Annotated in this window: 42 protein-coding genes (1 of these 42 running past the window's edge); 7 read left to right on the top strand and 35 right to left on the bottom strand. The window is 50.7% G+C overall.

The genetic code is table 11. The features are described 5' to 3' along the window. From BM030_RS16645 to BM030_RS16575, 15 genes are all read right to left on the bottom strand, one after another. On the bottom strand, positions 1-987 hold the 5' portion of the coding sequence (locus tag BM030_RS16645; protein ID WP_170845793.1) for a DUF4302 domain-containing protein. The gene continues 336 nt to the left of window position 1, outside the view; the window shows 987 of its 1,323 coding nt (coding positions 1-987); the start codon lies at positions 985-987; the stop codon falls past the left edge of the window. Positions 988-1,000: 13 nt separating this feature from the next. Further along, entirely contained in the window at positions 1,001-1,864 is an 864-nt protein-coding gene (locus tag BM030_RS16640) for a zinc-binding metallopeptidase (RefSeq protein WP_090974737.1), read from the bottom strand. Between the two features lie 17 nt (positions 1,865-1,881). Further along, positions 1,882-3,354 (bottom strand): RagB/SusD family nutrient uptake outer membrane protein, encoded by a 1,473-nt coding sequence (locus BM030_RS16635; protein WP_244519026.1) that lies wholly within the window; start codon positions 3,352-3,354, stop codon positions 1,882-1,884. A 13-nt stretch (positions 3,355-3,367) separates the two neighbouring features. Then, positions 3,368-6,724 carry a SusC/RagA family TonB-linked outer membrane protein gene (locus tag BM030_RS16630; RefSeq protein ID WP_090974736.1) on the bottom strand — a complete coding sequence of 1,119 codons (3,357 nt, stop codon included), beginning with the start codon at positions 6,722-6,724 and terminating at the stop codon, positions 3,368-3,370. Between the two features lie 65 nt (positions 6,725-6,789). Further along, positions 6,790-8,994: an IPT/TIG domain-containing protein gene (locus BM030_RS16625; protein WP_170845792.1), complete on the bottom strand. Its 2,205-nt coding sequence runs from the start codon at positions 8,992-8,994 to the stop codon at positions 6,790-6,792. 50 nt (positions 8,995-9,044) lie between these two features. Continuing rightward, positions 9,045-10,052 (bottom strand): fasciclin domain-containing protein, encoded by a 1,008-nt coding sequence (locus BM030_RS16620; protein ID WP_090974734.1) that lies wholly within the window; start codon positions 10,050-10,052, stop codon positions 9,045-9,047. Position 10,053: 1 nt separating this feature from the next. Continuing rightward, positions 10,054-11,403 (bottom strand): fasciclin domain-containing protein, encoded by a 1,350-nt coding sequence (locus BM030_RS16615; RefSeq protein ID WP_170845791.1) that lies wholly within the window; start codon positions 11,401-11,403, stop codon positions 10,054-10,056. 102 nt (positions 11,404-11,505) lie between these two features. Continuing rightward, positions 11,506-12,609 (bottom strand): fasciclin domain-containing protein, encoded by a 1,104-nt coding sequence (locus BM030_RS16610; RefSeq protein WP_090974732.1) that lies wholly within the window; start codon positions 12,607-12,609, stop codon positions 11,506-11,508. 22 nt (positions 12,610-12,631) lie between these two features. Further along, a complete protein-coding gene (locus tag BM030_RS16605; RefSeq protein WP_244519024.1) occupies positions 12,632-13,909 on the bottom strand; it encodes a hypothetical protein in 1,278 nt (425 codons plus the stop codon). A 1-nt stretch (position 13,910) separates the two neighbouring features. After that, positions 13,911-15,629, bottom strand: coding sequence for a DUF4397 domain-containing protein (locus tag BM030_RS16600; protein ID WP_090974731.1), 1,719 nt, complete (start codon positions 15,627-15,629; stop codon positions 13,911-13,913). A gap of 2 nt (positions 15,630-15,631) precedes the next feature. After that, positions 15,632-19,081 (bottom strand): TonB-dependent receptor, encoded by a 3,450-nt coding sequence (locus tag BM030_RS16595; RefSeq protein ID WP_090974758.1) that lies wholly within the window; start codon positions 19,079-19,081, stop codon positions 15,632-15,634. Positions 19,082-19,349: 268 nt separating this feature from the next. Next, positions 19,350-20,372: a FecR family protein gene (locus BM030_RS16590; protein ID WP_090974730.1), complete on the bottom strand. Its 1,023-nt coding sequence runs from the start codon at positions 20,370-20,372 to the stop codon at positions 19,350-19,352. A gap of 273 nt (positions 20,373-20,645) precedes the next feature. Beyond that, positions 20,646-21,185: a hypothetical protein gene (locus BM030_RS16585; RefSeq protein WP_090974729.1), complete on the bottom strand. Its 540-nt coding sequence runs from the start codon at positions 21,183-21,185 to the stop codon at positions 20,646-20,648. Positions 21,186-21,315: 130 nt separating this feature from the next. Beyond that, positions 21,316-21,849, bottom strand: a complete 534-nt coding sequence (locus tag BM030_RS16580; RefSeq protein WP_139215930.1) for a hypothetical protein — start codon at positions 21,847-21,849, stop codon at positions 21,316-21,318. Between the two features lie 21 nt (positions 21,850-21,870). After that, complete coding sequence (locus BM030_RS16575; RefSeq protein ID WP_090974727.1) at positions 21,871-23,025, bottom strand: hypothetical protein; 1,155 nt, start codon at positions 23,023-23,025, stop codon at positions 21,871-21,873. Between the two features lie 161 nt (positions 23,026-23,186). Between BM030_RS16575 and BM030_RS16570 the strand changes: the two genes are divergently transcribed. From BM030_RS16570 to BM030_RS16540, 7 genes are all read left to right on the top strand, one after another. Then, complete coding sequence (locus BM030_RS16570) at positions 23,187-25,154, top strand: tetratricopeptide repeat-containing sensor histidine kinase (protein ID WP_170845790.1); 1,968 nt, start codon at positions 23,187-23,189, stop codon at positions 25,152-25,154. Further along, positions 25,132-25,743: a response regulator gene (locus BM030_RS16565; RefSeq protein ID WP_090974725.1), complete on the top strand. Its 612-nt coding sequence runs from the start codon at positions 25,132-25,134 to the stop codon at positions 25,741-25,743. The genes BM030_RS16570 and BM030_RS16565 overlap by 23 nt, the downstream gene beginning before the upstream one ends. Before the next feature lie 73 nt (positions 25,744-25,816). Beyond that, entirely contained in the window at positions 25,817-26,131 is a 315-nt protein-coding gene (locus BM030_RS16560; RefSeq protein WP_090974724.1) for an ArsR/SmtB family transcription factor, read from the top strand. Between the two features lie 8 nt (positions 26,132-26,139). Next, entirely contained in the window at positions 26,140-26,607 is a 468-nt protein-coding gene (locus tag BM030_RS16555) for an SRPBCC domain-containing protein (protein WP_090974757.1), read from the top strand. Positions 26,608-26,611: 4 nt separating this feature from the next. Continuing rightward, on the top strand, positions 26,612-27,016 hold the full coding sequence (locus BM030_RS16550) for a DoxX family protein (protein WP_090974723.1): 405 nt from the start codon (positions 26,612-26,614) through the stop codon (positions 27,014-27,016). Positions 27,017-27,050: 34 nt separating this feature from the next. After that, positions 27,051-27,617, top strand: a complete 567-nt coding sequence (locus BM030_RS16545) for a DUF4256 domain-containing protein (RefSeq protein ID WP_211657644.1) — start codon at positions 27,051-27,053, stop codon at positions 27,615-27,617. 75 nt (positions 27,618-27,692) lie between these two features. Beyond that, complete coding sequence (locus BM030_RS16540; protein WP_170845789.1) at positions 27,693-28,088, top strand: group III truncated hemoglobin; 396 nt, start codon at positions 27,693-27,695, stop codon at positions 28,086-28,088. A 153-nt stretch (positions 28,089-28,241) separates the two neighbouring features. Here the strand turns inward: BM030_RS16540 and BM030_RS16535 are convergent, their stop codons facing one another. The 20 genes from BM030_RS16535 to BM030_RS16440 all read right to left on the bottom strand — a co-directional run bounded on the left by BM030_RS16535 (position 28,242) and on the right by BM030_RS16440 (position 57,513). Next, the gene (locus BM030_RS16535) at positions 28,242-29,822 is read right to left on the bottom strand and encodes a calcineurin-like phosphoesterase C-terminal domain-containing protein (RefSeq protein ID WP_244519021.1); all 1,581 of its coding nucleotides are present in this window, start codon (positions 29,820-29,822) and stop codon (positions 28,242-28,244) included. Positions 29,823-29,934: 112 nt separating this feature from the next. Further along, a complete protein-coding gene (locus tag BM030_RS16530) occupies positions 29,935-31,104 on the bottom strand; it encodes a metallophosphoesterase family protein (RefSeq protein WP_244519019.1) in 1,170 nt (389 codons plus the stop codon). A gap of 203 nt (positions 31,105-31,307) precedes the next feature. Continuing rightward, a complete protein-coding gene (locus tag BM030_RS16525) occupies positions 31,308-32,864 on the bottom strand; it encodes a SusD/RagB family nutrient-binding outer membrane lipoprotein (RefSeq protein ID WP_090974719.1) in 1,557 nt (518 codons plus the stop codon). A gap of 10 nt (positions 32,865-32,874) precedes the next feature. Next, on the bottom strand, positions 32,875-36,492 hold the full coding sequence (locus BM030_RS16520; protein WP_211657643.1) for a SusC/RagA family TonB-linked outer membrane protein: 3,618 nt from the start codon (positions 36,490-36,492) through the stop codon (positions 32,875-32,877). Between the two features lie 171 nt (positions 36,493-36,663). Further along, on the bottom strand, positions 36,664-37,647 hold the full coding sequence (locus tag BM030_RS16515; RefSeq protein ID WP_139215929.1) for a FecR family protein: 984 nt from the start codon (positions 37,645-37,647) through the stop codon (positions 36,664-36,666). A gap of 91 nt (positions 37,648-37,738) precedes the next feature. Beyond that, a complete protein-coding gene (locus tag BM030_RS16510) occupies positions 37,739-38,314 on the bottom strand; it encodes an RNA polymerase sigma factor (RefSeq protein ID WP_090974717.1) in 576 nt (191 codons plus the stop codon). A gap of 71 nt (positions 38,315-38,385) precedes the next feature. Beyond that, positions 38,386-38,604 carry a hypothetical protein gene (locus tag BM030_RS16505; protein ID WP_090974716.1) on the bottom strand — a complete coding sequence of 73 codons (219 nt, stop codon included), beginning with the start codon at positions 38,602-38,604 and terminating at the stop codon, positions 38,386-38,388. Next, entirely contained in the window at positions 38,601-38,969 is a 369-nt protein-coding gene (locus tag BM030_RS16500) for a hypothetical protein (protein WP_090974715.1), read from the bottom strand. Before BM030_RS16500 ends, BM030_RS16505 begins: the two co-directional genes overlap by 4 nt. A 130-nt stretch (positions 38,970-39,099) precedes the next feature. Then, complete coding sequence (locus BM030_RS16495) at positions 39,100-40,320, bottom strand: purple acid phosphatase family protein (protein ID WP_090974714.1); 1,221 nt, start codon at positions 40,318-40,320, stop codon at positions 39,100-39,102. Positions 40,321-40,395: 75 nt separating this feature from the next. Further along, on the bottom strand, positions 40,396-43,407 hold the full coding sequence (locus tag BM030_RS16490; RefSeq protein ID WP_170845788.1) for a TonB-dependent receptor: 3,012 nt from the start codon (positions 43,405-43,407) through the stop codon (positions 40,396-40,398). Positions 43,408-43,601: 194 nt separating this feature from the next. Continuing rightward, positions 43,602-44,570: a FecR family protein gene (locus tag BM030_RS16485; RefSeq protein ID WP_090974712.1), complete on the bottom strand. Its 969-nt coding sequence runs from the start codon at positions 44,568-44,570 to the stop codon at positions 43,602-43,604. Positions 44,571-44,687: 117 nt separating this feature from the next. Further along, positions 44,688-45,302, bottom strand: coding sequence for an RNA polymerase sigma factor (locus BM030_RS16480; RefSeq protein WP_170845787.1), 615 nt, complete (start codon positions 45,300-45,302; stop codon positions 44,688-44,690). Positions 45,303-45,401: 99 nt separating this feature from the next. Beyond that, entirely contained in the window at positions 45,402-46,190 is a 789-nt protein-coding gene (locus tag BM030_RS16475) for an endonuclease/exonuclease/phosphatase family protein (RefSeq protein ID WP_090974710.1), read from the bottom strand. Between the two features lie 69 nt (positions 46,191-46,259). Continuing rightward, a complete protein-coding gene (locus BM030_RS16470; RefSeq protein ID WP_170845786.1) occupies positions 46,260-47,597 on the bottom strand; it encodes an IPT/TIG domain-containing protein in 1,338 nt (445 codons plus the stop codon). Between the two features lie 45 nt (positions 47,598-47,642). Then, positions 47,643-48,506 (bottom strand): endonuclease/exonuclease/phosphatase family protein, encoded by an 864-nt coding sequence (locus BM030_RS16465; RefSeq protein ID WP_090974708.1) that lies wholly within the window; start codon positions 48,504-48,506, stop codon positions 47,643-47,645. A gap of 22 nt (positions 48,507-48,528) precedes the next feature. Next, complete coding sequence (locus BM030_RS16460; RefSeq protein ID WP_211657642.1) at positions 48,529-50,187, bottom strand: RagB/SusD family nutrient uptake outer membrane protein; 1,659 nt, start codon at positions 50,185-50,187, stop codon at positions 48,529-48,531. A 32-nt stretch (positions 50,188-50,219) separates the two neighbouring features. Next, on the bottom strand, positions 50,220-53,609 hold the full coding sequence (locus tag BM030_RS16455; RefSeq protein WP_244519017.1) for a TonB-dependent receptor: 3,390 nt from the start codon (positions 53,607-53,609) through the stop codon (positions 50,220-50,222). 169 nt (positions 53,610-53,778) lie between these two features. Further along, on the bottom strand, positions 53,779-54,942 hold the full coding sequence (locus BM030_RS16450) for a FecR family protein (RefSeq protein WP_090974705.1): 1,164 nt from the start codon (positions 54,940-54,942) through the stop codon (positions 53,779-53,781). 131 nt (positions 54,943-55,073) lie between these two features. Continuing rightward, on the bottom strand, positions 55,074-55,679 hold the full coding sequence (locus tag BM030_RS16445; RefSeq protein WP_139215928.1) for an RNA polymerase sigma factor: 606 nt from the start codon (positions 55,677-55,679) through the stop codon (positions 55,074-55,076). A gap of 79 nt (positions 55,680-55,758) precedes the next feature. After that, the gene (locus tag BM030_RS16440) at positions 55,759-57,513 is read right to left on the bottom strand and encodes a lysophospholipid acyltransferase family protein (RefSeq protein WP_090974703.1); all 1,755 of its coding nucleotides are present in this window, start codon (positions 57,511-57,513) and stop codon (positions 55,759-55,761) included. Positions 57,514-57,671 lie beyond the last annotated feature (158 nt).

Below are 57,671 nucleotides of genomic sequence, written 5' to 3'. Positions count from 1 at the left end.
AGCCCTTGCCTGCTGCAGGAAAGCCGCCCGACGTGTGTCAAATTCGGTTCCGTTGCCCTGCTCGGCAACCTCCATAGGCACCCGTATGCTTTCATACTGGATACCCCACAGTTGGATAAGGGGGAACAATGGCCGGTCCGACTGCCAAAACGGATAGCTCTGTTGCCCCCAAACCGCTTCCAGCTCTTCGCTTTGGGAATTAATGCGTAAGCGATCTACCAGCAATCTGCCCAACCGCAGCGTATCGGAAAGCACCAGCTCATTGTGGCCAGAAAAAGCTAAACCAACGGTCTTAGTGGTGATTGATCCGGCACTATCGTAGACCAACGACAAGGTTTTCGTATCAAGGTTCAGTGCCGTCGAAAAAACTGTTCCCGCTGCATCTTCCAGATAACTGAAGCGACTGCCCTGCAAGAAATCAGCCACCTGCTGCCGGATGGTATTCAGGTTCCCGCCGGCATAAGCCGCCGCTTCCCCCGCATCGGCCCTGATGAGCTCCAGCCGGCTTCCGGAAAGATTTCCTTTCAACCTTATCGTATCCGGCGATACAGAAACAAATGCAAACTCAAAATCGGAGTAGCGCCCCCAACCCGGTTCACCGCCATTGACGGACGGGTCTGGATCGGCCAGCAAATGAATATAGGAATAGGTATCGAAATACAGCGAAGGCAGAAGGGCCGCCTTCAGGCGGTAAGAACTTTCTTTCGCGCTGCTTCCCGTTTCCGTGGAGATGTCGGCGAGCATGGTTACCCGGTTTTGATCGTTGAAGCGGAATAAAAAACCATAGCCCCCGCCGCCCGCCGGATACAGGTGAGCCTTCCAGCCATGCTGCGCGCCTGAGAGCAACTGCTCATAGCTTTCCAATGTGGCGCCCAAGCGTTCATCGGGCCGTACGCCTTCAAATTCGTCGGTTGAACAGGCCAACACCAACGGCAACAGTACCGCACACGCGGTTTTCTTTATAAATCGTTTTCCTGTGAATGACATAGTTCGCTTTATTTTACGGTTGCACATATTCCGCGATGGCCGCCTGGGTTTCCCGTTGCAGCGCCGAAAAGTCGATGCCGAAATTCCTGCTGAAGTACTCAACTACCATCACCTGTTTCCTGCGCAAAATTGCTTTTGCCGTTTCCGGCACGTCGTCTTTGGCAATGACAGCATCATAGTATGCCTGTCCGTAGACCAACAGAAACGAGATCGTTTCCACGAAATCCTCATCCGGGCTGGACTTAGCGTATGCCGAAATCAAGCCCTGGCGATGCGCATCGGCGTCCGTATTATTATACCATGTTGCGGTATACCACTCCGGGTTCAGCGCTTTCCAGTCCACCGGATACATTTTCGTCTGATGCAAAATATGGGCAAACTCGTGGTGGATGGTATGAAGCAACTGCCGCACTTCCGCCAAGTCCGATTGCTCAAAGCGATTGAGCCGCAGCAGCAACACTTTCCTTCCGCCCTCAGCCTGTCCCAACACAACGGTGCCATCGCTGTTGTACTCCGCACTGCCAGCCAGCACAAACTGCTTAGGTACATACGTCTTAATAAAAGTTTCTCCCGCCACCACTTCATACGGTGTTATCCAAATCTGCTTTACCGCAGCCATTACCGGCTCCACCTTATCTTCCCGGATAGGAACCAGATTACGCACGTAATTCAATTCATACGGATCCCATTTGTATTTCACCTCGATGTTGTAAGGCGTAAGGAATTCTGCCTCCAGCCAGTTATCAATGGGGCCCTTCGCCCATGTTTCTCCCCCAAGTCCAAGGATGGGATCGTCTGGCAAGGTTTCTGTTTTGTTACAGGCCCCGCCAAGCCCAACAAGCATGGAAAAAAATAGATATATAGTTAACTTTCTCATAGCTAATGTTTGAAGTTTCACCTCGGGTTCAACTCAATTCCCGAACGCTGCGCCTCCTGCGGAATCTGTAGGATCCGCATCGGGTCGTTCGGGCCTAAGGTGAGCGTCCGGTTGTCCGCCGTCCGGTGAATCACGCCCAGGTTATGGCGGATAATGTCAAACCAGCGCAGCCCCTCATGCAGAAAATTGGCCCGTTTGAAATCCAGCACACATTTCACCAGTGCCTCCTCCATGCTAAACGTCCCGTAAAACCCGAGCAGCTTATCGCGGTCGATGCTGTGGAGCTCCGGCACATATACCGGATCCTGGTAGCTGTAACCCATCCGGGTGGATGCATAGTCGTTCAAGTCGGCCAGCGCATCGGTAAAATTTCCAAGCATGGCGTTGGCCTCCGCACGGTTAAAGAGCACTTCCTCAGCGGTAAACAACGGCACCATGTTGTAAGCTATCCCGGTTTCGGCATGGAGGCTCTGTTTTACGAAGTGTTCCCTGAATTTTGGGATATTCAATACGGTTTCCGATCCGTAAATACCGTAGGTCCAAATCCCGCCTGTTGGATTCTCGCCAAAAATTTCATTTAACTCGGAGACTGTAAAACCATACCGATACGCGGGATAGCTGCGCCCCCATGACGTGGGGACTTCCGCTAGCAGCAGGTTGGACGGATTGTCAGCGCGGGTGTACTCGGCCTCCAGTTCAAGGTACTGCAAACTGCGATACGCCATGCTGTTCACCGGCCGCAGGTAAGGTTGCAGACTTCCGCCGCCGAATACCGCATTACTGTGTTCAACGACTTTGGCATAGTCCTTTTTAAAAAGATAGAACCTCGAGGCAAATGCATGTGCTGCAGCGGAAGTGAAATGGTATTTGGGTGACACATAGACTGCATCATCCAGCAAAGGCAGCCCTTCCATCAGGTCGTTCTCGATCTGCTCATATACGTAGGCAACGGTATGGCGTTCATAACGTTTAATGACCACATCTTCTACCTCGGTGACATACGGGATTCCGGGCAACGAGGCCGCAGCGTATTCCTCGTAAGCCTGGGCAAATAACGTAACGAGCATGAAGTGCGCATATGCCCGTGCCACCAGCGCTTCGCCTTTATAGGGCTGGTAGGCTTCGGTATCGCCATGGCGGGCAATTGCCTGCAACGCATGGTTAGCCGCGGCAATGGCCGTATAGCACGCATTCCAATAGTACGTGGGCGAATCCTGGTAGATATCAGCCACGTCTTCAAAATGGTAGGGGGCACTATTGACCACCGGGGCATTGCCCGTACCTTTATCCCCCACATTGTCCGATAACGTTTCGGTAAAGGGAATGTAATTAGCCTGTGGGTAAGCCGTAGCCAGCAGTTCGCCCACTTTTTCGGGCGAATCCAGTTCTGCCCGCAGATCCGGGCTCACGTCTAAATAATTACCACAGGCGCCGAACAACAGCATGGCGAAGGCACCGATCCCCTTGATTTTTCGTTGTAATCTCTTCATGTTATCACCTTGTTTAAATCCCTACCTTCAATGACAGCGTGAATTGCCGGGGCAGCGGCATGGCTACACCTCCCGACCCGAAAAATTCCGGATCCTGCCCGTTCAGTGCACGATCGGCATATATCAACCACAGGTTGTTCGCTACCAAACTGACGGACAAATTATTAACCCCTAACTGGCCCAGGTACTTCGTTGGCAGATTATAGGAAAACATCACCTGCTTCAGGCGCACAAAATCGCCTTTCGCTACCCGGGCTGTTGAATAGTTGTAGTTATTGTACGGATACGAGCCCACCAGATCAACAACTTCACGCCTGTCCAGTATCGAAGGCTCCGCCTGCTCACCATAAAGCAGCCAGCGGTTGAGGAACTCCTCCGGCGTGGCATCCAGTTCGGAATAAGAACTGGAAAAGGCGGGGCGCAGCCTTACCACGTTACCCGTGCTAAAAGTAACCAGCGCCGTTAACCTGAAGTTTCCGTAACTGATACCGTTGAAGAACCCACCGGTCAGCAACGGATCAATGGAACCTTCATATATCAGGTAATTGGTATTCCGGTCTTGCAGGAAAACGGCTCCGGATATTTCTCCTTTCTCATTGATAAAACGAGGTATGCCCCTTTCACTGTCGAGCCCATGATAGTCTAGCGAGAATAGCCCCCGCTGTGCATACCCTTCCTTGGCGCCCCCATCAGGATTCACCAATGACCAGATATTTGGCTCGTTCTTGAGATTGGTGATTTCAGACCTATTATAACCGAAATTGAGCTGCGACGTCCATTTCCAGTTGCTCCGTTCCAGCACGGTACCGTTCAACGTAGCCTCCACCCCGTTTGCCCGCATGTCGGCATAATTGGCTACTTTAACGGCTTCACCTCCGATGCCTCCGGTACGCACCAGACCGATCAGATCATAGCTCTGGTGGTTGTAATAGTCCACCGTCAACGATAAGCGGTTGTTCAGAAACCCTACGTCGGCCCCGATGTTCAGCTTATACATCTTTTCCCAGGTTAGCTCGGAATTCTCCAGGTTGGCCAGGTAGATCACCGACTCCCGTTCCGTCAGGTATGGCCGGTTCGCTGATGCGTTACGCAGTACCACGCTGGAGTTTGTGGCCGGACCGCTGCTGGCCGTAAGACCATAGCTGGCGCGCACGGTTGCACGGCTGAGCACCCGCTGCCGAGCAAAGAAATCTTCGCCGTCCACATTCCATGAACCGCTCAGGTTCCACGTAGGCAACCAACGTGCCGTGCGTGTACGGCCCATCAGATTGGAACCATCATAGCGCACAGTACCCGCCATATTATACTTATCACGATAAGAATATCCAGCGTTCAAGCCATACGCCAGAAAGCGATCGAACCGACGTGTCATCGAATAATAGTCTTGATTCGCCTCGATGACCATTTTCAGGAAATTAGGATCGACGTAGGGCGTTCCTCCTTTATCAAACTGATAACCATAGCCATTGAATTCCTTGAATTGCCTGTCGGCATAACGCAGCTCCATAAAACCATAGCCCCGTATGTGGTGATTAGCACCGAACTGCCTACTGTAATCCAGCGAGTTACGTAGATTATAACTGATCAGGTACGTGTCATTTATCAGGTAAAATCCACCGTAAGGCAGCACGGAGAAAGGCTCAGCTTCGGGATTATCCGGATCGCGGTACAAAAATTTATTGGCAGCGCGTATGGTAGCATCGCCATCTGCGCGGTAAGCTTCAGGCATATTGGAATTTTCGTGTACGCTATGCTCCTGATTGGTCTTTGCGTAGCGGTAAGCTCCTTCAAAGGCAAATTTCAGGTTATTCATAATACTATACCGCAGTTCGCCCTGTACCTTAAGATCCATAAAGCTCAAATCAATGGTATTATTCTCCAATTCATGGAGAATATTGAACGGCGCAAAATTCCGGCGAAAGTATTCCCGTTCACCGGTCTCATCGAACGCCGTCAGCGCGCGGCTGGTATTTAATGCATAACTATACGGATTGATGTCGAAATCCCGGCTCAATTCTCCGCTCACCGCGTTGCTCACGCGCCCCAACGTTCCGGGCGCCCGTTGATTGCGGATAGACCCCTGGGTGATGATACCGTAACTCAGCCGGCTATTGGGCGTGAAAGTCGCCCGCATGTTTCCCGTAAACCGTTCCACGGCATCACCTTTGCTCCAGCCGTTGTCATTCAGGTAACTGGTAGAAACGTAGAGCTGCGATTTTTCTGTGCCGCTGGACACACTTAGCGCATGTTCCTGCATAAACGAATTGTTGAACAGGATGTCAAACCAATCGGTGTTGGCATAAGCATACCGTTCGAGGAACGCCCTGCGGCTTTCCGCATCGTTACGCAGGCCGAACTGCCCGTTCGTCGCGTCATATTGGTTGATGAGTTCAGCCATTTTGGTATAGATGCCGCCATTGGCTGCCCGAGCCGTTTCGCCGTAGTTAAGCCAACCCTTGCGCTCCATTTCGGCATATAGCGATACCTGGTCATAAGAGTTCATGATGTTGAACTGGCTGTACGATGGTTTCAGATAGGTAGAGAAGTTGCCCATATAAGACACTACAGGAGCTCCCACACGTCCCTTTTTAGTGGTAATCACGATAACACCGTTCATGGCCCTCGCCCCATACAGCGAAGTGGCCGCCGCGTCCTTGAGTATCTCGAAACTTTCAATGTCGTCCGGGTTCAAGCCCGCTACCGAGGAACCGATCAGCGTGGAGGGGTCACCAGTGGAGAGCTGTTCATTTGATACATTGACAACATCTTCCAGGATGATGCCGTCTACCACCCACAGTGGCTTATTGTCGCCATTGATGGAAGAAGCTCCGCGGATGCGTATCTTAGGTGCCGCGCCGAAGGTGCCCGATACATTTTGCACCGATACGCCTGCGACCTGTCCTTCCAGCATCCGGCTCACATCTGTCACCCCATCGCGTTTCACGTCCTCCGCTTTCAGCGTGGCCGAGGCCCCTGTGAAGCGCCGTTTACTTACCGTTTGGTAACCCGTAACCACCACGTCTTCGAGCATCTGAACATCGTCCTCGAGGGTTATAGAAAGCATGGCTTGACCGGCTACCGGCACCTCACGGCTGATATATCCCATCAATCGCACTTCAAGCACCGCGTCTGTTGAAGCAGCGATCGAAAAGCTGCCGTCAGCACCCGTGGGTACGCTCACACCCGTACCTTTGACGGTAATGCTTACCCCCTGTAAGGGCTGTCCCTGGCTGTTGGTCACCTTGCCGGTGATGCGTTGCTGTTGTATTTCGCTCGTCATCGGATTGACGGATGCAGTCGCAAACATTGGCTCAACAGTCGCCAACAATACATATATCAGACAACTATCAATGATTATTCTCAACTTCATAAATTGTTTGTCACTTAGCTATTATGGTTATTCCGCTTTCAGTCAGTGTTACTATTTCCTATCCGCTATCGGAGGAATATCTTCCGGATCGCTTGGTCCGCAGATTGATAAAAATATATATCTCCATTGGGAGCCAATGCCATTGTGCCCGGATAGAAATGCCTTACAGCCGCCTGATAGAGTGGTCCATCCTGGAATCCCAAAGGAAAATCCAGCCACGCGGTTACTTCCCTTGTTGAAATATCGACGCGCCGGATCATGATTCGTTGATTAAATGCATCATTGATCAGCAAATGCCCGTTTCCGTCCGCTACAAAGGTAGGTTGGCTGCTCAGATAGACCTGATCGCCAACACCTACCAATACCCCGTAGGGGCCACCTCCAATCCAGAAGAACCGCATCGTTTCGCCGGTAGCAAAATTGATGAAACCTAAATTGGGACGGTCATATTGGTAACTGGCATCGAAGAAATAGATACGACTGTTTTCATCCACAGCAATACCAATGTTCGTTACGCTTAAATAGTTACTGTTGTGGAGTTGCGTTGTCTGTCCCTGCCTAGTTATCCGCCAAGGATTGCGGTTAGCCGACACAATGATGTCGCCGCCGGAAGTCATCACCATCTTATTTGGGCTGGTGATCTGGGCAAAGGTACTGACTACGCCCTGCGGTGTGATTTTACGTATTTGGTGCCCAGTGGGTTCAGATACATACAGATTCCCTTGACTATCCATTACGATGGACGAGATATAGGTAAAATTGAAACGAGCCTCCGTACCCGTGCCATTGACATTTCCTGAGGCAGTGACATCACCTGCCAAGGTACTCACCTGGCCGTCCGGTGTAATCTTCACAACCCGTTGCCCACTGATGGCGTAGACAACACCCGACTCATCCACCACCATACTGTAAACGCTGGTTAATCCGGTGGCGATGGTCTGTACACCCGTGCGGCGGAATTCCCTGGGCGCAAGGGCGACTTGCCCGTCTACAATTACCTGCAAGGTGCCTGTACTGACATTGGCAGGGGTAAGCACTGTCAACCGATTCTCCGTGGCAGCGGTTACCTGTGCGGGCATACCATTAAAGGTCACTTGGTTAGCCCCGGGATCAGGGTCAAAGCCGGTACCGGTAATGGTAACCTCCAGGTTATCCTGTCCGTTATCCGGCGAAAATCCGACGATACCTAAGTTTTGGTCCCTGAACTGCGGCCCTTCTGTGCGCTGGTCGTTCACGACTACGGCCACCGGACCACTGCCTGTACCGCCGGGTAGAGTGAGCGTGATCTTTTGCCCCGTCGCAGCGGTAACCGGTACGGCTACACCGTTAACCAAGACTATATTCTCTTCCAATTCCGGACTGAAATACTTGCCAGTGATGGTCATTTCCACGCCAGCCGGGCCACTTAACGGGGTTACTTCCGTAATTTCAGGACGCGGCACGAGGGTGAAGACCGGCCCGGTAGCACGTTGTCCGTTTACGGTGACCGCCAAAGGTCCGGTTTCCACTCCTTCAGGGGCTTCCACCAATAGGCCCGTACTGCTGACTTCCAGCACCACGGCGCGCTTGCCGTTAAAATCCACGATATTTCCGTCGGCCGCCGACTCAAACCCTTCTCCGTTAATACGAACCTTCGTACCTGCGCCTCCGGTGAGCGGCTTAATGCTCCGGATAGCCTGAAAAGCGAAATCCTGACCACGCACGTGCATCCCGTCTACGAAAACCTCCACCGGTCCGCTGCCCGCTTCCGTTGGCACTTCGGCTACCAACAGGGTATCGCTGGCGCCCGAAACTGCAGCATCCTTACCGTTAATTCTCACTTTTACCGGCTCGGTCAGGCTACTAAACCCTTCGCCGTAAATGCGTATATGGGAACCGGCCGGACCGTTGGCTGGATGTATTCGCGTAATGGTCAGACTTTGGTAGGTGAACAAACCAACTTCTTGAGTTTGCGAGCCATTGCCAACAATAAGTGGCCCGCTTTGCGCGCCCTCCGGCGCTCTCACCACCATGCGGCCCTCTTCCACCGCCACCACCTCACCTTGTACGCCGCTAAAGTGAGCCGTGTTTTCGTCCAATTTCCGGGCAAATCCCTCGCCCTCAATAGTTACCAGCGAACCAGCCTTACCACTGTTGGGATAATATGTCCCAACGGAAAGCGGCACACGCTCTGCTTCATGCACTTCGTTTTTTTTACAGGTCTGAAAGATTACGAGTGCTCCAACCCATAACCATATCCAGCCAAGCTTTTGGTAATTCAATGCTTTCATATCCCTTTTTTTCAAAAAATCCGAGCCGTCCATAACTGCGTTTCTGATCCTCATCGGGTCAATCGCAGCACATCATCCACAATATGCAATACGCCGTTACCAGCCAAAATATCTTGCCGCGTTACGTGGACATCCGTCACATTTCCGGGTGCAGCCAATCGGATACCGCTGAACCCGCCGGGCTCATTAGCGTTGGCAATCAGTTTTACCGTTGCCGTGAATGTGTTGATCATCCGTTGGCTGCCGGTATGCGTATCGCCGATGAATAAGATGTAGTCGTTTATAAAACGGCGGTCAACGGCTATATGGAATTCGCACAATTCCCTTAACGTGCCCTGATTTGCTTCTTTTACCTGCTGGATAGAAGTATAGCCATAACGCCGCATGGCATGATTTGACGGCGCAAACAGGGTATAAGGCCCTTCACCACGCAAAGTTTCCATCAGACCGCTGCGGCGTAGCGCTTCGGCAAAAAGCGTGGTGGTATCGGCCGTAACGGCATCAGCCAATGTTTCATGAAAATAAGGCTCCAGTACCCGGTTGATGATTTGTATCCGTCCGTTTGAAGCCGGGATGTCCTCCAATAGCACCCGTGCCCCATTGATAGCCAATACGGTATCCTGACCTTTAATCCAACGGCTCACAAAGACCTTACCGCCTCGCGAATTAACTTCCTGGTTGATGAGGTACGGAAACTTACTCAATTCATAGTTACCGTTAAGCACATGATAGTTTACGGTGCTTCCAATCCAGGCAGAAGAGCGGGCCTTAAGCGCAGTAGTACCATTTATACCTGCACGGGCAAATGCGTCATCTGAAGGGACCAATACCGTAAATGGACCTTCTTGCTCCTGCAGGTATTCGTCCATGCCTGTGCGATCCAGCGCCGCCCTGAAGATCGATAAATTGTAGTTGTCGTTCACAATAGCGCTGATGCGATTGTAATCGATATCACGGTAGACATCCTGCTTATCGCACGATTGCAGTCCGAAAAGTCCAGAAGACAAGAGTCCGAAGACCAAAGTCCGAAATCGTAAATTTAAAATCCGTTGTCTCATTTTAATGAAGTTTCATTCCCGGCGGTATCAACAGACGGTCCAACACGTGGAGGACCCCCGTATAGGTTTCAATATCCTTTTCAATCAGTGTGGCCGGTTCATATTCAGAACCGCGTACCCGTACCCGTACCGCTTCATTCCCATCGCGGATAAAATCCAGCGGCGGCACACTGTAACGCAATTCATATCTGGAGTCGATACTACGCATATGCAAATCTATCAGGTTATCCACCCATTCATTCCGCAGTTCGTTGGAGTAATAAAGCATCGGCGCACGCGGCGCGAGCGCCGCATTATGATACGCGTTCCTATTGTTATCGAAAATCCGGTTCGGCGTTGCACGGCTGTTAGCCCCCATGAAGTGGTAGTTCAGGATACTGTCTGTGGGCAGGCAACGGTCGATTCCATTATAGGACTCCGAAAGGGGGACCCGGTGATTGAAGGCAATAAGATCGTCCAGCGAGTGAAATCCCGCCCGCTGGAAAGCTTCGTCCGTAGGAATCAGTACGGTCAGCAGAAAGATCTGCTTCACGGATAAAAAGTTCTGTCTGGAAGCGTGATTATTATATTGATAATGCACATCCGCCAGATAATTAAGCATAGCCGGAACGTATGCCGTGGTCGTGAGCCAGCGCACTGAAGCTGAGGAGGAACTGATCCCGACTACATACTGATTATTTTCGTAAGGGGTATTGATTACATTGGAAAGCGGACCATTGGCCAACCGATTATAGAGGCTATCATTATACCGTCGGATACCCAGGAACAGCTTAAACCGCCCGTCCTCCACCAGTATCTGCCGGGTGCTCTTCCGGGGTTTTTGCAGCACGCGGTTGATGGGAAACACGGTTCCTCCCCTCAATACAGCGCCCGCTGCTGCATCCCCAACAGGTTTATTATTGATATGCACTTTCCCGTCTATTATGCTCATTTTGTAGCGGAATTTCATTGGCCAATCATTGTTGGCGTTTGTTTGATTGACCAATCTGATATAATCGGATTCCAGACGCATGGTTTCCAGCTCGACACTGCCGGTATAAGTGGATTGTGCGTTGAAAGACTCCGGCATCACTTGTACAGGCGTGATGTGATATTGTACAATACTGTCCAATTGCTGCTGGCTGGCCCTGCTAATCCAAGCGGCATCCAAGCCGGCAGCCACCATAGCGTTATTACTGGGAAGGAATAGCGTAAAACGATAATCTTCCGCAAAGGATTTCAATTGCGCTATGATGTTGCTGCGACGCCATGCCCGCCAGAAAAGCGCATGTTCCGTGTCATCAGCCATGTATTCCTCCACCGTAAGCGTGCTGTCCTCAAAAGGTACAACTTCCCCGACCGGAGGTGGCATAAACTCGGTTCTGTTGCAGGCGGAATTACACAGAATCAAAATATTCAAAAAGCTAAAAATCAGTATTTTATAATTCAATTTCCTTTCCATAGCTGTATCTGATTAGTCGTTGAATACCTGCCCCGGAAGCAAAGCCACCCCGTCAAGACGATGGATAATACCATTGCGCACCAGGTGAGATTGATCGCGGTCAAACGCGTTATTCGGCGTGCTATAGGTGTCATCGTCCCAGCCATATCCGGATGACGGGAACGTCCTGTTGACAAAAAAAGTCGAGTAGTTATTCAAGATTCCATTTGAAAAATTTTCATCACCGATAATGGGGGTATAAATGCGTAGATCAACCGTTCTGGTGCTTGTAACCCGCATGGCAAACAGATACAGTCGCAAGTCGGACATAAAGAAACGCACGGGGAAAATATATGCCCCGAACAGCCGCTTACCGTATACCGAGGTATCCAGTGCGGACACTGTTTCAACCGTCATTCCCTCTTGTTCAAACAGACTATCCACCGGAGCCACGATGGTCCACTGCTTATCATCTGCCAACAATTCCCAATAGCCGAAGTGTTTCAGTCCGGCCACCAATACCTGATAATCCTCATGGTTTTCCAGCCAATCCCTCACCGGGACATTATCATACCGCAGCACGTTGCCGATCTCATGCAATATACCGTTGGCCACGTGAATATTATGACGGCCATAATGTTCGTTGGAGTTCACCCGATTACTCCATTGCCCGATCATTATCCCATTGATGTAGGGCCTAAACATACGGGTAAGGCGGTTGCCGGTATCGAACCGTGCCAGCCAGACATCTGCACCGGATTCAGTGGTATACCGGTTATTCGCACTGTTTTCCGGGATATCTTCTATCTCAAGGGCGCGTCCGCGGAGCACATGGTACAGCACCAACTGTCGAAGACTGTCCACACCGAACGCCTCGAAATCCTCAGGTCTGTTTATACCCAGGCGATTAAACGCCTCGTTGGTGGGTGCCCATACCGTGAACGGGCCGGGGCCATTGAGTTCCTCCGTTAATCCAGCTTTTTCAATGGCCGCATGAAACAGGCTATAGGCATAGTTGTTTTGCATAAATTCAGCAAAAGGCCGCAACTTGTCGTTTGGATTATCCAGCCGGATATCGCGCTTATCACATGATGCTGCGCTCAATATCACACATATACTTAAAATATATCTTGTCATAACGCTTCTGTGGCTTTATTCATCAATAAACCGGTGGCTCATACACGCGCTGCACCGTGGTAAGGTATACGGAGTTGTTGACGATCTCAATACTGTTGACCGTCGCAAATGAGCGGGGGTTATGCTCACCCGAATGCGTGGTCACTATCAGATTGGGTACCGCCACATAATTTTGCCGCCGAGGTGCGGGTGGTTCTTCCCTTCCGTTTCCGTAACATAGAAGACGGGCGTAACCTCCGGCACCTGGACCTTCTGGCCCATCATTGGGTATCATGAAGGATTCTGGGGTGGCATCAAAACCGGGGCGGGAGAAAAAAAACTCTTGGAATAAGAATGAACGGATGGAATCCTGAGCATTAAAAAACAAAGGTAACGACCAGTAAGGCGCCGTTGCCGGATTTTCCGTATCACGCTTTAAATGGGTCATAAATGATGCCAACGGTTTGATGGTTCCGTCATAATGCTGCCGCAAAAACCGCTCGTCATAGGCCACATAAAACACATTCATTTCTTCGCGTATCCCCTCTTGAAACCAGTCGTATTCCAAATTTAAGCCTCCCAGCAAGTGATTCCCGCTGTTCGGTTTAACGGTATGCGGAGCTTCAAAAAAACCTTTCGCGCTCATGTTATAGAAATTAACATAAACCAGCGAGTCTGCTAACGCCAGCTTATGAAAGTTTTCCTGCCGCAGAAGGATGCCGTTTTCCTTTGTATTGAAATCTTTTTGCAGCACATGGAGGGTATAAACCTCTCCGGCCCGTAAATCCAGTACCGTATCTACAATCGGTTCGGTCCGATAGCGCATTTCCAGATTAAAGAACGGTACTTCGCTGCGCGGCCGGGAATAAAAGGCTACACGGTGTTGCCCTGAAGGGACCTGTGCCCAGGAGCTTAAATCAAAACCGTTGAGTATAGGGCCGGCGTTAACCCGCTCTTTGCCCGGATATTCGGGGTTGTAGACATCCAGGCTGTTGCCAATATGTGAAGGGTACGGCGGTGCATAACTATTGCGCGTCACTAAAAAATCGCCTATAATTTCCGCGCCGGCGGGAATGCCATTACTGTCATATTCAGGATTGATCAGCATAACAAGCGTGCTATGGGTCTGATCCTGATTATCAACCGTTACTTTAAAACGCAGGTTGTTGAACACCCGGAGGTAAGCGGGTTCGTTGATGACCACTGGTTCAATTTTGGCGCAGGATGAAACGATCAGCGCCCCGGAAATCAACAACACAAAGCTGAGCTGAAGTCCCTTGCCTATCCTCTGTTGTCCGTTATTTAACATCTGCTGTCTCATGTTACCTATTATGTTTAATGATCACCATTCTTGCTTTGTGTTCCGGCGGCACATTATCACCCACGCGTCCGATAAGAGCAACGGTATAGTAGCCGGGCTCGTGCGTGGGTAGGTTGCCCCCAAAACGGGCATACAGTTCGTTCCGGGCGATAAAATCATGGCTTTGCAGCACCGGGATATCATCAGCCCATACGCCAGGAACTTTACCGGGCGCAGATCGGTAAGCCAATATCTCATACGGTTCTTGCCGCTCATCTCCGCTGATATATGGGTCTTCCAACGAAGCGATGCCCGGACGTAGGTTAGCCACCACCTGTGGTTGGCCCATCGATTCACCGTCATTGCGGGTGAACGTCACGTATGGGATATCCGGGCACAAATTGATGAAGCGCTTGCGAAAAGGCATCAACTCTCCGTTGCCGCTTAAATCATTAGCGATGACGACAATCTGTGGTTTGCCTGTTTCATCAGGATAAGCGTATACACTGTAATGCTGGTTCGGTTGGACGAGGTGGGTAATGGCAGCCAGCATATCACCGCTCCCGTCAGTCAACGCAATCTGCGTTTCGCCCACGGACAGGGTACTATAGGCCGAAGCCTGGCCATATGGCGTGTCTTCCGTACTTCCTCCCGAGCCAAAGCGCAGTTTGAGCTGACTACCCGGCAGGGCGTTTACTAATTGTGCCCGTCCATACTTCAAATTAGCTGTAGGCACATTGTCCTGTACCACGCGAAAGGCGTTTTCAAAAAAATTAAAAGCCTCGAAGAAACCAATTCTGTACCACATGAATTTTGACGGATACACATGAATGGTATATACACCGCCGGGCTGGTAACTGTGTATGGGCGCATATACCAGATGATGCAGTTTTGCCGGTGCGGTATATACGTCTCTGGAGACCAGCGAGAGCGTCGCGGGGTCAGTAATCATATGTTCCGTCCGTCCGTCCGTACCAGGCAATTGAAATCCGGTTTGGCTGACTACGCGGAACTGATAGGTACCATATGGCAGCTCCACATAGTCCGTGACCCGCCTGCTGGCATCAATGCCTGTGGTACGGGGGTCGACCGGGGTACCATCAGCATAGGTAAGGGTCAACGGCTCATAGAAGTTTGGGGTTGTCTCAACATCAGAAGCAAGGTTGACCACGCGAATCTTGAAATGATCCGGTTGGGAGGATGGCGTTTCATCTCGGTCAACCGCGAAATACACGCCCTCGACCGGATGGGGCCCAATGTAATAATCAACCGGCCTATTATCCGTGTGCTGGATGGTGAGACCTAATATGTTGCCAGCTGGATTATTCTCTACATTCGGGTACCCCATGATGTGCTGGAAAAACAGATCCAATCGGCCATTATCGCGGAACAGTCGCTGAGGGATACGCCACTCCCTGCCCAAATAACCATGAAAAGGGAAATACTCGGTACCCATAGAGGCGCTGTACCAGGGACCTCCAAACGGAACTGAAGGGGATGTGGCCGAAAAAAAACCCGCAAAACTCGTGAGGCTGTCGCCATTGGCAATTACATTGAAATACTCTGCCGCATTGATGATGCGCACGGGAGAAAGCTCGCCATTGTCGAACGGGTTGGGGTGGTCGATGATATTATCCAGTTTTTCCTTGGCGCAGGAGCCTACGAAGACCAATGCCAGAAGTCCGAAGTAAACGAAAAATGAGAAGGTCTGGCGTCTAATGTCTATTGTCTGATATCTCATCACTAAAAAAAGTTGTATGACAGCCCTAACATAATTTCGCAGCCGCGGTGATAACTGCGGTTGACATATTCATTGCCGTACCACGTGCCGCCCGTACCATAGCTGGAATAGACCGTCTTGATAGCCGGATCGAGAATGTTCTTGGCAAAACCTTTCAACAGCAGTTGCCTCGTGATACGCTGCGTAAATACAAAATCAAGCATGGGTACGGGCCTGCTGTACAAGTCCGGCTCACCGGTGAGGTTGATCTGTACAAGGCGTTCTCCCACGATGTTGAACGTCGTGGTAAGGTCAGTACCCCACCGTTTATTCGTATAATTCAACCAACCATTGAATGCATAGGGTGGTTGTTCAAACAAGGGGCTGTTTTCCGGAGTATTCCTATCCAGCGATCTATTGGCTTGGTAACGATCCCATGATTTCTTGATCTGGCTTTGGGCGAGCATGAGATTGGACCCCAGAAAAAAACCGTTCAACGGTGCCCATACCGTACCCAAATCTTTTACCAATTCTAATTCAATTCCCCATACATATCCCGTATTCGGATCATTCTGGTACTGGATGGTGGGATATTCCTGCGACCGAGCATCCAATCCCTCGGTGCGCAGGTCGAATACCCGCACCAGTTGATTGTGAATCTCCTTACCGAATGCAGAAAGCGCCAGCACTTCACCCGGGTTGGGAAACCATTCCCAACGGAAATCCAGGTTTTTCGTATGCTGGTTCACCAGATTCGGGTTACCGACCACCAATCCCATCTGGAAAGCATCAAACTCAAAGACATTTGTGATTTCGCGCAGTTCCGGCCGGGCCAGCGTGGTGTTAAACGCTCCCCGCAGATTCATCAATTCGCCAAGCATGTACGTCGCATTGACGGAATAGTAGGGTTTGTATTTGGCGGTATATACTGAGTTCGGTTCGATGAATATCAGCGGCACCCGTGCACCGTCTTCGTTGGGCACGGTGAGCGCGGGGTCGAGAAAAATGCCGGCTGTATCCACCGCGGAGCGGATATCCGTACGTTCAAAGCGCACACCGCCCGCTACGCGGAAGTTATCGGCGAGGCGCAAATCCAGCATCCCGTAGTAAGCATTGGTTTCATAGAACCCCGTATAGTTATTGGGGGATTTCTGGCTGTTGTATAGAAAACCGCCGATAGGGGCAGCCCCTTCACGTTGGGTAGACGTGGGGGCGAGTACGCCAACGACCTCAGGGCCTACAAGACGGTCAAGGTCGCCGAACACTCGGTAAAGCGGCCGATTACTCCCCTCGGAATAGTTTGAACCGGGCAGCATCAACAGGTTTTCGGTAAAGCTCCGGTCGCGATACAGGTAGTTAAAGCCTATCTTAAGCTCCTGCTTGGTGCTGAGGAACGGGAAAGGGAAGCTTAAATCGGCCTTGTAATTATAATTAGTTTCCTCCAGGAAACGCCAGCGCCGGCCGTTCGGCTCGGCTTGCAGACGGCCATACACACCATATCCGTTCACATAGCCAGATGTTAGCACATACAACCGGTCTGTCGTGTAGTTTGGCGAACCCGATGGGTATAACGGGTGCGGATTACCAAACGGGTTACTAATATTTACTGGACTTTCCGGCAAATACGTCGCCAGCGATACGAACCGGTAATCGGGATCGTTTTGGCTGGAGGAAGAAGTCGCAGCATTATAGCTCAAACGCGGGGCATATTCTCCTTTGCCGAACTGGTGTTCGCCCTGCATGTTGAAGGTATTCAACGTGCGGTAGCTCTGCTTGAGCGAATAAATGTCGCTATTTACTTCGCCGGGGAGCCCCGTGTACTGATACCCGCCGAACATATTGGTTGCCCGGTTTTCGCCGCCCCAGCTACCCAGGTACTGAAATCCGATCTCGTGTCGTGGATTGAAACGGTAGGTCAGCCCCCCAAGTACGCCGTAGTTAAGGGTTTCCATCCCAGAATTCTCCTGGTACGTTTGGTAGCGTCCCATATACAACCGATTGGGCGTTATGTAGTTGGGAATATTGCGCCAGCTGAAGATATGGTCATTGCCCGTCACCACTCCTTGGTAGATACTGTACTGCGTGAGTTCGCCTTGGTAAATATCTGTCATGCGCTTATAATAGTTGCCGCCGAAGATGATGCCGATTTTATGCTTCCTGAACACATCGTATTGGTTGCCGAAGGTGAGTGAATAAAGTTGATTGGGCTGTGCATTTTTGTAACCGGTGGTCATTACCGGATCAAATCGCCGCATGATACCGTTGATGCGCTCGGTTTCTGCCCATGCTTCCGGACTGTACTGCGCATTGGCAATCATGTGCTGGATGGAACCGAGTCCGTTAGGGTACTGGCCGGCAAGCGCCAAGAAATCCGGCCGGAGGTTCTTATCGTTGATACGGTTGCCCCAAAATCCCATATCGCTGTTGTAAAAGCTGTTGATTCTTCCACCAAAGCCGATGGTGGTGTTGGTACCAGTCTCCACGATGAATTCCAGGGTCATGGAATCAGGAATAGACTTGGTTTTGAGCTCCACGATACCTGCGGCCGCATCGGCGGGCTTATCCGGGGTAACGGTCTTATAGACCACAATGTTATCCAGCAGGGCCGCAGGCACCAAATCCAGTGGAATGGTGGTCCTATCCGGATCGGAAGAAGCCAGCCGGACACCGTTAAGCTGCCCAATCACACTGCGCTCCCCCAATCCGCGGACGGCCACGTATTTCTCGTCGGTCACGGTAACGCCCGTCACCCGCTGCAGGGCCTGAGTGGTGGTAATGCTGGCCGTGCGGTCTATCTGCTGGGCAGAGATGCCATCCTGGATGATGGCGGCTTTGCGTCGCTCTTCCAGCAAAGCTATTTCTGTGTTTACCCGCTTGCTGGCGGCTACGGTGACTTCGTCAAGCTCAATATGCGACGAGGCAAGCTCCACATGGACAAACCCGTCGGCCGCCGATACGCGCACTTCCTTGACCCGGTATCCCAGCGAAGAGAACACCAAGGTAGCTGTTTCGGCCGGAATAGGGATGCTGAAGTTGCCCGAGGCGTTGGAAATGGCTGTATTGGATAACATCCCTTTCACCTGCACAGAAACACCCATCGCGGGTTTCTTGGTGTCAGCATCAACAACCTTCCCTTGAATTATCCGCTGCTGGTGGCGGTTGATGATAGCTACGAATCCGTCCAGCTCTTGGTAAATGAATGGTGTATTGGCCAATACTTCTGCGATTGCCTGCCGGATGGTAATATCCGTGGCTTTCAGGTTGACCTGCCTGCGACTGCCGGCAAACAGGTCGTCACGGATAATAAAACGGACATTTCCTACCTGCTCAATAGCCAGCAAACTTTCCTTGATGTCTGCGTTTTCAAGGTTCAAACGGATCTTACGGTCGAGATCCTGGCTGCGTCCCTCATGGGCAGCGAGCAAGCCAACGATGGTCATTTCAATTATCAGCGCAATTACCGAGCATTTCATCAGAAAACCAAAGTATTCTTTCGGAATATTCCGTGCACGAGGACTTGTTTGTAATCCTTTTTGCATATTTTTGAACAATCGTAAACGGGTCCGGGGATATCCCCCGGGTTCAGTTATCGGTTTACAATCCGGCAAGACGTCGAAAATCAACCGGATTGTCTATAATCACATGGCGATCCCGGACATGGTTCGGGATTGCTGTTTTATGCACTTCCTATATGGGTATCTGTGGTATGCTGATTGCTTTTCTTTTCATCGTATATATGGTTTACTTAATTATTATCTGATTTCCCTGGATTTCATAGGAAAATCCAATGTATATGCTCAAACTGTTCAATAGTTCGTCAAAAGGGGCGTGGCTATCCAGGGTAAGCGTGATAGGGATATGCTTCAGCTGTTTCTTTTCAAGCACAAACTTCAGGTTATAATTGCGGCCGATTTCTTCCAGCATATCCCCAAAGGGTGTACCGCTGAATACCATTTTGCCAGCTTTCCACTGCATTAGGTTTGCTACCGGGATTTCCGAGGTTTCCGCCGAGCGGAGGGCGTCTTGATAGATCACCTGCTGGCCGGCAGTTAGCACTCCAAGTTGCTGCACCCGTTTCCCGTTGGCATACCGGTCTACACGCACTTTGCCGGTGGCAACAGCCACTTCAACTTCGCCATCATCAAATGCCTTTACCATGAAAGAAGTGCCCAACACTTCTGTACGGATTTCTCCGGTATGGATGATAAAGGGCTTCTTCGTATCGCGGACCACCTCAAAAAAGGCTTCCCCTTCCAACTCCACTTCCCTCCGGCTTCCGTTAAATGCCCTTGGAAACCGTATTTTACTGCCTGCGCCGAGGTATACCCGGGTACCATCGCCAAGGTCGAATAACGAGCGCCGACCATAAGGATTCGCTTTTTCAATCTGCGGTATCCCAGCCAGCGGCTGGTCTTGCGGCGCCCATAACAACAGGTAAACACCAGCTCCTATCAACGCAAGTAGCGCCCATATCGCAGCATAACGGAAGAACGCCTTACGGCCAAACCGCTTTACCGACTCCCGCATGGATGGAACTTCTTCATTGCCGGTTAACCGGCTCCATAATTCGTGGCGCCACGATTCATGGGATCCGCCGGATATTCTGTGCTCGTCCGAGGCGTCCCAGGTATCGCGTAATAGCTCCTCCAAATGCCTGCGCCCGGCCTGTTGTTGAAGGTATTGGTTAACCAGTTCCTTCTCTTCAGGCGTGCACAATCCGGCGATGAATCGTTTCAATAATCCGTTGTCTATCCGTCGTTCCATTGACTGGTTCTGCCCGCGTTCTTGTGAATATTCTGTTAATTCAATGCTTCATAAAGGTAAACACGGTATTAAGGAATCACTACTATCCCTTTCTGAAAAAAAATAATCTCATGCCTGTTATAACCGGATACGAACTGGTTATCATGAGATTACGGAACAAACCTTCGGAAATTATCTATTATGGCGACTGCAAAACATGGGATTGTCGGAGCGTTTAACGGAATCCAACAGGGTGTATTGCGGCGGCGTCCCCTCAGGGAAATCGGACGCTGCCTAAAACGAGTAGCCGAAAGAAAGGTAAGGAAGGTAAGGAATAAAATTTTCCTTATAGAAAATAGGTGAAAGCCCAGCCCTGAAGTTGAACCCGCCGTCAATCGGCTGTTTACGATATCCAAAGGTTAACGAACCCATTATTTGGCTGTTGGCTTGTCTGTCTCTCCTCCACTCGTCGTTAGCATCCCAATAGAGTTGCGTGTAGGAATTATTTACATACGAAGCCCCGGCGCCCATCTCAAAATAATTACCGTTTTTTCCCAACAAATAATTAAGCTGGACAGGCACGGTAAGAAACCGCTCTCCTTCTACCGCGAAGTAGCCTATACCTGCCCTCGCTCCCCAGGAGTTTCTCGTTTGCTGAAACCTGAAATCGTAATTTGCTGAAATAAAACCGGGACCGCCCAGCTCTACGTAAAATGATTGAGCCCGATCGCCAGCCTCGTAAGTGTCGGGTTTCCGTTCTTGTGCAACGCCAATACACGACAATAACGCCAATAATAGCATTGGCGCTGCGCTTTTGATAATAATATACCTCATAGTATGACAACGGTTTTGTGTCCCCAAATAAACGTAAAAAAACCTAACCAACCAATTTTGAGCTGCGAAGCGGGAAGATATGCTGAAAAGCTGGCATAGCGAGATGATACGCTATACCAGCTCAACAAGGTTACAGTTTAAATGTAAGCCCTGCATTGAGGACGGACACCCCGAACCCGAGTTCGGTGTATAGACCGATGTTATTGCTGAAAAACCAGCGGCCGCCCAAGTAAGCGGAGAATCCCAGGCCGCTGCCGTACGTGTTGGGGCCGTCGTAGCCGTCAGCTTTATAACTCGCGATATTATAAGCCAGCATCAGACCGCCGTAGACATCAAGATTAGGTGCATTTTCAAACCCGTTGTAATGATAGGCGCTCCGGGCGCCAACCACGGTATAGTTCCACCGTTGGGTATAGCCCGAACCACGGTACCGGTATCCGGTATTGCCGATGTATCCGCCCAGACTGATAACGCCCGGTCCGCCGACCTCCCAATTGCCGTATTCATACGACACACTGACGGCCGGCCTTGCGTTGCCCAAGCCGCCCAGGTTGGTTCCGAAACCGACACCGGCGTTGACCGCGCTAGTACCTTTTTGAAACGATTGGGCATACGCCCCCGTTGCCATCAGGGCAACGCTAAGCATTAAAATTGTTTTCTTCATTTTTGGGTTATTTATTTATCTCTAATTAGCAGCATACAGAATATTCGGTCCCTGTTCGTAAAAACGATCGCCCACATAGGAGTTATACAGTCCCCGCCAATCGCCGGCCGCTGGAACCGTGGCATTGCCATCGCCATTGGTATCGCCCCCATGGGCGTCATCTTTGATCGAGGTGAATATGGACGTGGAATGGAACTGTACATTCCGGGCATCATGCCGGGATATGCCGGAGCTTGTACCTATGAACTTGACCACGACACCCGGTCCAACGATGATAATTTTTTCGTTATAGGTCTGTATCCATTCACTAACCACGTATGGCACTTCGGTATGAAGCCAGGATGCCGTACCGTTTGCGGCACTTCCGTCTGTTACATAAATACCATTGAGCGTATTGGTTTCAGACGGATTGTCGGGATTGTGAAATACATTGCTGGGATCCAGCGTATACCGGATGCTCATATAAAGAGGTTTACCATTGTCATAAAAAGCGTTATTGGTAAATTTAGATACCGTTGGGTCGACCATCAGGCCGCCCGCATAAAACGCCGTGGAATTATGAAATGACGCAGCGATGTTGGAGAAGGTATGGGCAAACCGGCAGTGATCAAAGGTGAAGGAAGCCGCCGTCCCTCCTATCTTCACGGCGTTATAGTACCCACCGGAGTTCTGCCCCGCATAGAAGAAATCGCAAAACAGAAAGCTGTTGTTGGTGCCTCCGGTAATATTGATTCCCCGCCAGTCCCCTTTTTCCGCTTTGGTGGCCGCACCATCGCCGTTGGAATCGCCACAGTAGCGGTCGTCCGCGAACGATGTGAACACGATGCGCTGATTGGCGGTTCCCTCTGCAATGATGTTGCCGTCGATGACATCCAGCCGGGCGTCTTTAAGCTTGACGGTAACACCAGGCTCAATCGTCAAAGGCGCCCGCACGGAGATATTCCGTCCCACGATGACGTATACATGACCCCTGCTCCAGACGGTGGGCTCGGTGATGTTGCTTTCTACCATCACCACATCGCAATGCTGCAATGCGGTGTCATCTTCATCAGGTTGAATGTCGTTTTTCTTACAAGACACCAGTGATAAGACCAGGGCCAGGAATGCAGCCATTAACGTTTTCAGCTCCCGGATAGCATCGCTATTGCCGGCTTTTTTAATGTGCGTTGTTTTCATAGCTTGAGTTATTTAAAAATCCATTATACTTGAGCCATCAAACCATCAGTTTGGTCCGACAGGCCAAAGGTAGCGCGGCAGCAAACTGCAAACACCCCCCTAAAGGGGGTTTTTATCACCGCGACCGGAAAGTACTTTTGTCTATGGAAAAATTAACCGCTATGAATAGAATGCTTAACCGAGCCATTGACCGGCGGGCATGGATACTCGTACCCTTCTTTTGTTTCACCTTTTTGCCACTGGCAGCAGGCCAGCCAGCGGACTCCCTGGAACGGGAAATAAAGAAAGGTAAGCTGACCGATGCGGAAAAGATAACGATATACGATGATCTGAGCTGGGCCAACATGGACAGCGACATGCGGAAATCGGTCGATTTCAGCGCGCAAGGGCTGGCGCTCGCCAAACGAACCGGAGACGACCGGATGGTAGCCGTCTTTCACCGCAATATGGGCGTGGCGTATTACATGGGGTCGGTTTATGATTCGGCGGCCATCCATCTGGATAAGGCGATTCCCATCATACAGCGGATTGGCGACGATAGGCTGGAAGCCGTGGTCCATTCGGCCTACGGCAACCTATACAAAGTACAGGGCCTGTACAACGAAGCGCTGGACAACTATTTGAAGGCCGCAGCTTACTTTGAGCAGCAAGATAGCCCAAGGGAGCTGGGCAAGTTGTATTCCAACATTGGCGGCGTTTACCAGGTCATGATCAATTATGACCACGCCATGCGTTACTTTGAGAAAGCGCAAAAACTGGCCGAGCAGACCGGTGATCAGGAAGGGCTGGCCAGCGTATACACCTCGCTGAGCGATATCCATTTGTATAAGGGAACGGATAAGCTGCAGTCGTTGCATTATGCACAAGAGGCGGTAAGGCTATACCAGGAAACGGGCAATAAGTTCAGTGAAAACATGGCCTTGCAGACCGTGGCCAAAGTACATTATTACCATGATGATTTCTCAGCGGCCATGCCCATCGCTGAAGCGGCTTTACGGCAGGCGGAGGACCTTGGGTTTCCCAGCCTCATCGCCCATGCATTGATTATCGTATCCAATATCCACTACCATCAGGAGCAATATGCGCAATCTGCAACGACAGCCCGGCAAGTGCTGGAGCATGACTCAACCAACATCAACGTTCTGAGGAACGTGTACGCCAACCTGACGCGGGCTCACGCTTACCTCGGGCAGCCCGATTTCACGGCAAACTACCTGGATCGCTACCGCGAAGTGATGGATCGGTATGCCACCGAAACCTACCAGCAGGCGCTGTCGGCGATGGAAGTGAAATACGAAACAGAAAAGAAAGAACTGAAAATCGAGACGCTTGAAAAACAACGTCGGCTCTATACATGGCTGGGCGTGGCTGGCAGCATCATCTTCGTCTTAGCCTTGGCGTTTGCGGCCCTCCGGTACCGACTCGCCGTTAGCCGGCAGAAGCTGGCCGAACAGGAAACCATGCGCTTGCAGCAGGAAAAACAGCTGATTGCGGTGCAGGCGGCATTGGACGGCGAAGCGGCCGAACGCAGCCGGCTGGCAAGGGATTTGCACGACGGGCTGGGCAGCATGTTGTCTGTCGTCAAATTCACCCTGCCGCAAATGAAAAGTGGCGGGGTGCTGGAAGCAGTCGAAGTATCGCGCTTCCAAAAGGCGCTGGGCATGCTGGACGATTCCATCCGGGAGCTGCGCCGCATTGCCCATCATATGATGCCGGAATCGCTGGTACGCTACGGGCTGAAAGCGTCGTTATCAGACTTCTGTGAGGCCATTCCAACCGTCGACTTCCACTATTTCGGGAATGAAGCGCGGTTGCCGGAAAAGCTGGAAATCCTGGTCTACCGCTGCATTCATGAGCTGGTCAATAATGCGCTCAAGCACGCGCGGGCTACCCGCATTAATGTACAGCTGGTGCAAGAACCAAACCGGATATCGTTTACCGTGCAGGATGATGGCGTCGGCTTCGATCCCGGCACCGTAACCGAAGGCACGGGGCTGCAGAACATCCGGCAACGAGTGACCGCTTTTCAAGGGACAATGAACATTTATTCTTCGAAACAAGGTACTGAAATCCACGTGGAGCTGGAACTCACAACAAACGAACAAGATGATAAAAGTAGCGATAGTTGACGACCATAAGATATTGACCGAGGGGCTCCAGGGACTGATTGCTGAGTCGGGCATAGCCACCGTTGCCGGCGTGGCGCACAGCGCGGCGGCATGCCGCCTTTCCATCGGTTTCTGGAAACCGGATGTCGTGCTGCTGGACGTGGGCTTGCCGGATGGTAGCGGCATCGACCTGTGCAAGGAGCTGAAAACGCAGGTTCCCGGCATGAAGATACTGGCCCTGACCACGCACAACGAATACACCGTTGTACGGCAGATGCTGGACAACGGCGCATCGGGCTATTTGATAAAGAATGCCATGGCCGACGAGGTGCTGGCCGGAATCCAAGCCGTTGCTGCCGGAGAGACCTTCCTCTGCCATGAAATTGATCTGCTGATGAAACGGCCGCAGGAAAAAAACATCTGGTTGAGCCCGCGCGAACGTGAGCTCCTGCGTCTGGTAACCGAAGGGTTGACCAATGCCGAAATTGCTGAGAAAATCTTTTTAAGTCCCGAAACCATCAAAGGTTACCGCAAAAATCTGTTACTGAAACTGGGGGCACGGAATACCGCGGTACTGGTAAAGATGGCTCTTGAACAAAAGTTGATCTAATTTTTATTTTTTTTTTCGTTAGTGTTGCGTAGTCGAATAACTACACATATATTTGTAGCCAAATAGCTACGAAATGAATTTAAGACGGGACGTATTCCAAGCCATTGCCGATCCGACGAGAAGGGCAATATTGCTGCTGGTGGCTTCGCAGTCCATGACCGCCGGAGCCATCGCGTCTAACTTCGATACCGCACGGCCCACCGTTTCCAAACACCTGCAGATACTCACCGAATGCGAATTGCTGGAGAAGGAGCAAAACGGCAGGGAGATTTATTACCACTTGAACCCCAAAAAGATTAAAGAAATTGCGGATTTTATTGAGCCTTTCCGCGAGCTTTGGGACGACAGGTTCAACAAACTGGAGGCCATAATGAAGCAATATAAATGACAAACCCTATGGAACGGAAGACAAAAGTCAATGCCGAAGAAGGCAAACAGGAATTGATTATAACCCGGGAATTTGACCTACCGGTCAGATTACTTTTCAAGGCCTATATAGTACCCGAAATCGTTGAACAATGGATGGGCACAAAGGTATTGGTGCTGGAAAGCAGAGCGCACGGCAGCTGGCGGTTCGAAACGTCGGATCCCCGAGGAAATGTGGTTTTCCGGGCCAATGGGGTTATCCATGAGTTTGTGCCGAACCAGCGAATCACCCGCACATTTGAGATGGAGGGTACGCCCTTCCCGGTGCAATTGGAGTTCCTGGAGTTTGAGGCTTTGACGGACGACACCAGTAAGCTTACGATGCATATCGTATTCAAATCAGCGGAATTCCGGGACCAACTGCTGCAGCTTCCCTTTGCACAGGGCCTGAATATGGCGCATAACCGACTACAGGAAATTGCCAACAAACTAAAATAACGTCATGAAACGAAAAAAAATCAGCTATTGGATTGTTACGGTCTGGTTATCGTTAGGGATGCTATCAACGGGAATCGTACAATTAATCCGGATGGACGAAGAGGTACAGGCCATCACGGAACTGGGTTATCCGGTCTATTTTCTGACTATCCTCGGTATCTGGAAACTACTGGGCGTTATCGCCGTGCTTATCCCGGGGTCCCCATTATTGAAGGAATGGGCTTATGCCGGCTTCTTCTTCGCGATGTCTGGAGCGGTGTATTCGTACCTCGTGTCGGGGCCTTCCACCGCAACGCTTTCCGGCCCCTTGTTGCTGCTGGTGCTGACGGTACTTTCATGGTATTTAAGGCCCGCCGACAGGAAGCTGCTCCCCGGTAAAACATCCGCCGAAAGTGCCAACGTTTTTTGACTAATTTATCCCACAAGCATAACGTATGACTATCATGAATAACAATGAAAGGGAATTATTACCCCAAGAACGGGAAGACTTGCTCAACGTACTGAAAAACCGCTTTGAGAAAAACATGAACCGCCATAAAGGGCTGGAATGGGACGACGTACAGGCAACACTGCATGCTAAGCCCCAAAAACTATGGTCGCTTCACCAGATGGAAGTAACCGGTGGCGAACCGGATGTGATAGGGTATGATAACCAGACAAACCAATACATTTTCTACGATTGTTCGCCCGAAAGCCCCAAGGGCCGCCGGAGTGTCTGTTATGATGAAGATGCACGGGAGTCAAGAAAAGAACACAAACCAAAAAACAGTGCACTCGGCATGGCCGCCGAAATGGGCATCGATATTCTAACGGAAGCCCAATACCGGGAGCTGCAACAATTTGGAAAATTCGACACAAAGACTTCCAGCTGGCTGAAAACGCCGTCCGATATCCGTGAACTGGGTGGTGCCATCTTTGGAGACTGGCGGTTCGGCCACGTTTTCGTTTACCACAACGGAGCGGAGTCTTACTACGGCGCCAGGGGATTCCGGGGGTCTCTGCGGATCTGAACCGGTTGGTTTTTGCTGCCCTTTTCCGTACCTTTGTGTGAAGCAGGAACGCTATCGTGCATAATGCATCCGCTGATGGAAAACAAAAGGGAAATCATTGAACTGAATGACATCAAACTGCTGGTCGATCGTTTCTATGAAAAGGTGCGTGGGGACGAACTGTTGAAGGATATTTTCAACGAAGTTATCCAAGACCGCTGGCCCTTGCACCTGGACAAAATGTATCGCTTCTGGCAGACAGTATTGCTCGATGAGATCACCTACAGCGGTGCGCCTTTCCTGCCCCATGCCAAATTACCGGTCGACAAACAGCACTTTGACCGCTGGCTGCTGTTGTTCAACGAGACGGTTGACGAGCTTTTCATCGGTGAAAAAGCGGCTGATGCCAAGTGGCGTGCCGCCCGCATGGCAGACATGTTCCTGCATAAAATCGAATATTTCAGAAACCGGCCGGCAAAGCCGCTTCTATGAACGCTATATTCCACGTTGCTTTCCCGTTGTCCGCTCGACCAACGTCTATGAACCATCGCCCGTAGCGCCGCTCAATCCGATAAAAAAACACCCGGCATCAATTGGTGATGCACGGGTGAACTCAGGTTGATTATCAGTGTCTTTAAACTTGACTTAGGGCAACTGCGCAGGTTCTGCAAGCCGAAAAGTGCTTCGCTCGGTAAACGTCCGGCCAAACATATCTGTTGCCCGCACTTCAATGCGGTGTTCACCCACGGGCAGGTTGGTGGGGATATTGGCCCGCCACAGGTGGGTGCTGTTCACTGCATTGGACGGACGCCTGCCCGGCATCAATTCATCCGTGGTATCCCAACGGTACAGCAGCCGCATAAATTCCGGATCTGGGGCTTCGGTATAGGTCATCGGCCGCCATTTGTCATCGTCGATGCGGTACTCCACGGTATTGCCTTCATGCCCCATGAAGAAGTTGGCGAAAATCCCCGCCTGGGTGCCGCGTCCCTGTGCTACCACTTTGGGATGGAACAGTTTGATCTGTTTATCCGCAGATTCACCGGCCACTTTATAGTCGATTACATATTGGTTACCGTCTATACGGAGGAAGGCATAGCCCTTAGGTGTACCATCGCGCATGGTAGAGACCGGTACCCCCTGTTCGTTCAGCTCACCCGAATACCAATCGCCGGAAGTGGTACCGGCATTGTATTCATGGTGAGGCTTTGCCTGCCGCCAGCCATCTGCCTCGCCATAGAAATTTTGGCGCTGTAAGTGCGTGTGCGCCGACATTGACAACGTATGGGGGTAGTCTTTCAGCAGGTCAAACAGTCGCTGCCTATCGGCGTTACGGAATGCATTTTCGTTTTCGTGAAGCAAAGGAATGTGGAATGCCAATACAATCAGCTTGTCTTTATCCACATACTTCAAGTTGTTCTCGACAAAATCCAGCTGGTCTTTACGGAAACCTCCCCAATACCCTTTGCCATCACGGGGATCGGGATATAAAATATCATCCAGCACGATAAAGTGCGCGTTGCCATAATTGAACGCATAATTCGCAGGACCGAACGTCGCCTCGAACGATTCATCCGCCAGGGAATCTGCGGGAGCATCGTAATCCATGTCGTGGTTACCCATCAGGTTATACCAGGGAATGCCTACCTCGGCCACTGCCTTTACATACGGGCTGTGCAACACTAAGTGGTCGCCCACCAAATCGCCCAGGCTCAGTCCGAATGCTACGTCCTTTACCCCGGCTAACTCAGCCACCACGCCTTTGGCAAAATAGCCGACTTCCCGCTCATTATATGCTTGCGGGTCGCCAAACACCAATGCGGAGAACGCCGTGGGCTCTTCCTGCTGGATTAGCGCAAAGTCCACCGACTTAGGCAACGGACCAGTTGGGGATACTCCGCCATATTTCAATTGCGGCGAGCCGTTGGGCTTATGGATATAATAAAACTGGGGTTGGTTGAGTTCATTGACCGGCACGGCGTAGCCGGATGGTTTTATGACAAAAATGATATTGTCCTGCCCTACCGGCAGCTCGTAGCGGCCCTTAGCATCCGTTACCGTTACCTGCGTACCATTGCTCACCGATACGCCGGCCACGCCCTGTTCACGGCGGTCGCGCTTGCCGTTGCCGTTGGCATCATGATAAACATAACCAGTAACCGTGGATTGCCCATATACCACACAGCTGACCAGCAGCATCCAAAGAATTGATGTTAATGTCTTCAAGGTGATTTTGTTTAAATTAAACGATTAATGTGACCGCAAAGAAACGTGATAACGTCTAAAAAAATGTTAACTGTTTGCTATTTTATAGTTAAATAACCGTGTTGGGCCAAAATTACACAAGACAATCCACATTAGCTAATTCGGACGCCGCATGCCTCAATGGCACCACAAACCGCTCGAATAACGTTACCGCAGGATTTCCGTGCCGGACGGCATCTGGTGAAAGGGTATAATACTCTCCGATAAGCGACAGCCCTTCATCGCTCTTTTCGAGCGCCACGTTGAGAAAACCATAACGGCTATCGCAATAATTCTCCAAACGCACCTGATGGATGCTTGGCGGAAGATCTTCCACCGTGGTATCGTTAATCGCTGCCACCCTATGCAAATCGGCATAACCGCCCGCACCCGCCACCACATAGGGCACGACCGTGCCGTCTTCATAGGCTTTGGAAAATCGTTGGTAGTTATGCACGTGGCCGCTGAACACAATATCCGGCTTCACACCGGCCGCTTTGAAGGAGCTTTCCAGAAAAGCAATCATGGCTGGGCTTGAACCATGGTTGGTATCGGCCGAATAAGGGGCATGATGTACACAGACGATGATGGCTTGCTGAGACCTACACTCCGCAGCGTAACGCAATTCTTCCACAAACCAATTCCGTTGTTCGGTATCAATGGTGCCGTGCTTGGTCACATTGCCATACAGCCCGATAATCCGGGCAAGCGGTGTTTCCAGCGTCCAGTACACATGGGGTTGCACCATGCTTAACCGCTTGGTATTTCCGCCAAATAAAATCTTACGTTGATAGGTATCGCAAAACACGTCCATGAACGCATCCAGGCTTTGATATGGGCACTCCGCATCGGGATTAATATCGCCGTCGTGATTGCCCGCGATAGCAAAAACAGGTCCGGGATATTCCTCATACGGCCCGAAAAACTGTGCGGGATACGCTTTGGCCTCTCCATGGTTATACACCACATCACCCAAGTGAAAAAGGAACGCCGGCCTGTCTTCAATAGAATCACCAGCCTTTGCCTGCTGGGTGAGTGCTGAAGCAATTAGCGGCTGGAATGCTGAATGCCGCACGCTTCCGGTATCGCCCACCAGTTGAAACCGCATACGTTCTTTTAAAAACCATGTGGCTTCCCCCGCCACGCTGCGTAGATGCAGCCGGTAAGGGTATTGCCCCGTGGGTTTGGGCAGTGGTTTGAACAAGTGCGCATCGTCTATGAAATGCTTCAGGAAAACCGGGATTTTTCGTTGCAGGCTCATCATATGGCAAAGTTAACGCCAGCGTATTAAACCCGTGTTAACAGACGGCTAAACCTAACGTCAATACGTCAGGCCCGTGCAACTTACCGCGGCATTCCCTGGGGCCAGCGTATATCGGACAGAAAAGCTTTGCTCCCTGTATGCCGGTATCCATTATGGTATGTCGGCGTTCAGAAAGCAAAGCGATGGAATACTTAATGGAATACTTAATTACCTATGGCCTGCCTGCTCCACCAAACCGGTGTTTTCATATCGTTTGTTCCGCCCATATTACGAATAGCTTCATTGGCATTTTCACTGTTACTGGCTATTGTGGAACTGGGATAGGCAAACCGGGTGGGCAGCACGCGGTCGTTCAGTGTTCCCTGCCCGATGGTCAATACCGGATATCCGGTACGGCGGTATTCATGCCATGCCTCCATCCCGATCCAGAACAGTGCCAGGTGTTTCTGGTTTGCCAGTTTCTCTTGAAGCACCTCATCGGGTTCATTGGGATTGAAATACACCTCCGGATAATCGATGAATGCCGTGATGGCCTCTTCGGTAATCGTTGCCGGCACGATGCTATACCGGGCGACCCCGTTCCATTTTTCCATGGATGCCCGAATACCACGATCGTAGTAAGCTTTCGCCTGACTTTTACCTCCGGGAATAATCCCCTTCAATGCTGCTTCGGCCAAGATGAACTGAATTTCCGCGAAATCCATGAATGTATAAGTGGCGTCATTCCGGCAGAATACTTCGGTATTGAGAAACGCGGCTTCGTGATTTGAAGTGGACGTCTGTTCAATGGTTCCTCCGGCAACCGCACCTTTCCACATCCCCGCATTGGGATTGATTTTTCCATATATAGGAAGGCGGGGATCGATCATTACGGTATCCCCTGCCTCGACATACACTGTCATCTTAATCAACTGTTCGGCAAGGCGCCTGCCTGATCCGGTAAACCCTTGGTGTGTTTGGTTCCCGAAATAATTGACGTAGGGATATTCACCGGTAAACCGGACGGTTGCGTTGTCTTCGTTGGATCGGAATATGGGATATGCCTCCGGATTGTTCAGTATTTCGTTCATTTTTTGGGTTACATACTCCAAGTTCCGGCCACTCAGGCGCATCAATAAACGGAGGTACAACGAATTATTGAACCGGCACCAGCTTTCTACATTCCCACCATACATTTTATCCCGCTGTGAATCACGGAAAATATACCCCTGTTTATATAACTCATTGGCCGTTTCGAGGTCTTCAAACATATGCTGGTATACCTGTTCTTGACGTTCGAACTTCACTTTGGTGTTACCTGTTTCGAACGCCTGAAACGCTTCTGTGTAGGGGATATCCCCGAACATATCCGTTTGGTTATACAAGTAATACACTTTCCACGTGAGCGCAATAGCCTCTAACGTTGGGTTATTTTCCTTCGCGGCCAGTTCGCGCATATGATTGGCATTGCTTGCATACCGCGCGTGGAAGTTCCACCATGTCTGAAAATTGCCATTGCTGATGAAGTACCGGTGCTCTTCGCGGGTTGTCCCTGCCGAAAAAACGGTAAACTGCATCAATTCGTTGTTCCAGAACCATGTATAGTTCAACCAGGTATTGGCGCCGTCATAGAGGATAGGCTCAAACATTCCAATTGCCTGGATGTTGCCCACCGTCACCTGATTGGGATTCCGGTTAATCTCTTCAAAATTTTTCGTGCATGCCCCTGATAGGCAAAGCGATGCAAACGCTATAAACAGATTTTTTTTAGTTCGTATCATGGATATAGTATTAAAATGCTAACCTTAAATTCAAGCCAAAGCTCCGGGTCATCGGAAACGCCATGGTTTCGATTCCCTTGTAAATGGATGTGCCGCTTATCAGTCCCGTTTCGGGATCAAATTGCGGAAAATTGGTTAACATAAACAAGTTAGTAGCGAACACGCCGATGCTACCGCTTTGCAAAAAGCCTAAGCGCCGGCAAAACGCTTGGGGAAATCCGTAGTCAAATCTGGCCTCACGAAGTTTTAGAAACGACGTATCAAACGTATTGTTAGCGGTATTATCGCGTACCCAAACGTATTTATTGTAATAATCCCTGTAGTTAGACACTTCCGTTTCATTAGGTACATAAGCGATGTTACCGCTTTCGTCTTCAACAATATTCACCCCGCTATGAATAAGCCCCCCTTCGCGTCCGGCGAGCGAGTTGGTCAGCTTTCCTTGGTAGCTCAAGGCAAAATTGGTAACCGAAAACATGTTTCCACCCCATTGGCCTGTAAAGGTTAAACCAAGACTGAAGTTTTTGTAGGAAAACCGCTGCGTCATTCCAGCCCGCCACTCGGGATTCACATTGCCAATCCGAGTTTCGGGCGCATCATCAAGCACCGGGAAACCAGTTTGGACATTCACGATATCTTGTCCGGACACGTCAACGCGGTCGCCGTTTTCATTGACATAGAACGCACCTTCCGGCGCTTTCTGATAATCCTTACCATAGATTACATGCATCTCTTCGCCCACAAAAGAATAGATATAGGTCCGACTGCCAATGGTAGTTCCGACACTGGTCTGCAAAGGCTGCGAGGGGTCCCAGTCGTCCGTCAGTGACACCAGCTTGTTCCAGTTTTTATACCAATTCACTCCCATGGACCAGTTGAATCCGTTGGGCCGGCGAATAGGCACAAAATCGGCTGATATTTCAAGCCCCTTATTTTCGATTTCGCCAACATTGATACGCATACCGGACGCGCCGGACATCAGATCAGTGGTTGCACTGACAATCTGGTTAGTGGTAGATGTCTTGTATACGGTGACATCGGCCGATATCCGGTTCTTGAAAAATCGTCCTTCCACACCTGCTTCCCAGCTTTCTACATTTTCTGGTCGGATTAACGGGTCAGGAATGGTAGTTGGCAACACATAGCTACCCGAATAGTCGGTTCGCGAATAATATCGGTCCAACGCGTAGGGGCTCGTGTCATTCCCCACGTTTGCCCATGACGCGCGCAATTTCAGCAAGTCTATCCATGCCGTACGCGCATCCAACCGCAGTGCCCTATCCAACAACAGGCTCATGCTGACCGAGGGATAGAAATACGAGTTATTCTGTCTGGCCAATGTACTGGACCAGTCGTTGCGACCAGTGATATCGAGGAACAGCATGTCATTCCACCCGAATTGGGCCAACCCATACAAGCTGTTGATAACTTTTTCGCTACGGAAGGCCGTAGGTATGGGCGGGAACCCTGAAGCGATGTTACTCAATGAATAGAAGCCGTCTACATCCAAGCGTTCCAGCGTGACATTTTTACGGTTGTACCGCTGAATCATGTTATTACCACCAAACGCCATGGAAGCGGTCAATTGGTTGCCCAAAAAATTCCGTTCGTAACGTAGCAGAAAATCATTATTCATCTCATAGTCAGTGATGTTCTGCTCCCGGTAAAATCCTTCGAGGTTATCGCTAGCCAGTTTGGGCTTCTGCTGGGTTCTGAACTCGAGATTCAAGTCCATGCCAGACCTTACCGCCAATGAGAGGCCTTCAAGCAGATTGAAGGTAAGTCCCACGTTGCCGAATACCCGGTCCCGGTCGAGCGAATTCAACTCTTCGTATAATGAACGGTACGGATTGTAAGTGTTGGCACTCGGATACACCAGTCCCAACCCACCTTGCCCGCCAGCCTCATAAACATCCCGGTTGAACCGCCCCTGCTCATATTCTGTTTTCCACGTCTTCTCAATATCATTCACGTTTTGCCCCCAAACCAGCGAATACATAACCGAGGCCTCGTCATACCCGCTCATCGGAATATTATCGCTATCGCGCATGTAATAATTCACGCGTCCGTTCAGTATGATGTTTTTATTGATTTCCTGCGACAAGGACAGCGATAGGTTTTGCCGTTTATATCCGGTATTGGGCAATATCCAATTGTTTTTTGAGTCGGTAAAAGACAATCGCACGGAGGTACCCTTGCCATTGTTACCGTCTACTGCGACAGTATTATCGAATAAAGCGCCGGTTTGGAAAATACCCGTATACCAATTTTCCGCATATACCCAGGGCTGCTTCGTAAATCTGCCTGTTTCCCAATCCCGCGATACATACAGGTATCGCTGTTCGTTGGGGTCAAACTTCTGCCCGAACGCATAGCGGCTGTAATGCCTATTGACGGCTACGCCATCCGCTGCCAAATCTGCGGGTACGTCCCACATGGAATATTCGAGATCGGTGTTCCCCGCACCGTACTGCGTTTGGAAATCCGGCCAGAACCCGGCCCGTTCAAATGTAGCCGAGGAGTTAACCGTCACCCCGATACCTTTTGTAGAACGGCCGGATTTCGTGGTAATGATGACCGCGCCGTTTGCAGCCCGCGAACCGTAAAGAGCCGTGGCAGAAGGCCCTTTGAGAACGGTGACAGACGCGATGTCTTCTGGGTTGAGTTCGCTGGCCGCGTTGCCGAAATCAACCGGCGCGTCGGCATTCGCATAGTTGGTGCCTGATGAGGTGGCCGTTGTTCCGGAAGATATGGGAATGCCATCCACCACCAAGAGGGCTTCGTTGCTGTTGTAATTCAGTGACTGATCTCCCCGCAGCGTCAGCCGCATGGACGGGGAAGGCCCGGTGTTAGCCCGATCAAGTATCAGCCCAGGCACTTTCCCTTGCATCGAATTAAGCCAATTGCTGGATTTGGTACTGTTGAGGTCTTCCGTATCCAGCTTAGTTACCGCATATCCCAGTGATTTTTCTTCCCGCGTAAGGCCCAACGCCGTTACCACCACTTCGTCCAGCGCGTCCAGCGACTCCTGTAACACGAAATCTACGGTAACCGTTCCGTTCGGCTTCACCTGAATCCCCGGTTTGCTTTGCCGTTCGTAGGAAACGTAGTTTGCTTCCAGCGTATAAGTGCCCGGCTGTATGGAAATGACGAAAGCGCCATCCCTATCCGTGCTGACTCCCCGGTTCAATTCCATGATCCGAATACTGGCCCCGGCCAATGGCTCGCCTTGTCCGTTGGTAACCTTACCCATGATTTTTCCCAGTTGTTGGCGCTTGTAGAGTGTAACCGTACCGCGGACCTCTTCTTTATACTGGATAGGTGCGCCCGCCAATAAGTTAGCCAAGACACGTTCCAACGGCTCGCTCCGGAAATTTGCCGGGCCCACCGAGATTGCCGTCGTGCCCAGCACCTGAGCATCGTAGGCAAAGTCAACATCGGCAATACGCCCCAACAGTTGTATGGTTTCCTCCAAGGATTGCCGTTCAATGGATATGCTCACCGGTTTACTAAGTGCCTGCCCTTTGCTGCTTTCTGCCAGTAATAACTGGGATAACAACAAAAGGATACTATAAGTCAAGATAGATATACGCATGATTCGTTGCCAATGCAGTATAAGATTGTTCATACTAATTGTTTACTTCTATAAAATTGAAATTTCCTGTTCCAATTTTATACCTTTGAAAAAAGTTGCTTGATTAACCCTGTTGATGAAGTAACTGTACGATAATGGATGAGGGTCCAAACTAATCACATTATTGTACGACTTCCCGGATTTGTCCTTGGGCAAATCCGTTTTTTAATAGATAATCACTTCATTGTTTTCCCTCCTGTATTGATGTTGGTGAATTGAACAGATGATCCGCAGCGTTTCTTCCAACCGATATGCCGTACGAATGGTCAAGCTATACCGGTGACTGCTAATGTTATTATTACCTGCTTTCAGTTCGATGCCATAGCAATTACGTACGGCCAACGCAAGCTCGTCAAACGATGCGTTTCGCAACGCGACCACCCCTTCGCGCCAGGTAGCCGGACTGCCCGTTGTGGAGACCGTTCGATCATATGCGCCGGTGAGTGTGTTAAACGTTAAGCGCTGCGCTGCGGTAAGCTCGGCAGCCGGCAGGCGCTTGCCGGTACCGGTAACCTGTACTTTGCCGTGCGCTACGTCAACCGTTATGCGGTTCAGCCGTTGGTAGTTGGTAATGTTGAACGCTGTGCCCAGCACCCGTGTAACAATGCCGCGGCTATGTACGATGAAAGGCTTGTTTAAGTCGGGGGCTACTTCGAAGAACGCTTCGCCCTCGTCAAGATAGACCTCACGGCTGGTTTTTCCGAATGATTCAGGAATGCGGAGTTGGCTTAATGCATTTACCCACACGGTGGAACTGTCCGGTAATGTTACCTGTTTCACTTGCCTGACCGTAGTGGAGACCTCGTGGTAGGTTAAGTTTGTCGCTACCGACCCTTCGTGCCCCATGCCACCGGGAACATCACTTTGCCAACGGAATACCAACCAAGCCACTCCCACCACCAGGCACACCGTTGCGGCATACATGACATATCTCCGGTAAGCGAGCCTGCGGGGCGGGGCCCAATACCGCGATAACCGCCCATGCATTTCAGAAGCAATGCGCGCTGCCTCTTCTTCTTGTTTGAACACCTCAGCATCATCCAGTTCCCGATATGATGCATACCAAGCGTCAATGGCTTCTTTTTCGGCGTCGGTGGCCGTACCGCTCAAATAACGATGTAATAACTGTTTAAATTTCTCGCTGTCCAAGATTACGTATCCGTTTATTGGGAAGTAACCTCAGGCAGCCAAATCTACTTTGATTTACTGTTAAGTATTAATGAAGTAATGGTTAATCGGCTTACTTGGCAATCAAAACCAGAAGTCCTATCAAAAGCCCGCCTTGCTGTCCGTGAGCCAACTTCTGTCTTAATCGCTTAACCACTTCAGAAAGATTGTTGGAAACCGTTTGCTCTGCCAATCCCAGCATTTTGGCGATATCTTTGATACTTCGGTTATCACGTCGAAGCAAAAACGATTGCTTCATATTTTCTGGCATATCTTGCAATGCATTATCCAACGCGACTTCCATCATCTCACGTGAGGCATGGTCTTGATCTTCTGTCGCAACGAGCGCTGTTTTGGCTAAGGCAAGATCGATAACGCGCTGTTTTACACGTTCAGACCTGAAATGATTAAGCACTTGAAATTTAACTGCGCCCTGCAGGAATTGTTCAAGCGAAGTACGGACAGTTAAGCTTTCGCGTTTTTGCCAAATGCTGATGAACACATTTTGCACGATATCTTTCGCGGCTTCTTCATCCATCACACGGCTATATGCTTGCTTATAAAGCATCCGCCAATATCGATGATACAAGATATCGTAGGCACTTGAAAGCCCCGTCTTCAATGCATGAATTAACGCTACTTCTGTCATCGCTTTGGGAGCAAAGTTACCAAAGCAGTATTAACGCAACGTTATGTTTTCACCGGAGGGTCGGTCGCTGTTTACCGTGTTACTGCAAGGGCGACTGTAAGTACTGCGGTAATTGCAGCAATCCATATAACAATGCGCTGCTTGGATTTCCGGTATGATAGGAGGTACTGTGCCTGTACGTGGTACCGGAGGCCTACAAGCAGCCGGTGAGCCGTTTTCAGTTCTTCTTTGCCGTCTACCCATGAGGTATCGGGCGTTCTGATGTCGCTCCGAACTTTTTGTTGTGTCATTTGTATCTAAAATGCTTATCACCCAACAGCATGCCCAATGAGCCGGATAGCTTTCTGAGATGCAGCGCTATGTCATCAACGAAGGCCATTATATTCCAACCCCACCGTCCCTTTAATTGGCTATTCATGCCGTGCGCAATGATATATTCTTCTATCGTCGTGGTGAGCTCAGGCAGTTGCCTCCGCCTGTCCCAAAGTGTCGCAAACAGCCCCTTCACCCGTTCAAACGCCTCATCCTTATTGCCCGTCTCCATCAGCAACGGCACGTATAACGACTTCCAATGCCGGTTGCAGAACAGGTAAAACGCTTCTTCATCCGAACCCCTGATGCGGGCAATCAATTCTTGATCAATGAGGTTTTCCACACAGCGAAGTTAGTAAACCAATGCAATCAAATCTGGTACAGGATGTTATGATTTTGTTAAAAACTTTACCCCCCGGGGCTACGAACCACCCGGAAGGCAAAGTTAGGGGATCAGGTTTGAAGCGATAAACCTATTTTGTCAAGGTGAACGCATCTACAGATCGGCCGGATACGTCATACGATTTGAATTCCAACCGGTTTCCCGATATGCGGACAGTCTGGTAGAGCTGGGTATTTTCAAGCGATACATCCATCCAGCGGTCGGCATCAGACTCATACATCTTCGGGCCGGCAACCGAAAGCACATACATCGGGCCGCCGGGCTTAGCTTCCGGCCCTCTGCCCCGTGCGTAGGTATGATCATGCCCCTGCAATACCAAATCAACACCATACCGATCAAACAATGGTTTAAACAGTTCCCTCAAGGGAACATTATCGCGGCGCTTCGAGGTCGAATACACCGGGTGGTGCATGGTCACGATGGTCCATTGCTTTGGGCTGCTTTTCAGCACCTCTTCCAGCCATTGCAGTTGAGCATTCCTGGCAGCTTCGTCCAGCATGATCAATTGGCTATTGAGCGCAATGATGCGCACATGCTGGTAATCCAGGTAATAGACCGATTCCTGTAGCCCCTCTGGACCGTTTTTGGGTAAAACAAATTGCACGGCCCAATGTGGGTCCAATACAGGGCGTTCTTTATCATCCCGGAAATATTCGTGATTGCCCGGTGTAGGTATGGCTGGCACCATGGCATGGATAAAGCCAGCACCGTGATGCCATTCGCCCCATTCTGCATCGGTATTCGATCGGTTTATCAGATCCCCGGCATGGATGATAAAGCGCGCATCGGGCTGCTGACGGAACGCTTGGCGAATGGTTCGCGACCAACGCGATTTCAGGTCGTTTTGACCATCGCCGAGGTAGATAAAGGAAAAATCCGCCGCATTGCCTGCCGCATCGGCCGTACGGAACTGAAACCACTCGCTCCAGCGCTCGCCATCGCCCACACGATAGGTGTATGCCGTAGATGGCCGCAGATCCGTAAAAGTGACATGGTGGTAGCGGTCTTCATACCCCTCCTTGCCCACGAAGGGGCGGCTCTCCGCCGTAAACTCCCGCATACCTGTTTCCATGTCAGGCGAAGCATCCTCCTGCTTGATCTGTGCCTTTGCGCCGGTTATCCCGGCAGCGGTACGCCATGTTACCGTCTGCGTGGTGGCAGGATCGGCAGACCATGTAAGGGTTATCCGGTCTGGAAACGGTGTAGATCGGAACTCCTGTGCCGGTAATGGGAATACATGGAAGAACAGTAATAAACCGGTCAGTATACCGGTTAGACGGAATCGATTCATGTTGTACGAATTGTTTTATGCAATTTATTAATTCATTTCCTTATATTACCTGCGATGCGTTTTTAATCCATTTACTTAAAATGGACTATACCGTATCCCCACATTACCCCATACAGAATAAATCCGATCGTTATCCGGCCGACCGTCGCCGTAGTAATTGCGTACCGGTGCGTTGGTGAGGTTACTGACACCAATGAAGATTCTGGTTTTCGGATTGATCCGCTGGGAAGCAGAGAAATCCAGTTGCATCCGGCCCGCTTCGATTAAATCGTTATCAGGTGTATCCGCCAACTCCATGGTAAACGTCTCATAGAAATATGCCGATATCCGGCCTGAAAAACCGTATTTCTCGTACGATAGTGCCAGGTTACCTACTTTTGGACGCATGTCTGGCAAACGAACCGTCCGATCCATTTCAATACCCGGCACATCAAAACTGGACTGGATCTGGGTATAGTTGGCGTAGATACCAAAACCGTTTAAAAAGCCTGGCAAAAAGGTAAACTGCTGCTGCCACGCCAACTCAAAGCCATAGACATCAGCCGCCGCGCCATTTGTTGCCTGATCGATGCGCCAGCCGTCATATTCTCCGCCCACCTGCTGGAATGACCGACTATAAATATAATCGTTTATTCGTTTGTAGAAAACCCCGCCGGAGAGTAGTCCGATCTTGCTGAGGTAATGTTCAAATAGAACGTCCAAATTGGTGGCCGTTGCTTGCTGAAGATCAGGGTTACCCTTATTTACCCGTTGATTGCGATTGAGCACCTCCTCCCATGGTACCAAATCGTAATAACTTGGGCGTGAAAGGGAACGTGTGGCCGCAGCACGGAGGTTCGTTTGCGGGGTCAGCGCATACTTCAGGTTAATGCTTGGGAAAAACCCATCAAACATTTTGCTGGTATTGACCGGGTTTGTACGCACGTATACGCCGTCTTCATCCAGAACCACTTCATTGCCCTTATAGTCAAATCCGGTCTGCTCATACCGTACACCGGCTGTGACTTCCAGTTTATCCACATTGAAGCGCGTCATGGCATAAGCTGCGGCCAGGTATTCCGTTCCGGTATAGGAATCGGGATCGGTATTCTGGCGGGTATAGGTCACGTCGTCTATGAACAACTCTGGGTTGTCTCGGAAGTACCGCTCCATGCGTTCCACATCGGGGAACATACCGATACGGTATTTATTTTGGTAGTAATCGTTCCGCTCGATGCCTGTATTGAAGTCGGCCAACGAGAAATTCCCGTCTCTCAGCACATGCCGGAAATAATTCCTGCTCCGCTCGTTGTACTTATAACGAAAGCGTCCACCGAATTTGATGATTCCGCGATCGCGCTCATTGAAACGGAACGATCGGGTGGCGTTGACGGTGGCCTGTCCATCGTGATCCAACGCCGAATCATGCCGGTTAACATACTGGTTGGTGGCATATTGGTTGGGGTTGTAGACATCATCCCCCTGCAGGGAAATCAATGGCGTCCGTAATTCCGAAAGGTCTACCGTACCGCTTAATCCGCGCCGCGTAAAATTGGCACTGTAATAGATCGGCTGGTCATAAACGCCACGGCTGTACGTGAGATCACCGAAAAGTTCCCAATTGCCCGCGGCCTTTTTACCGCCCAGGGAAAACATCAGCAGGTCGCGGTTATAATCACGATCGTTACCGGCATGTTCCACAGTAACCCCACTTACCTCGCTGGCATTTTGGTATTGGCCTATCACGAAGTTCCTGTTATTCCGCGCTTGTATCTCGTAGTATTTATTGTAATTGCCGCGCAGGTAAAAACTGGCTTCCGGATGGGGGTAGAAGTTCAGTTCGGCTTGTATGCCTACGTTATCGCGTTTAAGCTGGGTATCTTCCAGTGAAATGACGCGGAGCCAGTTTTGCTGATCAACATCTGCAACGGTATAATTGCCGTAACTTTTTTGGATACGGTCTTCGCCACGCAGCGAACGCATGTAGCTTCCTCCCAGTTGATACCCCCATTTGGTTTTCCTTTCCGAATAATTGAGGCCTACTTCGTAAAGGTTTTTGCCAACCAGCAGATTATTGCCCAGTGACGCCTTACCATCCAGCGACCGGGAATTTTCAGGTGGTGTTTTGGTGATGATGTTGACCGTTCCGGCCGTACCGTCGGCATCTTGATCGGGTGTCAGCGTCTTTATCACCTCAATGGCTTCCACGGTGTTGGAAAGGATGCCATTGAGATCCGTAGTACGGCTGCCCGCGGAGGTCGAAGGCAAGCGGTTTCCATTCAGGGTTATTGAACCCTGATCCTGTCCAAGACCACGGATGATGACGTTTCTGGCCAAGCCGTAGCTATAGCCGACAGCTACTCCGGGTACACGCTGCAACGCCTCACCTACGGTATTGTCCGGAAACCGCTCTATCTGCTCCTGCGAAAGCACATACTTGATGTTCTCTGCGTTTTTCATGGTGTTCAACGACTTGACTTCTCCTCTGCGGATACCCGACACCGTGATGCCTTCGAGCTCGGTGAGCTGCGGCGTCATCGCGACATCCGCCTGTTTTGCACGACCAGCCTCCACGTTTACGGAAACTTGCTGATCGACATACCCCAGGTAGCGCACAACCAATTCCGCATGTCCGGCCGGCACACCATTCAATCGGTAAAGACCGCGGTTGTCCGTTACGGTAACGGATGACGAACCCTGCAACTGGATTGTGGCGTTTGGCAGCGGCTCTCCCGAAACAGCATCCGTGATGCGACCTACGATGCGGCCCGACTGCTGGGGAAGGGCTTGGGTGACCGCGATAATGTTTTTGTTTTGCGTAATCTTTAAATGAAAGGTACCGGATAACGCTTCCAACAGTTCATACAGATTCGTATTTCCGCTATTTATGAAGCCAACGGCTTCCATTTCCCCCACCTCCTTGTTATAATAGAAACGGAAGCCCGACTGCTTTTCCAATTGCCGGAAGATGCTACCGAGGTTGCTGCGGTCATCGGCTTCAACCGTTACGCTTACCTTGCGAAGGTGCTGCGACATTACATCGGATGCAAACAGGATACCCGAGGTGGTGCCGGATATCACCAACAGCAGGAACAGTAATCGTGACATATCGCAAATTCTTTTTATTGCATTTTTATTTATAATATTGTTCATTGTTTTTAATGATTCAGTCCATAAATGAGTTTTGAAAACATGTAGGGCGGGGTGGTGAGAAGCTTCCGCCCTATTTTTTGCCAATGGGGGTGTTTGGGTGTTTAACGTTTCAGCATACCGCCTCCTTTCTTGTAGGGATCCATTCCAGTCTATTCTTCATTCCAGATTTCTACTTTCCTTCCCTGGATGTCGAAACGAAACGCTCCGGCTACAGCAAGCATGTTTAGTACCCGTTGCAGCGGCTCATCTTTTACCGATAAGGACAACCGCCTTTTCAGAAGTGAACGGGAAACGATGTTGATGTCAGCACCATACCATCGCTGCAGTTGCGTAGCTATTTCTTCCAGCGGTGTATCGCGGAATATCAGTTCGCCGTTTTTCCAAGCCAATGCCACCGTCAGGTCAGCCGGCTGTACACGGTACTGATTGGCTGTGGCGTGGCAGATAATTTGATCTCCTTTTCCGAGTGTCCATTCCTTTCCGGCATGCTGCGGCTGCACCAGTACTTTTCCTGTGGCTACGGTAACCGTTTTAATGACTTCCCCTTCATAGTTTTTCACATCGAATGAGGTACCCAGCACCTGAATATCCAGTCCGTTGGTATGCACCCAGAATGGTTTGGTCGAGTCTGGCGCTACCTCAAAAAAAGCCTGCCCTTCAAGGAAAACGTCACGTCTATCCTGCTGAAACCCTTTAGGATATCGGACACTACTGGCATTGCCCAGCCAGATACGTGAACCATCCGAGAGCGTCACCAACTTACGTTGGCCGGCGCCGGTACGGAGTTCCACATAATCAACCGCAGGCAACTTATCTACGGAGGGGTGGTACAGGTGCAACCGGAACGACCATATCCCCAGAACCGCCAACAGTACCGCAGCTACTGCGCCCATCCATACCAGCTTCCGTGTGGGCTGTCTACTGGCCAATTTGGGCTTGATTGCTGCCCGCAATTCGGCCATGGAACGAATTTCCCACGCTTCGAGTGCCTGCTTATCCATCTCCTCGCCGCCGTCGAGCTGATCAAGCCATTGTGCTATAAGCTGCTGCTCTTTCCGCGATGCTGTTCCTCCAGTCAATTTCTGAAACAGGTTCTTTAGTGCGCCGCCGTTTTCCATCCTGATATACTTACACGTTTTTTCCTATCAACTACTATAGTAAAGCACGAAACGGCCGGATATACCAGCGTCTGGATATTAAGTTTTTATGAATAATAATTTAATGATTTATTAACATCAACCAACGAATACCCACCAAATCAATGCAAGGCAGGGAGCGGTCAGGTTTTGCATCTGCAATGACTTGCGCAGCCGTTTCATGGCAGCATGGAGGTGATTGCGTACTGTATTGGGAGAAAGGCCAAGGTGTTGGGCAATCTCGTCGATTGAGAAATGTCGCTCACGGTTGAGCAGGAAAACTTCCTGCATGCGATCAGGCATCTGTGCTACTGCAAGTTCAACAGCCTCCATTATGATCTCAAACTGGCTTTCAGCCAGTTTGACCGATGATTCGTCCGGCTGAACTGCTGGATATTCGAGTGCCATGAACCGTCTGAAATCTTCAAGGTGCCGCCGGTGGAACCCCTGTGTTCGGAAGTAGGTGATTAATTTATACCATAACCGTTTTTTCAGCCAGGCCGGGGACAGGTTATTCAGGGGAAAAACATCCCGTTTATTCCAAAGTTCTACAAATAATTCCTGCAGCAGATCGTAAGCTTCATCCCGATCTCCAACTTTTTTGCAAGCCAGTTGAAACAACATCGACCAGGATGACTTATGTAACTGCTCAAAAAGCACTTCATCTGATGTGGAAACCCGCTGCCGTGTATGCGCTTGCTTTGCTGTGTTCACATCGGCAAAGTATAGCATTGTATATTTACTGAACGCGAACCCAAGAAGAATAAATTATTAAATACCCCCCAAAAGCGCAGGGACGTCCAGCAATGGTAACTATAAGTCCAACTCGACATACACAGGCAGGTGATCTGAAGCATATTGTTCATTAATAACTTCATGCCTGACTACCTGAAAAACCCCTGCGGGCCCGAACATAATAAAATCGATTTCGCGGTTCGGTGAATTGACCGGTATGGTGAACCCCTCGCCAACTGAACTCTGGCTCCGTTGCAGGTACCCATCCAGCAGCTGAATCACCTCGCTGTCAGGTTGCGCATTGAAATCGCCTCCAAGTATCACCGGATAATCCCTATCAGCAAGCAGATCGATGATATGTTTAGCCTGTAGCAGCTTGTTCTCAGCTTTCAGGTCTAAGTGCGTGCATGCAAAGACGATAGGTTTGCCTGGGCGCGGCTCCACAACCGCCAATGCCAGCGTCCGCGGTTCGCCGCCTACACCTTCTGCCATCGGCAATGGATGGTTTTCAGTTGTAATAAATGGGTGTTTCGATAAAATGGCAACGCCATACTCACCGCCTTGATAGTCGATAGCTTTAGCAAAATAGTGACGCATACCGGTTAGCCTACCCAATTCAGCAGCTTGGTTCACTTGCATTCCTGACCGTTCGGTATACACATCTACCTCCTGCAATGCGACCAGTTCCGCTCCGCTGTCGCGGATGACCCGCGCGACAGCCAGCAGATCAATAGAATCTGGTTGGGACGGTGGATTGGCGTGGTGAATGTTATAAGTTAGCACCTTCAGTGATTGCGCATGGCCTGCCGCTACCGCCAACAGCATCGCATACAGGAACACCAAACCGAGAAAAAAAATCTTCTTCATAATAACTTATTTAAATGGTTGGCCGGTGCATACGGACCGGCCAACCATTTTATCTGATTGAAAAATATATTAGTTGGTACGAACGAGACGCCGTATGGCGTGATTTTCCAGATCTGCTACATAGATATTGCCCTCCGCGTCAAGCGTGATTCCGACAGGTGTATTGTACCTGGAAACCGTTGATGGCTCCCCATTGACAAATCCTGACTGTCCTCCTCCACCAAGTGTGCGCACTTCGCCCTCGGGCGTGAGTACCCGGATGGCGTGGTTGTCATTGATCTCCGCGATATAGATATGCCCGTCGGCAGCAGCATGCACACCCCAGATCCCGAAAAATAGCGCGTCTGCTTCAGGTCCGTCGGCATATCCATATTGCCTCGAGCGGCTACCGGCGATAGTCGTCACCATGCCATCCGGGGTTACTTTCCGGACGCAGTAGTTGAAGCGATCGGCAATAATCAGGTTACCTTCGTGGTCTATATCGATTCCCGGCGCGCGATTAACCCGTGCTGTTTCCCGCGGCCCGTCTTGGTGAGCCTGGGTACCATCACCCACATAGGTACTTACCATGCCATCGGGAGCAATTTTCCGTATCCGGCTGTTGTTGTAGTCGGCAACATATACCGTACCGTCGTCGGCCACAGCTACATCAAGTGGCTGATTGAACCGCGCTTCCGTCCGGTTTCCCTCTGCGTACCCTTGCGTGCTACCAGCGATAGTACTTACCATGCCGGTGGCCGCGTCGATCTTACGCACCAGGTGGTTGTTACGGTCAGCCACATAGATATTGTCATCCTTGTCGATGGCAATACCGTAAGGCCAAGCGAAAGTCGCCTGGTGTGCCGGACCATCTTGACGACCCTGCGTTCCTGTACCAGCTACCAATGATACCTGCCCGTCAGGGCTAATTTTACGGATACGGTTATTATTGCGATCGGAGAAAATCAAGTTACCCTTCGAATCAAATACCACACCTCCCGGCCGGTTGAGTAATGCTGACTGCCGCGGCCCTTCAGCATACCCCTCTTGCCCAGTGCCCGCGTAGGTCTCTGCTCGGTAGATGGCCGGTGGCACCATGTATTCGAAAACCGGTCCGGTCGTCGAACGGCCATTGACAATCACGGATACCGATCCGGTCGATCCTCCTTCTGGTACTTCCACGTGGATGGTATGCTCGTTGAAATGAATAATCCTGGCTTCAACCCCGTTGATTTCTACGCGGTTTTCTGTACGTACCCGACTGAAGTTTTCTCCCTTAACGGCGAGCGTGGACAAGGGATATCCTTTTTCGGGGGAGATGGAAGCGATCACGGGGTCTGCGCCGGAAGCTGATCCACCATTATCCTTTTCGCAAGCTGTTATGAGCATTCCCGTTATCATAAACAGCAGCATGATATTTCGTTTCATTATGTATTTATTTGACTGTACCATTTTTATATGGATAAATGTCTGTTATCTGTATTTCAATTCGGTTACCACCGGCCGGTGATCGGAGGCATAGGTCTCGTTGACCGTCGCGTAGCTCAACACGGTGAACACTGATGAGGCCTCCTGATTGAGAAAAATGAAGTCAATAGCCCGATTGGGACTGGTGGCCGGGATTGTATTTGGGCAACTTCCGAGGCAAGCTGTCCGGAACATTTCCCCTGCTACAAACCGGTTGATGGTTTCCGAACCGATTTGGGCGTTAAAATCCCCACCAATGACAAAAGGCGCACTAAGGTGCTGATTCACTTCTCTGAGCTTGTCTACTTGCATGTTTCGTGTCTCAGTATCCGACACATCGAGGTGTGTGCTACCGATGTACACGAATCCACCGTCATCGGTTCCCACAGCAATCAGAGCCAACGACCGTCCTTCTACTGAAGCGCCGGGCGCACTTGGCAATTCGTGCCGAATGCGTTGCACAATCGGTAACTTGGACAAGATGGCGTTCCCGTATTCACCTCCTTGGTAATCGATGGATTTGCTAAAGAACACCTGCATACCGGTACGCGTAGCGAGCGTGCGGGCCTGATCGAGTGAAGGCCCCGACCGTCGCGTACGGACGTCTACCTCTTGAAGGGCAACGATATCTGGGTTTTCGCGGTTGATCACCGCGGCTATGGCCTCGACATCAATCTCGCCAGGCCTGGATGGTGGATTAGCATGGTGGATATTGTAGGTCATTACCTTGATGGTATCACCGGGTTTCAACACCGTCCTTGGCTCAGGCGGGCTTGGCATTCCGGTTTCGTCAGGACTGTTTCCAGCCTTTCCACATGCAACGGCCAAGCATAGCATCGCACAACCAATCAATTCAAGAAGTCTCATCATACGCTTAGTTTACATCTTTACCTCAATTAATCCAGCCCGGGTTCTGCCCTAACTCGGGGTTACGATTATGTTGTTCCATCGGCACGGGTAACAGGTAATTTTTAGGGTCCTCGAAACGACGGCCGTCGTTTACGATGATATACCCTTCGCTGTCCACGCGCAGGTTGGCAACATCAGCCTGCACCACGGCAAACGAACGGCGCATGCCTTTAACGTCGGCTGCGAGTAGATGTCCTTGTTTCCAACGCACGATATCAAACCAACGCTGACCTTCCATGGCCAGCTCTACATGTCGTTCACGGCGTATCTCCTCACGTACGTCCAGCCCGTTTGCTTGTAGCCAAGCCAAATCCATGCGCACCATGCCCACTCGGTCACGGAGCAGATTGATTGTACGATCTACATCAGCTTGCGTAAGCGTGCCTTGTTCCAGCTTAGCCTCTGCCAATGTGAGTAGTACCTCAGCGTACCGGATCAGATGGATATCATTTTGGTCACGGCTCACCTGCGCCACGGTAGGTACATGCACATACTTGGTGAAATAAAAACCGCTAAGGGTGACACATCCGCCCGGGTTGCCGGCGATGAATCGCGGAGCGGTATAAATCGTCAGGTCCGTATTATTCGGGTTGCCATCGTTACGTCCACCCCACACCGATCCGGGAGGCAGGATGGTCTGCCGCATACGTGGGTCACGGTTTTTGAAAATATCCGCATACGAGTTTTCCTCGTATACCGAGGAGGGGTGCGTAATCGGGTAGCCTAATGTATCCAAATAAGTATCCACTAATGCCTTGGTTGGATTAAAGCGGCTGGCTTGGTCGGGCACCTGGATTTCCCGGCTCAGGTTATGCATCGTTATATCCGAGAGATACGTCCGGGCCAGAATAGTTTCCCGGTTTTTACCGGCCGCCAGTTTGCCCTCCCATGTGAAAAGCTCATTGTAGCTCGTCTTTGGGTCACCGTTATCATACAGCTCATATACACCGAGATCGATGCAATCCTGAGCGGCCCGCTCAGCCACGTCATAACGCCCGGCATACAACGCAACGCGCGCTTTCAGGGCATAAGCCGCACCCCTTGAGATCCGGCCCAGGTTGGCACCAGTCTGTATCTCGGCCGGAAGATGCTGCGCGGCCAGATCGAGATCATCGAAGATAAAGTCGATAACTTTTTCCTGGGGATCGCGAGGGCCGTATACCTCATCGATATTCAACGGCTTATCCACGATGGGCACATCACCGAAGAAAAACGTAAGATAGAAATAAAGCAGTGCACGGATCACCCTCGCCTCACCGGCCAGCGCTTCACGGCGCGCTTCACTTACACTTTCGGCTCGATGGTAGTTGGCCAAAAAGTTGTTGCAATGCCGGATACCCGCATATTGGTCTTTCCATTGATTATTCACCGTGGCAAGATCATAGGTGTAATTTCCGGATGCGATCAGCCTGTAGGCGTTGCTGGCCGTAGAGTTGATGCTTTCGTCACCCATTTGGCCGATGTCTACTGTATTTTTGTTTTTGATGAAGGCGTAGCAGGTATTTACCCCAAGCACCAGGTGTTCTTCCGTTTGCCAATACGTTTCATCAACGATATTATCGAGCGGCACGCGATCGAGGAAGTTGTCGCTGCACGACGTGGCTAACATCAAGATAGCAGTATAACTAACTATTTTATTCATTACAATACGTTTTATATCAATAATCTATTGATTTACTTCAAGTTTGCACTTATTCCGAAAACAAACGTCTTCATCTGTGGGTATACCCCCCCTGCGGTATTCACCGGGACCTCGGGATCAAACGCTGAATAGAAGTTGGTAAGCGTAAGAAGATTTTCGGCCGAGGCGTACACCCTCACTTTGCCGACGCCCAGCAGGCCAAGAGCACGTTGTGGTAGCGTATAGCCAAGCTGAATGTTCTTTAGCCTCAAGTAGGAAGCGTCTTCGAGCCAAAACGTCGACAAGCGGGTGTTGTATGTCTGGTTGTACACCAAACGCGGATAGCTGGCATTAGGATTTTCGGGTGTCCACCGATCGAGATGCGCCCGGTGTGGCATGGTACTCTGGTTGATGAATGCATGCCGTGCCTGTCCTGACAACAGTCCGTTCACTTTGCCCACGCCTTGGATGAAAAACGAGAAATCGAACCCTTTCCAAGCCAAATCACCTTGAAGCCCATAAGTATAGCGAGGAATGGTATTGCCGATGACGGTGCGATCCTTGTCAAGCGATATGTATTCTCGCTCCGGATCATTGAAGTCATATGGTTTGTTCGGGTCGGTAGTCGGCGTCAGCACCCGGTAGATGATGTCTCCGGGCGATATCGGATCCCCTTCAATATGCGGGAAGCGCGGGATGTATGCGCCAGTCATGGGGTTATACTCAAAATCGGCCTCCTGCGCAATGCGATCAGCCACCAGGCCATAAAACGCATCTATGGGATCACCCACACGGCGTATACGGTCGCCAATCACTGGCGGGGCACCGCCGTAGTCAGTCACCCGGTTCCGGACGTCGGCCAAGTTTGCAGTGACGCCGTACCCGACGGTGTTTATCGTGGAGCGCCATCCTACCTGCACTTCCCATCCACGATTTTCTACACTGCCTGCATTCTGCACAGGAAAGTTTGCACCGAACACGTCCGGCAGCGGCACAGCCAACAGGATATCGTTGGTCTTGTTTACGTAATAGTCGGCCACAACGTTGAGCCGGTTGCCAAGCAACGTGAGATCGAACCCAACGTTGCTTTTCAGGGAGCTCTCCCAAGACAACAGGGGATTCCCTACGTTCGGCTGCCAGAATGCATTGGTCAGCACGTTGCCAATAGGCATCGTGGTACGCGACGCATAGGTGTTCATGTATCCAAAATTCATCAGTGAGCCGGATGCGTTTTCCACACGATCATTTCCCTGCGTACCGTATGAAAACCGTATCTTACCCATGTCAACGATGTCTTTTATCCGCCCACGGAAAAACGGCTCTTCGGAAAACACCCAACCACCGGATACCGAGCCGAACCAATTCCACCGCAGTGAAGGATGGAAACGTGAGGATCCGTCCCGGCGGAAATTGGCCTCCAGCAGGTAGCGATCTTTGAATGCATAATTTACCCGGCCAAAAAAAGAGCGCAGCGCCCACTGCGTTGTGGGATTGGAATTGAGTTGGTTTTCAGTACCGATATTAAGACTTGGGATTCCTTCCACGGGGAAATGCGTACGGCTGGCGTTGATGTCATTGTTGACGTCCTCCTCCTGCGAAGCAGCCACCATGGCTTTGATGTAGTGAGCATCCGCAAAGGTCTTCTCGTACTCCAGCATACCCATCAGGTTGATGTAATTGCGTGTGAAGCTGCGTACTTCCATCCGGTTAGGTACGTTGTTCTGGTAGACCAGCTCACCGTAGGGATCGATGTAGTCAATGGTATTGACCATCACCGTACGGCGGGTATGATAACGCACGTTGCCCAATTGGCCGCGTAAGCGGAGGCCGTCCCAGATGTGCAGGCTGGCCTGTAGGTTGCCGGTGAACTCCTGGGAATTAAACTTGTCTGTTCCGCCATCAGTGGTAACGGCAATGGGATTGCGCTGCCCACCATGATAGCCCCAACCTCCAGTAGAAAACCGTACAGGCACCAACGGACTAATGGCCATGGCCGCGTTCAACGGGCCTCCCGTACTGCTTGGGTTTTCTGCTGAGGCGAGATAATTCCGGTCGATGTAACCGACATTACCGTCGATCGTCAGGCGATCGAACAACGTGGTATTGAACCGTGCCCGGATATTATGGCGGTGCGAATTGAAGTTATCGCCCGTAACCATACCGCCCTGATTGAGGTAACCATAGGCGAGTCGGTAGGTGGACTGGCCCATCCCCCCATTCACGGACAGGTTGTGGCTATGCTGGGGAGCGTGGCTGTTATAGATTTCATCGATCCAGCGAGTATTGGCAAAATAATCGGGGTCGCTGCCTTCGCGCGCAATCCGGATCTGCTCGTCCGTCCATGCGGGGTTATTCCGGCCGTTGACCAGCGCTTCGTTCATCAGTTCCATGTATTCCCACGAATTGGCCATCTCCGGCAACGTAACAGGCATCTGCATACCATAATATCCGTTATAATTGATATCGGCCTTGCCGTCGTCAACGGCCCGTCCTTTTTTGGTGGTCACCAAGATGACGCCATTGGCACCGCGGACTCCGTAAATGGAAGCTGAAGCCGCATCCTTCAGTACGGACACGCTTTCCACATCTTCCGGATTGAGGATGGACATATCGCCGCCCGGCACCCCGTCAATAACCACCAGCGGTCCTGCGTTATTCAACGTATTGATTCCCCGGATGCGGATGTTGGTATTGTTTGTCCCCGGCCGGCCGTTGGTGTTCACCACGGTTACTCCAGGCAATTGTCCCTGCAGGGCCTGGTTTACCGAAACGATGGGGCGCGCGGCAAAGTCCTCTGCCCTGATTGAGCCCACCGCACCGGTGAGGTTGATTTTTCGTTGCTCACCGTAGCCCACGACCACCACTTCGTCAATGGCCGACACCTGTTCTTCCAAAGCTATCCGAATACTCGTACGGCCGGCCACGCCCACTTCCACAGTTCGATAACCGATTGAGGATATTGTAAGTATGGCTTGTGGATGTACGCGAACGGTGAAATGACCTTCCTTATCGCTCACCGTCGATGTTCCCGCATCTTTCACCTGTATCCCTACCCCCACAAGCGGCATATCGGTGTCTTTGGCATCAACCACCAGCCCGCGTACCGTAATGAGTGAATCCTGCGGAAACCGCGTCGCAGTTCTACGGGCCGCCGGTTTGCTAATAATGGTAATCTGCTTACCGCGGATACGGTAGGCAAGACCCGTCTGTTCCAATACATGGTCCAATACAGTGAGCACCTCTTTGTTTTCTGCCGTGATCGACACTTTACGACCTGACACAGCATGGTCCTTATATACGATGGCATAGTCGCTCTGACGCTGTATTTCGTTGAAGACCTCCACGATGGAACCATTCTTGATATCCATGCTGATACTCTGTGAATAGGTTTCGGCGTGCGCCGCCGCCAGTCCCAGCATTAGGCAAAAAGAGACGAATTTCATTGTTCGTAAGAGCTTTCGAACCAACCCCGCCTTTTTTTGTGGCTTATGGCGGGAGTAGATTTTTTTCATAAATTTGTTCAATTTTTATTAATAACTTCAGTTAATAAAATGTCAGGCAGGGTGGTGTTGCAGCACGTACCCTGCTTTTATCGTTTTCGGGTTAGGACGATTAATTTTTTCGTGAAATAACGAACCTCCTTTCTTCTTGGTTTATTCGATAAATATCCGGTTCATAGATGATCGACAGCACATCGGCTAACGGTTGGGTAAGATCAAGACTGCCGGAGATTTTTTCGTCGGCCGCCTCCGCACCATCACCCAATACGACAGCGGTATTGTACACCCTTTCCAGCCGCCGAATCAAGCCAGATACCGGCATGCTCTTTAGGATCAGTTGCTTCTTCGTCCACGAAATATCGTCTTCACCGCTGGCATCTGCCACAGTCAGCTGCCTATCCTTCCGGTTCAAGGTCGCCTTTTTTCCCGGTTTGAGGCGCACCGTATTGAAGCCGTTTTTCTGTTTGCTTTTCAATTCGATCGCTCCGGTAAGCAGCACCGCGGAGCTAAAGCTGTCATCTGTGTAAGCGCTGACGTTAAACGTCGTTCCTAACACATTTATCTCCATATCTGCCAAGTGTACAACAAAAGGTTGCCCTTCACGGTGTGCCACATCAAAATAACCCTCGCCTTCCAGGTATATGGCCCGGCTGCCCTTGCCAAAAACCACGGGAAATGTAAGCTCGGAACCGGCATTCAGCCATACTTTCGTACCGTCAGCCAGCACCACCTCCGTCCGTTTCCCGTAAGGTACAATCAACGTGTTGTATACATCTGGGTTATGCAGTACCAGTTCACGCTTCGTGCCGTCGCCGCCTGTAATCTGCAACAGCGAGTCCTGATAATATAATACTGCATCGTCACCTACAGCGATCTCCGTCCCCGTACTGGAAGCCAACCGGACGGAATCGATCCTGCTTAAGTCGGCATGGCGCTCCCGTGCCAGTCTTTTCAAGAACTCACCTTCGTCCAGCGGGGGTGTTCGGTTAAACCATAAACCTATTCCCATTGTTACCGCAACAACAGCGGCGCTGGCCGTAGCAACTATCCATCTACGATTCCTCGAAGCCTTCGTCTTGACTTTTGTCGCGACTGTTTGCGTTATGCTAATCCAAAGCCGCTCCCTATCCGATTCTCTCATCTTCTTGTCATCGGCATGTTTAGTTATCATGCGCCCTATCTGGGCCGACAATTCGGGGTCGTGTCGTCCGGAACCACTTTCTGACTGCCTGCTATCCCGGTCTCGTCCGGGAATATCTCCTTCGTTTTCTTGCATATAGTCTCTGAACTACTTAATAAAGAGATAGGTCATGGCCATTTGTATACATTGCCATTTCAAAAAAAAACTAAAAGTCTGGTTATAAGGAAATTTAATTTTAAAAAAGCGAAGAATAAATAGTAGTGCAGTTAGCGCGAGGCGCTGCATAGGATGAATAACAGGCTCAGGGCCGATAGGCGCCTCTTAAGGTTCGCCCGCAACGTTTTGACGGCACGGTGCACCATTATACGGCAAGATGTGGCAGTTATTTCCATGATACAAGCCGCCTCATCATAGCTCAAGCCCGAGCGGAAACGCAGGTACAACGCCTCCCGTTGCCTATCCGTAAGCTCCCGAAGCCCTTCGGCAAGAAGGGCAAGCCGCTCACGCTCCGTTTCATCAAGCCTCAGCGCGGCCTCGGCATGCTGGTTAACTGATAAATGAAATTCCACTGAAACATCGTCCATCAGTTGGTATTTTTGTTTAAGGCGCATTAATGCCAGCACTTTACGCCTTAGCGAAGCATACAGATAGGCTCTGGCATTGGCCTCTTTGTTCAGCTTCTCACGATAGGTGTGCAAATCTAAAAAAAGGTCGTGCAACGCGTCCCTGACCGTCTCTTCGTCTGGACAAAAGCGGCAGCCAAAGGAAAACAACCTGTCTGAAAAACAATCATATAGCGCCCGATACGCATCATCCTGCCCTGCGATAAATTCCTTCCAGTACTTATTTTCAGCCGGAACCTTCATTTTCATCTTTTTGTCGGGCGTAAGCCGCTTAATCCGATGGTTCCACAAATATACAAGGTTAATATTAAATCTATATTAATTACCCCTAGCCCCCAAAAAAGCGCCGCTCCATCGCTTCGTTCAGTTTATGGCGGTCAAACACTAAAAATCCATCGAGGCAATAGTTGAACTTGGGGTCTACGTTAAAGGCAATGATTTTGGCCTCCAGCCGGAGATAATGGCGTAACAACACCGGAAAGCGGCGGTTGGGTTGCTCAATATCCATTACCAGTTGTTCCAATGCGGTTAGCGATGTGGGGTCGTCCAACAATGCCTCAAGGTTCATTTTCATGAGGCTTGGTCTGAACCGCTTCCGCGACCGTACAAGCGCGGCCAGCCGCTCATCAAAACAGTTGCGGCGGATAAATTCAACGATAATGGAGCGGGAGAAACGGGAGAATTCTCCACTGATGCTTACCGGGCCGATCAGATAACGGTATTGAGGATGTTGTGCCAGATAAGCCGCCACGCCTTTCCACAGCAGGTAGAGCGGCATGACCGTCTGCTGGTACTCTGTGCGTATCCAGCTGCGTCCCAACTCCAGGCTTTCTTTCAAAATGGGTTCCATGCCTTTATCCATTTTGAACAATTGCGACAAGTAAAAACCTCGTTTCCCGTGGCTATACAGCAGCTCTTCGCCCATGCCAATACGGTAAGCACCTACCATTACGCGTGCGCTGCGGTCCCAGATAAACAGATGCCGGTAATAGAGGTCGAATACATCTAGATCAATGGCGCGGTTGCTGCCTTCGCCCACGCTGCGGAATGTCTGCTCCCGCAGCCTGCCAATTTCACGGATAAGCTGAGGCATCTGCTGAGCGCTTCCAAGGTAGACCTCAAAGTGTCCGACGTTGAGCAGTTTGTTTTCCTGTAAACTGGTAAGCTCCTGTTCCAGCGCGGTAACGGGCACCTCCTGCACGATTGCTTCAGCCTTTTTAGGCAGTTTAAAACCACCGCGCTCCAGCCATTCCCACCCGGCTTTGGGTGTATCCATTCCCAACGCATAAGTGCGGGCCCGCACATATTCAAGCAACTCCTTAGCTGGCTGCTTTCCCTTAGCCACTTTTTCAGGGCTGATAGGGGTGCCTATCCGTACCCGTAACCGTTGCCCGCTTTTATTGAACAGCTCTGCGGGCAGTCTCGCCGTGCGCAACGAGGGGTGGATGACACCTAACAGGTTAAACAGCACGCTGTTGTGGCCATGAAAATAAATCGGTACGATGGGTACTCCCGCCTTAACCAACAGCTTGCCCATAACGGGATGCCAGCGTCTGTCTGTAACGCGCTGTAGTGCCGGTTGGTAAGCCGACACCTCACCCGCCGGGAAAACAGCCACGGGAATGCCTTGCTGTATGCAGGCCAGCGCCTCGCGAACCCCTGCCACGTTGGAGAGATGCGCTTCTTCATGAAAGGGGTTTACGCCGATGAAATAGTTATTCAGGTTGGGAATATGCCGGAGCAAGAAATTGGCCATGACTTTTGCCTCAGGCCTGACCGAACAAAGGATTTTCAGTAGTACCAACCCTTCTATACCGCCGTAAGGGTGGTTAGCTACAACGATAAAGGCTCCGGATTTCGGCAGGCGTGCCATCTCGGCTGCGTCTACATCAACGCTAATACCCAAGATATCCAGCACGGCATCAATAAAATCCATGCCTTGGAAGTGACGGACCCGGTTGAACGCTGCATTGAAGCGATCCAACTGCATCAACTGCATCAGCAACTTATCCAGCCCCGGCACAGGCCACTTGTCAAGCCCTACCGCCCTTGACAGCATGTCTTTGGAAATCAGCGGATCCATACTGCTTCTCTTTGCACAAAGCTAAGGAAGCCACATTAAGCCGGGGTTAAACCAAAATGAAATGAAGGCGTCTAAAAAGGGCGCCTTCTTTGTTTTATTATGGGCTTGTGGTCTGTAATGGTTTTAGGAGATTAGCCTAGGCCGCCAGCGGTTGATAT

The sequence above is a fragment of the Parapedobacter composti genome (assembly GCF_900112315.1).
Lineage (GTDB): Bacteria > Bacteroidota > Bacteroidia > Sphingobacteriales > Sphingobacteriaceae > Parapedobacter > Parapedobacter composti.
This window is presented reverse-complemented; position numbering and strand designations above follow the sequence as displayed.

What these genes read in the sequence shown, in the direction of transcription:
- BM030_RS16640 (WP_090974737.1), bottom strand. Translation starts at nt 1,864, where the DNA reads ATGAGAAAGTTAACTATATATCTATTTTTTTCCATGCTTGTTGGGCTT.
- BM030_RS16635 (WP_244519026.1), bottom strand. Translation starts at nt 3,354, where the DNA reads ATGAAGAGATTACAACGAAAAATCAAGGGGATCGGTGCCTTCGCCATG.
- BM030_RS16630 (WP_090974736.1), bottom strand. Translation starts at nt 6,724, where the DNA reads ATGAAGTTGAGAATAATCATTGATAGTTGTCTGATATATGTATTGTTG.
- BM030_RS16625 (WP_170845792.1), bottom strand. Translation starts at nt 8,994, where the DNA reads ATGAAAGCATTGAATTACCAAAAGCTTGGCTGGATATGGTTATGGGTT.
- BM030_RS16620 (WP_090974734.1), bottom strand. Translation starts at nt 10,052, where the DNA reads ATGAGACAACGGATTTTAAATTTACGATTTCGGACTTTGGTCTTCGGA.
- BM030_RS16615 (WP_170845791.1), bottom strand. Translation starts at nt 11,403, where the DNA reads ATGCCACCTCCGGTCGGGGAAGTTGTACCTTTTGAGGACAGCACGCTT.
- BM030_RS16610 (WP_090974732.1), bottom strand. Translation starts at nt 12,609, where the DNA reads ATGACAAGATATATTTTAAGTATATGTGTGATATTGAGCGCAGCATCA.
- BM030_RS16605 (WP_244519024.1), bottom strand. Translation starts at nt 13,909, where the DNA reads ATGAGACAGCAGATGTTAAATAACGGACAACAGAGGATAGGCAAGGGA.
- BM030_RS16600 (WP_090974731.1), bottom strand. Translation starts at nt 15,629, where the DNA reads ATGAGATATCAGACAATAGACATTAGACGCCAGACCTTCTCATTTTTC.
- BM030_RS16595 (WP_090974758.1), bottom strand. Translation starts at nt 19,081, where the DNA reads ATGAAATGCTCGGTAATTGCGCTGATAATTGAAATGACCATCGTTGGC.
- BM030_RS16590 (WP_090974730.1), bottom strand. Translation starts at nt 20,372, where the DNA reads ATGGAACGACGGATAGACAACGGATTATTGAAACGATTCATCGCCGGA.
- BM030_RS16585 (WP_090974729.1), bottom strand. Translation starts at nt 21,185, where the DNA reads ATGAGGTATATTATTATCAAAAGCGCAGCGCCAATGCTATTATTGGCG.
- BM030_RS16580 (WP_139215930.1), bottom strand. Translation starts at nt 21,849, where the DNA reads ATGAAGAAAACAATTTTAATGCTTAGCGTTGCCCTGATGGCAACGGGG.
- BM030_RS16575 (WP_090974727.1), bottom strand. Translation starts at nt 23,025, where the DNA reads ATGAAAACAACGCACATTAAAAAAGCCGGCAATAGCGATGCTATCCGG.
- BM030_RS16570 (WP_170845790.1), top strand. Translation starts at nt 23,187, where the DNA reads ATGAATAGAATGCTTAACCGAGCCATTGACCGGCGGGCATGGATACTC.
- BM030_RS16565 (WP_090974725.1), top strand. Translation starts at nt 25,132, where the DNA reads ATGATAAAAGTAGCGATAGTTGACGACCATAAGATATTGACCGAGGGG.
- BM030_RS16560 (WP_090974724.1), top strand. Translation starts at nt 25,817, where the DNA reads ATGAATTTAAGACGGGACGTATTCCAAGCCATTGCCGATCCGACGAGA.
- BM030_RS16555 (WP_090974757.1), top strand. Translation starts at nt 26,140, where the DNA reads ATGGAACGGAAGACAAAAGTCAATGCCGAAGAAGGCAAACAGGAATTG.
- BM030_RS16550 (WP_090974723.1), top strand. Translation starts at nt 26,612, where the DNA reads ATGAAACGAAAAAAAATCAGCTATTGGATTGTTACGGTCTGGTTATCG.
- BM030_RS16545 (WP_211657644.1), top strand. Translation starts at nt 27,051, where the DNA reads ATGAATAACAATGAAAGGGAATTATTACCCCAAGAACGGGAAGACTTG.
- BM030_RS16540 (WP_170845789.1), top strand. Translation starts at nt 27,693, where the DNA reads ATGGAAAACAAAAGGGAAATCATTGAACTGAATGACATCAAACTGCTG.
- BM030_RS16530 (WP_244519019.1), bottom strand. Translation starts at nt 31,104, where the DNA reads ATGATGAGCCTGCAACGAAAAATCCCGGTTTTCCTGAAGCATTTCATA.
- BM030_RS16525 (WP_090974719.1), bottom strand. Translation starts at nt 32,864, where the DNA reads ATGATACGAACTAAAAAAAATCTGTTTATAGCGTTTGCATCGCTTTGC.
- BM030_RS16520 (WP_211657643.1), bottom strand. Translation starts at nt 36,492, where the DNA reads ATGAACAATCTTATACTGCATTGGCAACGAATCATGCGTATATCTATC.
- BM030_RS16510 (WP_090974717.1), bottom strand. Translation starts at nt 38,314, where the DNA reads ATGACAGAAGTAGCGTTAATTCATGCATTGAAGACGGGGCTTTCAAGT.
- BM030_RS16505 (WP_090974716.1), bottom strand. Translation starts at nt 38,604, where the DNA reads ATGACACAACAAAAAGTTCGGAGCGACATCAGAACGCCCGATACCTCA.
- BM030_RS16495 (WP_090974714.1), bottom strand. Translation starts at nt 40,320, where the DNA reads ATGAATCGATTCCGTCTAACCGGTATACTGACCGGTTTATTACTGTTC.
- BM030_RS16490 (WP_170845788.1), bottom strand. Translation starts at nt 43,407, where the DNA reads ATGTCACGATTACTGTTCCTGCTGTTGGTGATATCCGGCACCACCTCG.
- BM030_RS16485 (WP_090974712.1), bottom strand. Translation starts at nt 44,570, where the DNA reads ATGGAAAACGGCGGCGCACTAAAGAACCTGTTTCAGAAATTGACTGGA.
- BM030_RS16475 (WP_090974710.1), bottom strand. Translation starts at nt 46,190, where the DNA reads ATGAAGAAGATTTTTTTTCTCGGTTTGGTGTTCCTGTATGCGATGCTG.
- BM030_RS16470 (WP_170845786.1), bottom strand. Translation starts at nt 47,597, where the DNA reads ATGAAACGAAATATCATGCTGCTGTTTATGATAACGGGAATGCTCATA.
- BM030_RS16465 (WP_090974708.1), bottom strand. Translation starts at nt 48,506, where the DNA reads ATGATGAGACTTCTTGAATTGATTGGTTGTGCGATGCTATGCTTGGCC.
- BM030_RS16460 (WP_211657642.1), bottom strand. Translation starts at nt 50,187, where the DNA reads ATGAATAAAATAGTTAGTTATACTGCTATCTTGATGTTAGCCACGTCG.
- BM030_RS16455 (WP_244519017.1), bottom strand. Translation starts at nt 53,609, where the DNA reads ATGAAATTCGTCTCTTTTTGCCTAATGCTGGGACTGGCGGCGGCGCAC.
- BM030_RS16450 (WP_090974705.1), bottom strand. Translation starts at nt 54,942, where the DNA reads ATGCAAGAAAACGAAGGAGATATTCCCGGACGAGACCGGGATAGCAGG.
- BM030_RS16445 (WP_139215928.1), bottom strand. Translation starts at nt 55,679, where the DNA reads ATGAAAATGAAGGTTCCGGCTGAAAATAAGTACTGGAAGGAATTTATC.
- BM030_RS16440 (WP_090974703.1), bottom strand. Translation starts at nt 57,513, where the DNA reads ATGGATCCGCTGATTTCCAAAGACATGCTGTCAAGGGCGGTAGGGCTT.